General features: G+C 45.9%; 48 protein-coding genes, 3 tRNA genes and 1 pseudogene (2 of these 52 only partly in view). 27 read left to right on the top strand and 25 right to left on the bottom strand.

Annotated features, from left to right (window positions below; genetic code table 11):
* Positions 1-426, top strand: the 3' portion of a protein-coding gene (locus HMPREF1535_RS14065; RefSeq protein WP_046147551.1) for an SUMF1/EgtB/PvdO family nonheme iron enzyme. Its footprint begins 2,907 nt before the window's first position; only the last 426 of its 3,333 coding nucleotides appear in the window; its start codon lies beyond the left edge, outside the window; it ends in the stop codon at positions 424-426.
* 6 nt (positions 427-432) lie between these two features.
* On the opposite strand, the gene HMPREF1535_RS14060 is transcribed toward HMPREF1535_RS14065, so the two are convergent.
* Together HMPREF1535_RS14060 and HMPREF1535_RS14055 are read right to left on the bottom strand one after the other, a co-directional pair.
* Positions 433-3,495, bottom strand: coding sequence for an AAA family ATPase (locus HMPREF1535_RS14060; RefSeq protein WP_046146643.1), 3,063 nt, complete (start codon positions 3,493-3,495; stop codon positions 433-435).
* A complete protein-coding gene (locus HMPREF1535_RS14055) occupies positions 3,492-4,742 on the bottom strand; it encodes an exonuclease SbcCD subunit D (protein ID WP_046146642.1) in 1,251 nt (416 codons plus the stop codon). The genes HMPREF1535_RS14060 and HMPREF1535_RS14055 overlap by 4 nt, the downstream gene beginning before the upstream one ends.
* A 411-nt stretch (positions 4,743-5,153) precedes the next feature.
* Here HMPREF1535_RS14055 and HMPREF1535_RS14050 point away from each other — a divergent pair, with 411 nt between their 5' ends.
* The 10 genes from HMPREF1535_RS14050 (at position 5,154) to HMPREF1535_RS14005 (ending at position 24,292) form a co-directional block, all read left to right on the top strand.
* Positions 5,154-8,507, top strand: coding sequence for a SusC/RagA family TonB-linked outer membrane protein (locus HMPREF1535_RS14050; RefSeq protein ID WP_046146641.1), 3,354 nt, complete (start codon positions 5,154-5,156; stop codon positions 8,505-8,507).
* A gap of 18 nt (positions 8,508-8,525) precedes the next feature.
* A complete protein-coding gene (locus HMPREF1535_RS14045; protein WP_007652558.1) occupies positions 8,526-10,325 on the top strand; it encodes a RagB/SusD family nutrient uptake outer membrane protein in 1,800 nt (599 codons plus the stop codon).
* Between the two features lie 48 nt (positions 10,326-10,373).
* A complete protein-coding gene (locus HMPREF1535_RS14040) occupies positions 10,374-11,492 on the top strand; it encodes an Sb-PDE family phosphodiesterase (protein WP_046146640.1) in 1,119 nt (372 codons plus the stop codon).
* Positions 11,493-11,721: 229 nt separating this feature from the next.
* Complete coding sequence (locus HMPREF1535_RS14035) at positions 11,722-12,282, top strand: RNA polymerase sigma factor (RefSeq protein WP_046146639.1); 561 nt, start codon at positions 11,722-11,724, stop codon at positions 12,280-12,282.
* Between the two features lie 90 nt (positions 12,283-12,372).
* Positions 12,373-13,584: a FecR family protein gene (locus HMPREF1535_RS14030; RefSeq protein WP_046146638.1), complete on the top strand. Its 1,212-nt coding sequence runs from the start codon at positions 12,373-12,375 to the stop codon at positions 13,582-13,584.
* Between the two features lie 127 nt (positions 13,585-13,711).
* The gene (locus HMPREF1535_RS14025; protein WP_046146637.1) at positions 13,712-17,083 is read left to right on the top strand and encodes a TonB-dependent receptor; all 3,372 of its coding nucleotides are present in this window, start codon (positions 13,712-13,714) and stop codon (positions 17,081-17,083) included.
* Positions 17,058-18,884, top strand: a complete 1,827-nt coding sequence (locus HMPREF1535_RS14020) for a RagB/SusD family nutrient uptake outer membrane protein (RefSeq protein WP_316246735.1) — start codon at positions 17,058-17,060, stop codon at positions 18,882-18,884. Before HMPREF1535_RS14025 ends, HMPREF1535_RS14020 begins: the two co-directional genes overlap by 26 nt.
* Before the next feature lie 116 nt (positions 18,885-19,000).
* Entirely contained in the window at positions 19,001-20,923 is a 1,923-nt protein-coding gene (locus tag HMPREF1535_RS14015) for a glycoside hydrolase family 2 protein (RefSeq protein ID WP_046146636.1), read from the top strand.
* An 89-nt stretch (positions 20,924-21,012) separates the two neighbouring features.
* Positions 21,013-22,494 (top strand): T9SS type A sorting domain-containing protein, encoded by a 1,482-nt coding sequence (locus HMPREF1535_RS14010; RefSeq protein WP_046146635.1) that lies wholly within the window; start codon positions 21,013-21,015, stop codon positions 22,492-22,494.
* Positions 22,495-22,621: 127 nt separating this feature from the next.
* Positions 22,622-24,292 (top strand): putative transporter, encoded by a 1,671-nt coding sequence (locus tag HMPREF1535_RS14005; protein WP_046146634.1) that lies wholly within the window; start codon positions 22,622-22,624, stop codon positions 24,290-24,292.
* 48 nt (positions 24,293-24,340) lie between these two features.
* Here HMPREF1535_RS14005 and HMPREF1535_RS14000 read toward each other — a convergent pair whose 3' ends face one another.
* From HMPREF1535_RS14000 to HMPREF1535_RS13990, 3 genes are all read right to left on the bottom strand, one after another.
* The gene (locus tag HMPREF1535_RS14000; protein WP_010800037.1) at positions 24,341-25,990 is read right to left on the bottom strand and encodes a Gfo/Idh/MocA family oxidoreductase; all 1,650 of its coding nucleotides are present in this window, start codon (positions 25,988-25,990) and stop codon (positions 24,341-24,343) included.
* Positions 25,991-25,994: 4 nt separating this feature from the next.
* A complete protein-coding gene (locus HMPREF1535_RS13995; protein ID WP_007652543.1) occupies positions 25,995-26,501 on the bottom strand; it encodes a DoxX family membrane protein in 507 nt (168 codons plus the stop codon).
* A 74-nt stretch (positions 26,502-26,575) separates the two neighbouring features.
* Positions 26,576-27,763, bottom strand: coding sequence for a THUMP-like domain-containing protein (locus HMPREF1535_RS13990; protein WP_046146633.1), 1,188 nt, complete (start codon positions 27,761-27,763; stop codon positions 26,576-26,578).
* Positions 27,764-28,065: 302 nt separating this feature from the next.
* Between HMPREF1535_RS13990 and trpB the strand changes: the two genes are divergently transcribed.
* The 7 genes from trpB to trpA are packed head-to-tail and all read left to right on the top strand — an operon-like array spanning position 28,066 to position 34,526.
* A complete protein-coding gene (trpB, locus tag HMPREF1535_RS13985; RefSeq protein ID WP_010800039.1) occupies positions 28,066-29,253 on the top strand; it encodes a tryptophan synthase subunit beta in 1,188 nt (395 codons plus the stop codon).
* A 3-nt stretch (positions 29,254-29,256) separates the two neighbouring features.
* Entirely contained in the window at positions 29,257-30,663 is a 1,407-nt protein-coding gene (locus tag HMPREF1535_RS13980) for an anthranilate synthase component I family protein (protein WP_046146632.1), read from the top strand.
* A gap of 12 nt (positions 30,664-30,675) precedes the next feature.
* A complete protein-coding gene (locus tag HMPREF1535_RS13975) occupies positions 30,676-31,245 on the top strand; it encodes an anthranilate synthase component II (RefSeq protein WP_046146631.1) in 570 nt (189 codons plus the stop codon).
* Positions 31,246-31,276: 31 nt separating this feature from the next.
* Positions 31,277-32,272: an anthranilate phosphoribosyltransferase gene (gene trpD, locus HMPREF1535_RS13970; protein WP_046146630.1), complete on the top strand. Its 996-nt coding sequence runs from the start codon at positions 31,277-31,279 to the stop codon at positions 32,270-32,272.
* Positions 32,273-32,275: 3 nt separating this feature from the next.
* The gene (trpC, locus tag HMPREF1535_RS13965) at positions 32,276-33,088 is read left to right on the top strand and encodes an indole-3-glycerol phosphate synthase TrpC (protein ID WP_046146629.1); all 813 of its coding nucleotides are present in this window, start codon (positions 32,276-32,278) and stop codon (positions 33,086-33,088) included.
* The gene (locus tag HMPREF1535_RS13960) at positions 33,082-33,756 is read left to right on the top strand and encodes a phosphoribosylanthranilate isomerase (RefSeq protein WP_046146628.1); all 675 of its coding nucleotides are present in this window, start codon (positions 33,082-33,084) and stop codon (positions 33,754-33,756) included. Before trpC ends, HMPREF1535_RS13960 begins: the two co-directional genes overlap by 7 nt.
* Complete coding sequence (gene trpA / locus HMPREF1535_RS13955; protein WP_046146627.1) at positions 33,753-34,526, top strand: tryptophan synthase subunit alpha; 774 nt, start codon at positions 33,753-33,755, stop codon at positions 34,524-34,526. The genes HMPREF1535_RS13960 and trpA overlap by 4 nt, the downstream gene beginning before the upstream one ends.
* 412 nt (positions 34,527-34,938) lie before the next feature.
* On the opposite strand, the gene HMPREF1535_RS13950 is transcribed toward trpA, so the two are convergent.
* A tRNA-Ser gene (locus tag HMPREF1535_RS13950) sits at positions 34,939-35,025 on the bottom strand.
* A 215-nt stretch (positions 35,026-35,240) separates the two neighbouring features.
* Positions 35,241-35,792 carry an NADH peroxidase gene (locus HMPREF1535_RS13945; RefSeq protein WP_007652517.1) on the bottom strand — a complete coding sequence of 184 codons (552 nt, stop codon included), beginning with the start codon at positions 35,790-35,792 and terminating at the stop codon, positions 35,241-35,243.
* Between the two features lie 185 nt (positions 35,793-35,977).
* Here HMPREF1535_RS13945 and HMPREF1535_RS13940 point away from each other — a divergent pair, with 185 nt between their 5' ends.
* Positions 35,978-37,036, top strand: a complete 1,059-nt coding sequence (locus HMPREF1535_RS13940) for a class I fructose-bisphosphate aldolase (protein ID WP_010800045.1) — start codon at positions 35,978-35,980, stop codon at positions 37,034-37,036.
* Positions 37,033-37,200 (top strand): annotated as a pseudogene (locus HMPREF1535_RS25830) (DMT family transporter); the annotation flags it as partial. The gene HMPREF1535_RS13940 and the pseudogene HMPREF1535_RS25830, both read left to right, overlap by 4 nt.
* Here HMPREF1535_RS25830 and HMPREF1535_RS13935 read toward each other — a convergent pair.
* From HMPREF1535_RS13935 to HMPREF1535_RS13920, 4 genes are read right to left on the bottom strand one after another with little or no spacing between them, the layout of a single operon-like run.
* Complete coding sequence (locus tag HMPREF1535_RS13935) at positions 37,186-37,860, bottom strand: RluA family pseudouridine synthase (protein ID WP_007652514.1); 675 nt, start codon at positions 37,858-37,860, stop codon at positions 37,186-37,188. The pseudogene HMPREF1535_RS25830 and the gene HMPREF1535_RS13935 overlap by 15 nt on opposite strands.
* A gap of 1 nt (position 37,861) precedes the next feature.
* Positions 37,862-38,608, bottom strand: coding sequence for a 3-oxoacyl-[acyl-carrier-protein] reductase (gene fabG / locus HMPREF1535_RS13930; protein ID WP_046146626.1), 747 nt, complete (start codon positions 38,606-38,608; stop codon positions 37,862-37,864).
* 22 nt (positions 38,609-38,630) lie between these two features.
* Positions 38,631-39,575, bottom strand: a complete 945-nt coding sequence (locus HMPREF1535_RS13925; protein ID WP_046146625.1) for a 3-oxoacyl-ACP synthase III family protein — start codon at positions 39,573-39,575, stop codon at positions 38,631-38,633.
* 7 nt (positions 39,576-39,582) lie between these two features.
* Positions 39,583-40,176, bottom strand: a complete 594-nt coding sequence (locus tag HMPREF1535_RS13920; RefSeq protein ID WP_007652508.1) for a TetR/AcrR family transcriptional regulator — start codon at positions 40,174-40,176, stop codon at positions 39,583-39,585.
* A 151-nt stretch (positions 40,177-40,327) separates the two neighbouring features.
* Here HMPREF1535_RS13920 and HMPREF1535_RS13915 point away from each other — a divergent pair.
* The 4 genes from HMPREF1535_RS13915 (at position 40,328) to HMPREF1535_RS13900 (ending at position 42,057) form a co-directional block, all read left to right on the top strand.
* Positions 40,328-40,399 (top strand) — tRNA-Met (locus tag HMPREF1535_RS13915).
* A 159-nt stretch (positions 40,400-40,558) separates the two neighbouring features.
* Positions 40,559-41,482 carry a DnaJ C-terminal domain-containing protein gene (locus HMPREF1535_RS13910; protein WP_046146624.1) on the top strand — a complete coding sequence of 308 codons (924 nt, stop codon included), beginning with the start codon at positions 40,559-40,561 and terminating at the stop codon, positions 41,480-41,482.
* Between the two features lie 12 nt (positions 41,483-41,494).
* On the top strand, positions 41,495-41,809 hold the full coding sequence (locus HMPREF1535_RS13905) for a chaperone modulator CbpM (RefSeq protein ID WP_007652504.1): 315 nt from the start codon (positions 41,495-41,497) through the stop codon (positions 41,807-41,809).
* Between the two features lie 176 nt (positions 41,810-41,985).
* Positions 41,986-42,057, top strand: a tRNA-Met gene (locus HMPREF1535_RS13900).
* Positions 42,058-42,133: 76 nt separating this feature from the next.
* On the opposite strand, the gene HMPREF1535_RS13895 is transcribed toward HMPREF1535_RS13900, so the two are convergent.
* The 9 genes from HMPREF1535_RS13895 to HMPREF1535_RS13855 form a co-directional block, all read right to left on the bottom strand.
* Complete coding sequence (locus tag HMPREF1535_RS13895) at positions 42,134-42,832, bottom strand: hypothetical protein (RefSeq protein WP_046146623.1); 699 nt, start codon at positions 42,830-42,832, stop codon at positions 42,134-42,136.
* Between the two features lie 216 nt (positions 42,833-43,048).
* Positions 43,049-44,164 (bottom strand): GNVR domain-containing protein, encoded by a 1,116-nt coding sequence (locus tag HMPREF1535_RS13890; protein ID WP_082207537.1) that lies wholly within the window; start codon positions 44,162-44,164, stop codon positions 43,049-43,051.
* A 42-nt stretch (positions 44,165-44,206) separates the two neighbouring features.
* Entirely contained in the window at positions 44,207-46,603 is a 2,397-nt protein-coding gene (locus HMPREF1535_RS13885; RefSeq protein ID WP_046146622.1) for an SLBB domain-containing protein, read from the bottom strand.
* A gap of 23 nt (positions 46,604-46,626) precedes the next feature.
* Complete coding sequence (locus HMPREF1535_RS13880; RefSeq protein WP_046146621.1) at positions 46,627-47,016, bottom strand: lipocalin-like domain-containing protein; 390 nt, start codon at positions 47,014-47,016, stop codon at positions 46,627-46,629.
* Complete coding sequence (locus tag HMPREF1535_RS13875) at positions 47,004-48,467, bottom strand: capsule assembly Wzi family protein (RefSeq protein ID WP_046146620.1); 1,464 nt, start codon at positions 48,465-48,467, stop codon at positions 47,004-47,006. The genes HMPREF1535_RS13880 and HMPREF1535_RS13875 overlap by 13 nt, the downstream gene beginning before the upstream one ends.
* Before the next feature lie 28 nt (positions 48,468-48,495).
* A complete protein-coding gene (locus tag HMPREF1535_RS13870; protein WP_046146619.1) occupies positions 48,496-49,971 on the bottom strand; it encodes a CHC2 zinc finger domain-containing protein in 1,476 nt (491 codons plus the stop codon).
* Positions 49,971-51,317 carry a replicative DNA helicase gene (locus tag HMPREF1535_RS13865; RefSeq protein ID WP_046146618.1) on the bottom strand — a complete coding sequence of 449 codons (1,347 nt, stop codon included), beginning with the start codon at positions 51,315-51,317 and terminating at the stop codon, positions 49,971-49,973. The genes HMPREF1535_RS13870 and HMPREF1535_RS13865 overlap by 1 nt, the downstream gene beginning before the upstream one ends.
* On the bottom strand, positions 51,298-51,861 hold the full coding sequence (locus HMPREF1535_RS26260) for a hypothetical protein (RefSeq protein ID WP_046146617.1): 564 nt from the start codon (positions 51,859-51,861) through the stop codon (positions 51,298-51,300). Before HMPREF1535_RS26260 ends, HMPREF1535_RS13865 begins: the two co-directional genes overlap by 20 nt.
* A gap of 255 nt (positions 51,862-52,116) precedes the next feature.
* A complete protein-coding gene (locus tag HMPREF1535_RS13855) occupies positions 52,117-52,338 on the bottom strand; it encodes a DUF4248 domain-containing protein (protein WP_007657246.1) in 222 nt (73 codons plus the stop codon).
* Between the two features lie 245 nt (positions 52,339-52,583).
* On the opposite strand from HMPREF1535_RS13855, the gene HMPREF1535_RS13850 reads away from it, so the two are divergent.
* From HMPREF1535_RS13850 to HMPREF1535_RS13840, 3 genes are read left to right on the top strand one after another with little or no spacing between them, the layout of a single operon-like run.
* Positions 52,584-53,033, top strand: coding sequence for an HU family DNA-binding protein (locus HMPREF1535_RS13850; RefSeq protein WP_007657245.1), 450 nt, complete (start codon positions 52,584-52,586; stop codon positions 53,031-53,033).
* Between the two features lie 12 nt (positions 53,034-53,045).
* A complete protein-coding gene (locus HMPREF1535_RS13845; RefSeq protein WP_046146616.1) occupies positions 53,046-53,501 on the top strand; it encodes a glucosaminidase domain-containing protein in 456 nt (151 codons plus the stop codon).
* 33 nt (positions 53,502-53,534) lie between these two features.
* Positions 53,535-53,837 carry a hypothetical protein gene (locus HMPREF1535_RS13840; RefSeq protein WP_046146615.1) on the top strand — a complete coding sequence of 101 codons (303 nt, stop codon included), beginning with the start codon at positions 53,535-53,537 and terminating at the stop codon, positions 53,835-53,837.
* 72 nt (positions 53,838-53,909) lie between these two features.
* Here the strand turns inward: HMPREF1535_RS13840 and HMPREF1535_RS13835 are convergent, their stop codons facing one another.
* The 5 genes in view from HMPREF1535_RS13835 to HMPREF1535_RS13815 are tightly spaced (at most 17 nt apart) and all read right to left on the bottom strand, a layout consistent with a single transcriptional unit that may run on beyond the window.
* Positions 53,910-55,046, bottom strand: a complete 1,137-nt coding sequence (locus HMPREF1535_RS13835) for a DegT/DnrJ/EryC1/StrS family aminotransferase (RefSeq protein WP_046146614.1) — start codon at positions 55,044-55,046, stop codon at positions 53,910-53,912.
* A gap of 17 nt (positions 55,047-55,063) precedes the next feature.
* Positions 55,064-55,648, bottom strand: a complete 585-nt coding sequence (locus HMPREF1535_RS13830; protein WP_046146613.1) for an acetyltransferase — start codon at positions 55,646-55,648, stop codon at positions 55,064-55,066.
* A gap of 10 nt (positions 55,649-55,658) precedes the next feature.
* On the bottom strand, positions 55,659-56,267 hold the full coding sequence (locus HMPREF1535_RS13825; protein WP_046146612.1) for a sugar transferase: 609 nt from the start codon (positions 56,265-56,267) through the stop codon (positions 55,659-55,661).
* 3 nt (positions 56,268-56,270) lie between these two features.
* On the bottom strand, positions 56,271-57,488 hold the full coding sequence (locus HMPREF1535_RS13820) for a glycosyltransferase family 4 protein (RefSeq protein ID WP_046146611.1): 1,218 nt from the start codon (positions 57,486-57,488) through the stop codon (positions 56,271-56,273).
* Between the two features lies 1 nt (position 57,489).
* Positions 57,490-57,671, bottom strand: partial view of an alginate lyase family protein gene (locus tag HMPREF1535_RS13815; protein WP_046146610.1) — the final stretch only. 1,690 nt of this gene lie beyond the right edge of the window; only the last 182 of its 1,872 coding nucleotides appear in the window; the start codon falls outside the window, past its right edge — the gene reads right to left on this strand; its stop codon occupies positions 57,490-57,492.

Here is a 57,671-nt window from a genome sequence, read left to right as displayed (position 1 = left end):
GGTGACCGTAAAGCAGACTTCGGCATCTACGAAAACCTGGCAGACAGTACGACTGTCGACCTGGCCGTCACCGGTGTAAATCCCAAACCGATGCGTTCCAACGATCCGATACGCCAGTTCTGGGACTTCCTGCCGAAAGAGTTGGGAGTCAACGACCACCATCTGATATCGGCCGATGTCGCTTCCATGAAACCGAATCCCTGGGGACTATACGACATGAACGGAAACGTTGCGGAATGGACCCGTTCCGATTACCTCCCCTATCCTCTCAAAGAGAAAACGGAAAAGGTCAAACCGGAACAGAAGATTGTACGCGGAGGCTCCTGGCGTGAACGCCCGAAATACTCAACCTCGGCCATCCGCAAGGCTTATTATCCGTGGCAACGCCCGTTCAATGTAGGGTTCAGGGTTATTGTTGAAGAGTAGAGTCAATCATATTACCTCCAAATAGCTTCTTCCATTCCCGGCACGGTTCACACGAATCTGTACCGGGATACGTTCCGTCATCTCCTGTACATGTGAGATTACTCCGATCTTGCGGCCTTGTGTACGGAGGCTTTCCAGAGCATCCATGGCAATCCGGAGGGTATCGGCATCCAATGAGCCGAACCCTTCGTCGATGAAAAGGCTTTCTACTTTCATCCTGTTGGAAGACAGGGAAGACAGTCCGAGCGCCAATGCCAGCGAAACCAGGAAAGATTCGCCTCCCGACAAACTGTGTACCGTACGGACCTCATCGCACATATCACGGTCGATAACCTGTAAAGCCAGCGTTTCAGGCACCCGTTCCAACCGGTAACGGCGGCTCAGGTCACGCAACTGCACATTTGCATAACTTAGCAATACATCCAATGTATATCCCTGGGCGATACGACGGAACTTGGCACCATCGGCCGAACCTGCCAGGTCATTCAGTTTCGCCCAACGTTCACTCTGCTTACGGCAGGCTTCGAGTTCTTCCTGCTGACTGGCTATCTTCCGTTTGTTCTCGGATTGGGTACGGAGCCGGAAAGCATATTCATTCTTTTCCTGGGTGATACGGGGAAGAAGAAGTTCCAGCACCTCCCCTTCATGAGTCCGATTCCAGGATTCTGACCAGTCGGACAAAGCCTTTTGGCGGACCAATAAATCTTCCGACGCTTTTTCCAGGTCGCGGGCAATCTGGTCGGAGATACCCCGCAACTGATCGGCAACACCCGACTGCTCCGTCTGAACGGCTTGCAGGCGTTTCAGGCGCTCTTTCAGTTCCTCTTTACGACGGTTGTAATCCTGTTCAACCTGGTCGGCCGGCTTACCGGAAAGCAGTTTAGAACGTTCGGCCCGGAGCGCGGTAAGTTCAGAACGGTTCTTGTCGTGACGCAGGGTAGCCTCTTCTACTTCTTTAGTCAGCGAAGGGAGGAAAGAGGCGTACGATTCGCATTCGGCTTTTTGGGCACTCTGCTCCCGTTGCAGTTGTTGCAGTTTTTCCGTATTTTCATGCCACTGACGGGCAAAAGTGGTTAAGGTATCCCGGAAAGAGTCCGGGTCCTGTTGCCAGGCTTTTTGCCATTCGTCATTCCCGAAAAGGCGGTTGGCAGCGGAGAGTGACTTCTCCAGCGTCTCCCGGCTTTCCACACGAATCGCTTCTTCACGGGTTATCTGCGTCTCAGCCAGTTTCTGACGTCCCTGCAAATCTGTACGGATATGGTCGGCCTCGGTAAGCTCCTTATGCAATTGCAGGAGTTGCTGTTGAAGCAGGCTTAGTTGCTTTTCATTGGCGGTATAGGCTGCTTTACGGGCATTCAATTGCTGGATTTGTAAAGTCATTGCAGCGATGGCCTGTGTGATGGGATTTTCACACACCCCCTGCCCCCTCTCAAGAGGGAAAAGGTTACCATCAGTTGCAACAAGGGGTATCCGGCTCCCCTCTTGAGAGGGGGCAGGGGGTGTGTTACCCTCCATTACCGGATGATGCGTACTCCCGCAAACCGGACAAGGTTTCCCTTCCTGCAATTTCTCCCGCAACTCCAAAACATCCCCGCTAACAGCCTGCCGGGCCTGTTCCACCAACAGATTCTCACGTTCCACACGAACAGCATCCATCTGTTTATCTAGTTCAGTTATATCGGTTTCTTTTTGGGTTTGTTCCAATTTAACTTTAGCATCTTCTGTCTTTCGCAAAGCCAGTTGTTTGCTTTCTATTGTGCGCTGAACAGTGACAAGTTGTGCAGTCTGACGTTCCGCCTCCCGTTTAACGGAAGTGATTGTTTTCACGGCCTTTTCCATTGTGTGGCGACTTGCGGAAGCTGCATCAAGATGCAACAGCAAAGCAGCCAACTGTTCAGCTATACTCTCCTTGCTACGATACCGTTCGCGCCAGTCGCTTAACCGCGTAATCTCGACCAAGCTTTGTTGTTGTCGGGTCCGGGCGGCTTTCAGTTTATCCTCTCCCTCCTTCTGCCGCCGGAGCACATCCCGCAGGCGGGTTTCCGTTTCTTTCACCGAACGGGTTACCTCATCGAGGCGCACGTCCAGTTTACGGGCTTGCTGCAAGTCCTGTTGCAAGGCTTTGAAGTCTGCTTCGGAACGTTGTTCATCCTGAATACCCTGTTCGTACTCTTTACGGGCGGTATTCAATAGTTCCGTAGCCCGGAGCAGTTTGGCGGCAGCCTCTTTCTGCTGAACCTGCCGGGATTCTATCTGCTGTCCGGTAGATTTAACAGCCTCCTGCAAAGCCTGTTGTTCTGCTTTCGCCTTTTCCAGGGCGGACAAAGCGGCTTCCGACTCTTTCAGCCGGGTTTGCAGTTCCTGTTCCGCTTCTTCCGTCAATAACTCGATTCCCTGGATACGGGCCTGTACCTTATCGTAAGCCTCTTTGGCAACGGCATTCTTTTCAAAAATCAGGCGGGAGATGGAAGAATAAAGTTCGGTGCCTGTCAGCTTTTCAAGCAGCGACGCTTTTTCTCCCTGTTCCGCTTTCAGGAAAGTGGAGAAATCGTTTTGCGCCAGCAGGACGGAACGGGTAAACTGTTCGAAGGTCAGGCCAATCAGTTCTACCGTACGCGCCTGCAATTCCGAACGGGTTCCCTGCTCTTCTTCTTCCTTATCTATATTATATAAGGTAACGCGGGGACTCTGCAAACGTCCGTTCTCCTTGTCGCGGGCACGTCCTACCGACCAGCGCGAACGATAGCGGTGACCGTTCAACGCCAGAAAGTCGACTTCCGCATATCCCGAAGCCGTCCCTCTTCGTAACAGGAAACGGGGATCGCTCTGGGGAAGCACCTCCTCATTCACATCCCGCAGTCTCACATTATTCTCTTTTGCCTGGTCCGTACGCGGCGTACGGGCAAACAAAGCCAGGCACATGGCATCCAATATCGTAGACTTCCCGGCTCCCGTCGGTCCCGAAATGGCAAAGATTCCGGCAGACAACAAGGGTTCGGCCGTAAAATCAACGTCAAAATCTCCTTCCAGCGAAGCCAGGTTACGGCCCCGTATCGCTAATATCTTCATAAAGAAACCTCCCGCATTACATCGTTGAACAATGATTCGATATCTTCCGGCAACTCGCCGCCATACTTACTGGTAAAGGCATGTTTCAGCATATCCAGCGGGGCGATACGTTGCAGGTCGTTGTAAGACAACGGACAGACCGTATCCGCCTCCTCCCGTTTCGGATAAGAGGGGACAATAGAAGTCAGGCGGACCGCTTTATCGACCAGCGCCTCTTCTACGCGGTGGCGGAATCCCGGGTCGGGCTCCGTCAGCAACACACGCACCTCCACATACGGCCAACGAGCCGGTTCGTCGCCCTCCTCCTGATTAGCCACACGCAGTCCGGCAAGCTGTTCAACCACCTCCTCCGGCGATGCAGGCTGCTCCGGAATCCGGTGCAAGGCGGCAAACAAAGGGACAGGCAGCGGTTCGACATCCGACAGGCATCCGTTTTCCACCGTAACGGCAACGACCTGGTGGCGGTAGTTCGTTTCCGAAAAAGACATCGGCAACGGACTGCCGGAATAGCGCAGGTTCTCCCTGCCCCCTATCCGCTGCGCTTTATGGATATGCCCGAGCGCTGTATAAGCCAGCCCTTCATCGAACGTATCGGAAGAGACGGATTCCAGACCGCCCATAATGATGCGCTCGCTACGGTCGTCGTCCGACAGTTCGGCCCCGGTAGCGTGCAGATGGCCCATGGCGACCAATGCCTCACCGGGCTGCCGCCGGGCATCGGCGAAATCATAGAGCTGGCGGTACATGCGGTTTATACCGGCTATATATGTATCATGCCCCTCCTCCGGAGCCGGATAATCTCCCTGACGCAGATAAGGAACGGCAAGACACCAGCCTTCCCGCTTTTTCTCCTTATTATATAAAGGTATCACCAGGGAATCGAAGTCAATCTCTCCACTTTCCGTCCGCCGGATAATCCCGACAATGGAGGTATTCAACTCTTCCAGCAAAGGAATCGGAGATTCCAGCCGCGCAGCCGAATCATGATTACCGGCAACGACAATAACCTGCAAATGCGGATTGCGCCGGTTCGCCTCTTTCAGGAAATGAAAGAAACGGCGTTGCGCCGAGGCGGACGGGTTGGCTACATCGAACACATCACCGGCAATCAACAGGACATCCGTCTGCTGTTCCGCCAGGGTATCCACCAGCCAGTTCAGAAAGGCATCGTGTTCTTCCTCCCGGTCGTAACCGAAGAAAGTCTGGCCGAGATGCCAGTCGGCAGTATGTATAATCTTTAAAGACATAGTTTGTATATCTTGTTTCCGTTAAAATGAAGATTCAAAGATAAAGGATAATTCAGACATATACAGCCTGGCGGTGACTTTATATAAACACAAAAATAACTGCCGGTATTGCATATCACAACTGGATTCCTTTCATATCACAGTTGGATTCCGTTTGTTTCACAGATGGATTTCTTTTGTATCACAGCTGTGAAACACAAAGAAGATCGGATGAAAACGCCAGTGGCTCGGGAGGTAATCAGTTCTGTCTGCCGGGTAAACGGTTGCATCCCGGCAGACAAATCCAGCTATCTCACAGGCATTTAGTTCTGTAACCGAGAAGTTATGGAATTGTCTTGGTAATGAAAAATAGCAGTAACCGGTTCGTAATCCGGGTACCCTACTTTTGCAGCAACAAAAAGGAACAAATTTATGACAAATTTTACTTCTGACTCGCGTGTAGGGCGTGTACTCCTACTCCCGGCCGGATTATTGGCTTGCAGCTTATTTACCCCTTTTACCGTAACTGCAAAGAATGACATTCCGGTAACAATCTCCCAGCAGGTTCGAACGAAGATACAGGTGAACGGTACCGTTACCGATGCGACCGGCGAACCACTGATCGGAGCGACCGTTCTCGAAAAAGCCAGCGGTAACGGAACGATTACCGACGTCGACGGAAATTTCAGCCTGGCAGTTCCCTCCGACGCCGTATTATCGGTTAGTTACATCGGTTACAAACCACAGAACATCGTAGTCAACGGCAAAACGACTTTCAATGTCGTGCTGGAAGACGACTCCGAGAAACTGGAAGAAGTGGTCGTTGTCGGCTACGGCGTGCAACGCAAGGTGAACCTCTCCGGTTCCGTAGACCAGATTAATGCCAAGCAACTGGAAGCCCGCCCAATCACGAACATTTCAAAAGGTTTGCAGGGGATGGTCCCCAACCTGAACATCGACTTCACCAGCGGTGAACCGGGACAGGCCGCTAAAATCAATATCCGTGGAGAAGCCTCCATCAACGGTGGCAGCCCGCTGATCCTGATAGACGGTGTCGCCTCGGATGCCGAAGAACTGAACCGGTTGCTCCCGGAAGACATCGAAACCCTTTCGGTGCTGAAAGATGCCTCCTCCGCAGCCATCTACGGGGCGCGTGCCGCCTTCGGTGTCATCCTGATAACCACGAAACAGGGTAGCAGCGACCGCATCCAGGTAAGCTACAATAACAACTTTGCCTGGAAACGCCCCTCTATCCTCCCTAACAAAACTTCCGACCCTTATATCTACCTGAAACTGAAAAACATCGCCGTACTCAACACTCCCTGGAGTTCCGGCCACGTCGCCAGCGACGAACGCCTGGAATGGGCACGCCAGCGCTCCGACAATCCTGACGGGACCGACCCGGTGCGCCTCAACCCGCTCGACGAAACACAGTGGGAATATATGGGAAACCGCGACTGGACACGTTATTTCCTGGATAAGAATACATTCAGCAATACACACCAGCTATCAGTCTCCGGCGCCACCGAGAAAACAAAGTTCTACCTTTCCGGCGGTGTGGACGATGAGAACGGTATCCTGGCCGGTATCGTAAAGAATGACAACTACCGCCGTTACAGTATGCGGGCCAAGGTCAGTTATAAAATATGGGACTGGCTGACGCTCTCGAACAATACTTCGTTTGTCGCCACCAACCGCATCAAACCGAGTTATCTTTCCAGCCGCGGCGAACCCTATATCGACAGTAACGGCATCCGCCAGAAAGGGAACGGCGACTCGAACATGAGCATCTTCTACGACCTGGCTCCCACCGACTGGGACAAGAACCCGGACGGAACCTGGGCAAACAATGCCGCCGGTATCGCCATGGCCCAGCTGGTAGACGGCGGCGAAGAAACGACCCAATACAACCGCCTGCAAAGTACGTTCTCCGCCGAGATGTCTTTCTGGGAAAAGATGCTGACGGTAAACGCCAACTTCACTTTCATGAAAGGAAACGAAGATTACGACTGGTTCAAAAACAAATATGTAATCGGATACGGGCCGAACGATATCCGCGAGCTGGGAGACAGCAAAGCCTACAAAAGCACGACCAACGATTATTACAGCGTACTGGAACTGTTTGCGACCTTCAACAAGGCTTTCGACAAACATTATGTGACCGGTATCCTCGGTTTCAACCAGGAATACAACCGCTGGAACTGGTACAAAGCCGAACGCGAAGGAATCATCTCGACCTCACTCCCGTCCATCGGACTGTCGTCGGGCGACCAATTCGTCAGCGAGCAATATGCCGACTGGGCCATCCGCGGGCTTTTCTTCCGTGCCAACTATACGTATGACAACCGTTATATCTTCGAAGTGAACGGGCGTTACGACGGAACATCCCGTTTCCCAAAGGAAAAACGTTTCGGGTTCTTTCCTTCTGCTTCCGCTGCCTGGCGCGTGGATGCCGAACCGTTCTTCGAATCTTTCCTTTCGACCGTCAGCCAGTTGAAGGTGCGCGCTTCATACGGTTCGCTGGGTAACCAGCTTGTCGGGGAATACGGTTATATCCCGGCCATGAGTTCGCAACTGGGTAATTACATCATCAATGGCAAATTACAGCAGGTGGTAACCCCTCCTTCGCTGGTCTCTCCGGATTACACCTGGGAGGAAGTGCGTACCCTGAACGGAGGTCTCGACCTGGCTTTCCTGGATAATAAACTGACAGCCACTGTCGATGTGTACCGCCGCGACACCAAAGGAATGCTTACGCTGGGTAAAGAACTTCCGGGCGTACTCGGCGCCAGCGAACCGAAAGAGAATGCCGCCGACATGAAAACAACCGGTTGGGAGCTGACAGTCGGCTACCGCGACCAGTTCCAGCTGGACGGCAAACCGTTCAACTGGGGTGTCAAATTCATGCTCTCGGATAACCGTTCGTGGATTACCCGATTCGACAACCCGAACGGGAGCCTTACCCAATATTACCAAGGACAGGAACTGGGCGAAATATGGGGATTGCAAAGCGACGGTTTCTTCCGGAGTGAAGATGAAATCAAGAACCTCGACCAGTCGTCCATCATCCCCTGGGGCGCTCTGGAAATCGTCAACGGATGGCCGAAATATAAGGACCTGAACGGTGACAAGAAAATCACCAAGGGAAGCGTCACCGTAGGTGACCCGGGCGACCTGAGTGTCATTGGAAACTCTTCTCCCCGCTTCCGCTTCGGGTTCAACCTGAATGCCGAATGGAACGGATTCGACCTGTCGGCCTTCTTCCAGGGGATTGCCAAACGCGATTATTATCCGATGAGTTACCTCTATTGGGGATTCTACCAGCAGCCGTATGCCGGCGGCCCCGAACACCTGTTCGACTTCTACCGCCCGACAACCGACAGCGATGTGGATATGGCCAAACACTCACAGTCCTATATCAATGCCGGGCTGGCAAACCAGAATCTGAATGCCCGTTATCCGGTGCTCCAGTCATGGCTCGCCGACAAGAACCTGGGTACCGATATCGACCAGTCAATGGGATTGGCTATCCCGCAGACCAACTATCTGCTGAACGGCGCTTACCTGCGTATCAAGAATATCACGCTGGGATATACCCTGCCGTCCGAATGGACCCGGAAGGCGCATCTGAGCCGGGTACGCGTATTCGTCAGCGGCGATAACATCTTCGAATGGAGTGCTCTGAAGAAATATTTCGACCCCGAAGCCGTTACCGACGCATCCAACTACGGTTATGTCTATCCGTTCAACCGCCAATACTCATTCGGCGTCAATGTCACATTCTAATCATCAAAAAAAGCAACAATGAAAAAAGAGTTATATTACCTGGCAACGCTTCTTACGTGCCTCGCATCTGCCTCCTGCAACGACAATTTTATGGAACGCCATCCGCAGACGGAGATTGGCGTAGACAGTTACTTCAATACGGAGCAGGACTTGAAAATGTATTGTTACAACCTGTACGACTTCCCAAACTTCAACAATTACACAGCCGATGCCGGAACCGACAACCAGGCAACGACAGACGTTGTGGAAGTAAAGAACATCATGATTTCGACCAACGCCAATTCGACAACGGTGAGTTCCGGATGGGACTGGGAGAAATTACGCACAATCAATCTTTTCCTCGATAACTGCGAAAAGGCTACCGTAGCCGAAGACGTGCTTGCCCATTACCAGGGAGTAGCCCGCTTCTTCCGGGCCCGTTTCTATATGGACAAGGTAAAACGTTTCTCCGACGTGCCCTGGTACGACAAAACGCTGACTACCTCAGACGAAGACTTGTACAAACCTCGTGACTCCCGCGACGTTGTCATCCAGAAGATATTTGAAGACTACCGGTTTGCCGCCGAGCACGTGAAGACCGGCCAGGAGACAGGCGCCGTGGATAAATGGGTAGTCCTCACCTATATGGCACGCCATGCGCTGTACGAAGGTACCTATCGCAAATATCACGACGAACTGAATTTGCAGGGTTCAGCCAACACCTATCTGAAAATAGCCGCTGATGCCGCTCTCCAAATCATGAACGAAGGAGGCTTCAGTATCTATACGACCGGCGATACGGATAACGATTACCACACCTTGTTTGAAAGCCCCGACCTGAGCAGCAATCCGGAAATCATTCTGGCCACTTATTTCGACAGAAAGATAAAAGGGAATGGCTTCTGGGCTTTCATGTTCGGTAATTATATCCCTTGCCCGACCAAAGATCTGGTACAATCTTACCTGATGAAAGATGGTACCTACTACTCCGCCCAGCCGGGTTATGAAACCAAACAGTTCGTGGAAGAATTTCAGAACCGCGACCCGCGTATGTGGCAGACACTCGCCTGGCCGGGATGGGAACTGATCAACACGATGACCTATGCCCCGGGAGCCGGCATCTATGTGCAGAATCTGAACAAGAACTTCTCCGGCTACCACCAAATCAAAGGTTTCATCAATAATAAGGACGAGGATTATTACCTGGGCATCGATTACCCTGTACTGCGTTACGCCGAAGTACTACTGACCTATGCCGAAGCCCGTGCCGAACTGGGTGAATTAACCCAGGACGATTTGGATAAAACAATCAACCGCCTCCGTTCGCGTGCCGGCATCCCTGCCCTGAAATTGAATCCGGCAGCCGATCCGGTCATGCAGAAAGCCTTCCCTGGCATCTCTTCCACCTTACAGGAGATACGCCGCGAACGTCGTGTCGAACTGGCCCTCGAAGGTTTCCGCTACGATGACCTGATGCGCTGGAAATCCGGCAAATTACTGGAAAAAGAACCCGAAGGCCTCTACTTCCCTTCCTTAGGCAAATTCGACCTGACAGGCGACGGTGTAGAAGATATTTACCTGATTCCTTCCTCACAGGATATCCCCGCCGAAGCGGATAAGGAAACCAATTCGCTGGGTAAAAAGCTGGTATATTACAAAACCGGCACAATCGATGACACGAATGCGACTGTTTACCTGGCCGAAGGGACAAAAGGAAATATCCTGACGATTAAAGACATGGGTACCTTCCAGGAACCCAAATTCTATTACCGCCCCGTCCCGAAACACGAGGTCGACCTGAATCCGGCATTGGCTCCGCAGTTGTTCGGGTGGGAATAAAACAAGTGATACATAGACATAAGATAATAATACTAAAAACAAAAATATATGAAAACGACAAATGTATTAATCGCCTTATCATTCATGGCGGTAAGCGTATGTAGCCATGCACAGGATGCGCTACCCAAACAAATAAAAGTAGGAAAAGAGCGAGTGAAGGCACGCAAGGAAATCCGGTTACCCGAAATAGACGGATATAACCTGTTGAAATGTGATTTCCATATCCATACAATCTTCTCCGACGGCATCGTATGGCCGACATTGCGGATACAGGAAGCCTGGGAAGAAGGTCTCGACGCCATCGCCATCACCGACCATATCGAAGGGCAGCCGGCGCGTCCCGGTGTAGAAAAAGGAAATCATAATTATTCCTTCGACCTGGCAAAAGAGGAAGCGGACCGCCGGGAAATCATCCTGATAAAAGGGGGCGAAATCACTCGCTCGATGCCTCCCGGACATCTGAACGCCCTGTTTGTCAAAGATGTAAATGCGCTCGACCAGAAAGATTACATGAAAGCAATCGAAGAAGCCCACAACCAGGGTGCCTTCATCCAATGGAATCATCCGGGATGGGGTGTCGACTCTATCCTATGGCACGACGTACACGAAACGCTCTACCAGAAAGGCTGGCTGAACGGCATCGAAGTATTCAACGAATTTGAATGGTATCCGGTCGCCCTGAACTGGGTAAACGAAAAGAACCTGACCTTACTTTGCAACACCGATGTACACGACGTCATCGAACGCTTATATGATTTCCGCACCACCAGCCACCGTCCGATGACGCTTGTCCTGTCGAAAGACCGCACGGAAGAAGGAATCCGCGAAGCTCTTTTCGACCGCCGTACCCTGATATGGTTCTATGACACTCTGATGGGAAAAGAAGATTTACTGCAAAAGTTCTTCGAGGCTTCCGTCGAAATGAAACCGGTCCACCACTCCACCCCCGAACGTTCATACCGGAGTATTGTGAACCATACGGATGTCCCCTTCCTCCTCCGGAAAACAGATAAAAATGCAAACGGTTATCCGGAAACAATCGAGATACCCGCTGGAGAAACGATACTTGTCATACAACCTAAAGCAAACAGCAACCAATCGGTGTCTTACCTGGTCGAGAATATGATTATCAGTCCGGAAAAGAGATTAGAGGTCCGGCTGTTCTAAACAGAGTTTTTACCTTAACCCAAAAAACAAAGTGTATATAAAAAACACTGAAACTATGATTTCCCCCGTCATTTTACAGATGCCGGGGGATTAATTTTCTCCCCTTTACCGATTATCAGTTAATAAAAACATTTACCACATTTTCCAATTGCCCCTTATTTGATATTATCAAAATTAAACCCTTATCTTTGCAATCCCTGTTAATAACTCATAATTATGACCTGTAAAAATGGAGATAGTTGAAAATGACAAACTTATATGGAACCGCTTTCTGGCGGGAGACAATGAGGCTTTTTCCGAAGTCTATCAAAAATATGTCCAAAGTCTCTTTTTATACGGTCTACAATTTACTTCCGACCGGGAGCTGGTAAAAGATTCCATTCATGACCTTTTTGTTAAACTATACAACGGGCGGAATAACATTAGTGAGATAAAAAACGTAAAAATTTACCTGTTCGTCCTCCTGAAAAATATCTTGATCGACGAATTCAGAAAGAATTCAAAAATAGCTACAACAGACAATCTTCAACCATTAGAGAATAAAACGGCCAGCGCTGAAGATGAGTTTTTAGATCGCGAAGAGGCTTTCCTTGCACAACAAAAAGTAAAAGATTTGATGTCTGTACTGACACTGAGACAGCGCAAAGCCATATTTTATCGCTTTATAGAGGGCATGGATATCAAAGACATTTGCGAACTAATGGATATGAACTATCAATCCGTGGTCAACCTGATCCAACGCGCCCTCACTAAAATCCGGAATTCCAGCCTTCTCTATCTGCTGATCTGAGAAATAAAAATTATTTTATTTTTTCCCGAAATAAATGAGTATATAAAAATACTTCATCCGTCCTGTTCTAAAATAAAGCAAAATAATGCCATGGAACAGAACAAATATATCAAATTCAAATATGAAGATTTTCTTCAGGATCCATATTTCCTGGAATCCATGAAAACACCTTCGGATGAATCTATAGCTTTCTGGGAAAAAGCAAAACAGACATTCAAAAATCCGAAAGAATTTGAAGATGCATGCAAATATATAGACAAACTGAATGAAGAAATTGCAGAAAAAGCATTGACAAAAGAGGAAATATCCTTATTATGGAAACAGATATCCGATGATACATTCTCACATGTTCCCATCAGAAAAACTCTCCACAGCCCTTGGAAATTCATTCAGATCGCAGCCTCTGTGGCTGTTATCCTCTTTTTCGCCTACTGGATTTATGATCAAGATAAAGCCAAAGACGACAGTATTCTTTCATTCGCCTTGCAGACCACCCATACAGTTCCCGTAACCGAAGATGAATCAGTTCTGATTCTTTCCGATAAGAAGCAAGTCCGCATGAAAGAAGATGAAGCAACTATCTCTTATAGTAATCAAAACAAAGTCATTACAGTACAAAAAGATGATAAGGAAGAAGTTATCTCACAAGAAGAAACATTTGTTTACAACCAATTAGTAACTCCAAAGGGAAAACGATCAACCCTGATCCTCGCCGATGGGTCGAAAATATGGCTAAATGCAGGTACCCAGGTTATCTATCCCAAAGAATTCCAGAAAGATAAGAGAGAGATTTTTGTCAATGGAGAAATTTATATCGAAGTTACCCCTGATAAGGAACGACCTTTCTTTGTAAAAACCAGAAATCTGGATGTGCGTGTATTGGGGACTAAATTTAATGTTATGTCTTATTCGGATGAAACACTCGAAAGAATCGTCTTGGTTTCCGGTTCAGTTGCAGTCGATAATCGTAATCCGGAAAATGAAGAAGTCGCCCTTTCCCCTAACCAGATGTATGAAGTAAATAATCACAAAGCACGTGTTAGCCAGGTAGATACTTATAATTTCATATCCTGGATACATGGTCTTTATATTTATAACGACAAATCACTAGATGAAGTATTGGATGGTCTTTCCAGATACTACGGCATACAGATCGAATTTAACGGTAAAAGCAGTACCCGCTACTCAGGTAAGCTTGACCTGAAACAAAGTTTCGATGAATTACTGGACGGCATGAAAGGACTCACTAACATAGAATACACAAAAGACGAGAATAATAAATATAGTATTAATTGTAAATAAAGAAAGGAGGAAATATCATGGGATAAAAAACACATAAAAAAAGTCGGGCTATACGACCAATATCCCCCGACTTCATTTAAGCACACATTAAATAAATAATGTATAACTGATAAATCGATACAAATGTATGGAAAATAGAGAAAAATCGTATCATAAAATAGTTAAAGTAAAGCAAATACACTGGACAATCGTCCTCGTTTTATTCCTTCTCTTCGGGAATAGTCTTTCGGCCAGTATTTTACAGATCAATGTACAAAGCCAGCTTCTGACAGTGAATGTCAATGAAGAGAGTATCAAAAACATATTCTCAGTCATCGAAAACAACAGCGAATATGTATTCTTCTACCCCACGCATATCGACCTCAACCGGAAAGTAACAATCGATATCCAGAAAGGAACAATAAATCAGGTCCTAACGGAACTTTTCAGGGGTACGAACATTACTTTTTCCGTTTCGGGGAAGCAAGTTTATGTAAAGATGAAAACAACCACATCCCAGATTGAACAGGAAAACCGGGGAATCAAAGTAAAAGGTAACGTGACTGACTTTAACGGCCAGCCGCTTGCCGGTGTCTCAATCCAACAGAAAGGAACAACCAACGGAACAATTTCTGATATCGACGGCAGCTATTCGATCTCCGTTCCTGACAAATATGCCATATTGGTATTTTCCTATATCGGTTTTGTAGCTAAGGAAGAAACAATAGGTAGCCGGGAAATCGTCAATGTCGTGATGTCGGAAGATGTCGGACAATTGGAAGAAGTTGTCGTTGTCGGATACGGAACACAAAAAAAAGTAAGTGTAGTAGGTTCCGTATCCAACATCTCCGTAGGAGAGATTAAGAAAGCAGCCACTCCTTCACTGTCAAATACATTGGGTGGCCAGTTGCCAGGAATCATTACTCGCCAGGCAACCGGTGAACCTGGTTACGATCAGGCAAGCGTTTATATCCGGGGTATAGCTTCTTGGGTAAACCGCAATCCGCTAATCCTTGTCGATGGTATCGAACGTGATATGAACAATATCAATACGGAAGAAATCGAAAGTATTTCCATCCTGAAAGATGCTTCCGCCACAGCCGTTTATGGAGTGAAGGGCGCCAATGGTGTAATCCTGATCACAACCAAGCGCGGAGAGATAGGCAAACCGAAAGTTTCGATCCGTACAGAGTTCGCTGCTGTACAAGCCCTGAGATTACCGGAATACATCAACAGCGCTGAATATGCAGGATTGATCAACGAAGGGCGTGCTAATGTAGGTAAGCCAGCCCGCTATACGGATACGGATATCGCTCTGTATGCTGATGGCAGCGATCCTTATCTGCATCCGAATGTAGACTGGGTTAATGAAATCCTGAAAAAGAATACATTCCAGAACATCACCAACATGAACGTCACCGGAGGTTCTGAGATTGTCCGCTATTTCGTCAATGCCGGCTACACTACATTGGGAGGATTGTATAAAACTGACAGCGAAAACAACTATAATACCAATGTACGGGTAGATCGCTATAACTTCCGGTCACGCATAGAAATCAACCTGACAAAACACTTCCTCATCGACCTGGGTATTGGTGGTATCATTCAGAAAGGAAACTATCCGAACATGGGACAATATGATATCTATTATAATCTGCGTGCAACTCCTCCGTTAGCGTTTCCGAAACAAAATCCGGATGGTTCCGTGGGAGGCATCATGTCTTTTCTTGGTTCCAATCCGTGGGCTGTGATGACACAGTCCGGATATAAGGTAAACAACCGGAATACCTTACAGAGCACATTCGGCGTTAAATGGGACCTATCGGAACTCGTGAGCAAAGGTTTATCACTCAGTGGACGTTTCTCCTACGATTATTATTCGGATGCATGGAACACTCGTTCAAAAGTGTTTGAAGTAAAACAGTATTTGGGAAAAGATGAAAATGGCAATGATCAATATACGGTATTACGTGAAGCAACACCAATGACCTACAGTTCCGGAAATAGCTCTAACCGCGCATTGTATTCGGAAGCATCGCTGAATTACGACCGGGCATTTAATAAAATACATAATGTATCCGCCATGTTGCTATACAACCGCCGCGATTATGTTGACATAAATGCCAGTAGTTCTATTCTGAATCTCCCTTATCGTCGACAGGGACTTGCCGGACGCTTCACATATGACTATGACCACCGCTACCTGACCGAATTCAATTTCGGGTATAACGGTTCGGAACAGTTCCCCAAAGGAAAACGTTATGGTTTTTTCCCGTCTATATCAGCAGGCTGGGTACTCTCAAACGAAGCTTTCTGGAAAGCATCATTCATTGATAACCTGAAGATCAGAGGGTCTATCGGTAAAGTCGGGAATGACATCTCCAACAATGCCCGCCGTTTTCTATATTTGACAACAATCGACAAAAATGGTCCCAGCTATCCGTTCGGACAAACCTTTAACTGGTATCAAGGAATTCAGGAAGGACAGATCGGAACTTCCGATGTTACCTGGGAAACAGCTACCAAAGCAAATGTTGGATTCGACATATCCTTTTTCAATAAACTATCTTTGCAGGTCGATGCTTTCTCGGAAAAACGAAAAGGCATCCTGATCGAGCGCCAGCGCATCCCCGATATCTATGGATATCTGGGTAATTCGATACCACAGGGCAATCTGGGTAAAGCCAAAAACTATGGTGTCGACGGAGCACTGGAGTTCAAAAATCAAACGACCTCCGGAGTGTTCTACTCCTTGCGTGCTAACTTTTCTTATGCACACAACGAAATCATAGAAAACGATACTCCGCTACCTAAATACGATTATCTGGACAGCCGGGGACATCCGATCGACCAACCATTCGGCCTAATTGCACTAGGCTTGTTCAAAGATGACGAAGAGATTGCCAACAGCCCGAAACAAACTTTCCAGGAAAAAGTCAGGCCCGGTGATATTAAGTACAAAGATATCAACAATGACGGCGTTATCGACAGTTACGACCGGGTAGCAATCGGCTATCCGCGCATGCCGGAAATCATGTATGGATTTGGAGGTACAATCTCTTATAAAGGATTCGATGCCAGTATATTTTTTACCGGAGCTACCCGTACCAGTCTCTTCCTTGCAGGGCTGACCATCTGGCCATCCATGGACGGAGAAGGATCATCCAATATCCTGCGTGAATATTATGAGAATCGCTGGACACCGGAGACTGCCGGTACTGCCAAATATCCAGCCATTACCGACAACAAAAACGAGAACAACTTCCAGACCTCTACCCTGTATATGCGCGACGGCACATACCTGAAACTGAAAAATGCAGAGATAGGATATACCCTTGACAAGAAACTGACACGAAAGATCAACATCGACAATCTGCGTTTCTTCGTCAACGGCCTAAACCTATATAGCTGGGATAAGATCAAGATCGTTGATCCGGAATCTAACGACGGTACCAATAGTGGAACAGGAGCTTACCCTACTTCCCGGACCTTCAATGTGGGATTACAAGTTAATTTTTAATCAACAATATAAGAATGTTATGAGAAAATATATTTATAGTTCACTATTGTTTATACTGCTTTGTTCCTGTGCAGATTACTTAGAAAAAACCCCTGACGAAGACATGACTCTACAGGAGGTTTTTGAAAGCAGAAATTATGCAGAAAAGTTTTTAACATCTGCTTACACACACATGAGCAGGGAATGTTACCAGGCTGATAATGCCGGTTTTGCCGGAGGAGCTTCCGACGAGTTGGAGATCACCTGGACCTACCCATACTGTAACAAACTGAACGAAGGTAGCTGGAACCCCAGCACAACAACTTTTGAAAATTGGAAAATCTATTGGGAAGGTATCCGTATTACCAATATTTTTTTGGAAAATATAGATAAAACACCGATGGATCAGGAAGCTAAAGATACCTGGATCGGAGAAGCTTATTTCCTGCGTGCTCTCTACCACTTCTATTTATTCCGCATGTACGGACCGATTCCTCTCGCTGATCAAAGTTTTGATGTTAACAACGCTTCTGCTATAGAAAGAAAGCCAGTCGGTGATTGTGTTCGCTTTATCACAGAAGATTGTGACAGGGCCCTGAACACTCCGATACCCATGCAGGCGACATCCAATCAATACGGGCGGGCGACCAAAGCTGCTGCCCTGGCTCTGAAAGCAAGAACATTACTGTATGCAGCCAGTCCTTTGTTCAATGGGAATACCGATTATGCGAATTTCAAAAATACTGACGGGACACAACTAATCCCGACAAGTACCGACAAAGAACTGTGGAAACAAGCAGCCGATGCTGCACTGGCATGTATTAATCAATGCGAAGGAGCCGGATATGCACTCTACAGAGAAAATGATCCAATGAAATCATACCAGAACCTGTTTCTAAAACGTTGGAACAGCGAGGTCTTGTTTGCCCAGAATATGGAGGACAACTGGTTGCACGAGTCTTATATGAATCCAAACGGCATGGGAGGATGGAGCGGTTACTGCCTGACACAGGAAATGGTCGATTCTTATCATATGGCAAACGGCGAACGTCCCATACTGGGTTACAATGGCGACGGAACTCCCATTATCAACCCGGCTTCGGGATATATGGAAAAAGGGTTCAGTACAAAAGCAGATCCAAACGGGTACTATCCGGACAATATCTATAATATGTATGTAGACCGTGAACCTCGTTTCTACGCCAGTGTCAATTACAACGGTGCCATGTGGAAAGGTCGTCGGATAGAATTCTGGCCAGGAGGAAAAGATGGAAAAACAACAGGGCCCGATTATACTAAAACCGGTTATCTGGTTCGTAAAGCATCTGACGAAAATTACGACTTGCCTACCGGAAACGGAAAATCACTCTATACCTGGATCATTTTCCGTCTGGGTGAACAATACCTCAATTATGCCGAAGCGATCAACGAATATGAAGGTCCTTCAAAAGCGTATCCTTACCTAAACACTATCAGAAACCGTGCCGGTCTGCCTGACCTGCCGAAAGGTCTGAGTCAGGATGAAATGCGTGAAAAAATCCGTCATGAAAAACGGATCGAGATGGCCTTCGAATCACAACGGTATTATGACTGTCGTCGCTGGAAAATCAGTCCACAGACTGACGGATCATGGATACACGGAATGAATATCAATGCAGGAACAAGCATACGTGATGAAGCATTCTATGAAAGAATAACTGTAGAAAAGAGAATATTCGAAAACAAGCATTACTTGTGGCCTATACCTCAGAACGAAATCGATAAATGTCGTCCAAGTCTGATACAGTCACCAGGGTGGGAGCTTGACGAAACAAGGAATTAACAGTCCCATATTCAAACCCTGATCTGCATACTTCCTACAGAACAGCTCGTCTGCAAAGACAGCGACAAGCTGTTCTGTACTATCTATTATTAATTTAATTCTCAACTACATACAAAATGAAAAAAATATATTTATCTGCCTTGCTGGTCTGTGGCAGCCTAATCGCATCAGCCCAATGGAAACCGGCAACCAATAACATTATCACCCCCTGGGGAGAAAATCTCGATCCTCAACATGTATTACCCGAATATCCTCGTCCTATCATGGAACGGGAAAACTGGCTAAATCTGAACGGATTATGGGATTATACCTTATCCACTAAAGAGGAGAACAACATCCCTGCCACTTTCGATGGGAAAATACTGGTTCCTTTCGCTATCGAGTCTAGTTTGTCTGGTGTTGGGAAAGAGATCGGTCCGGATAAATCCCTCTGGTACCATCGGACTTTCAGTGTTCCAACCGACTGGAAAGGGAAAAAGCTACTTCTCAATTTCGGAGCAGTAGACTGGCAAGCCGATGTCTACCTTAACGATATAAAAATAGGAAGACACACCGGCGGAAGTACTCCGTTCTCTTTTGATATTACTCCCTATCTGAAAAAGTCTGGTGAACAGAAACTGGTCGTACGAGTATGGGACCCAACATCCAGCGCTTTTATCCCCAAAGGAAAACAACGTAATGACGGAAAAGTAGAAATAGGCATGTGGTGGTATCCTCCTGTAACCGGAATATGGCAAACAGTATGGCTGGAACCTGTAAACGATCAACATATTACGAACCTGAAAATGGTACCGGATATTGATACCCAAACATTACATGTCAACATCGAAAGTAAAAATACAACAGAAGCCGATCGCATAACGTTTAAGATATCAGACGGAAAGAGCCTGGTCTGCGAACAAACAGTTACCGCTGGTCAAATAGAATATGAAGCAGTAATGTTACCGTTCAGCACAACTGATATCATCTCCAGCCAAGCTACTTTCCGGCAATCTATCCAAATCAACATTCCATCGCCCAAACTCTGGTCACCCGATTCTCCCTTTTTGTATGACGTGGAGATAGAACTGTATCACAACGGGAAAAAGGTGGATCAGATAAAAAGCTACTGCGCAATGCGTAAGGTATCCATCGGACGGGATGCCCAAGGTTTACTGCGCCTGCAACTGAACAACAAAATGATCTTCCACAACGGTCCGTTGGATCAGGGCTGGTGGCCTGACGGTCTCTATACTGCACCAAGTGACGAAGCATTGGTTTATGATATAAAAAAGACCAAAGAATTAGGTTTCAACATGATACGCAAACATGTAAAAGTCGAACCTGCGCGTTGGTACACCCACTGCGACCGGATTGGTATCCTGGTCTGGCAAGACATGCCGAGTTGCGACTACGACAAAGGGGAAAAATCTCCGGAATGGGTTCCCTGGAATTACTTCAACGGACGGGATGTCAACCTCCCGGCTGAGGACATGGCGACTTACTGCAAAGAATGGAAAGAAATAATGGACTTTCTTTACTCCTACCCTTCCATTGTTATGTGGGTTCCTTTCAATGAAGCCTGGGGACAGTTTTGTACGAAAGCAATTGCAGACTGGACTAAAAAGTACGATCCTTCCCGCACCGTCAACGCCGCTTCGGGAGGTAACCTTTATGCTGATGCCGGAGAAGTTCTCGACACACATTATTATCCGGGACCGGAACTCCGCCTGTTCAACCCTAATAAAGTAAACGTGATCGGTGAATACGGTCCATGCGGATTTCAGATCATCGGACATGATTGGTATGCTCCGACCGGAGTTCACGATCCGGCCAAACTGAGACAAGAATATATTGATCAGACCAATAAATATATCAATGCTATGAACCTGCTGAAAACAGAGATCGGAAAAGGTGCCTCAGCCGCTGTTTATTGCCAGACAACAGATGTGTTCCGCGAAAGTAACGGACTTGTCACTTTCGACCGTAAGTCTCGTAAATTCAATGAAAAAGAGTTTACTGAAGTAAATAAGGAGATTTCGGATTATTTCGGGGAATAATCTAAAGGATCAATCTGAATTTTGTTACGTTGCTTTTGATTTGACCTAAAAGCAACGTAACAACGATAATCATTTTAAACCATATCATTATGAGAATATCCATCCTGCTTACCTGTTTCACAATACTGATTTCTACTTTTGGTAGTGCTCAGCAAATAAAGAGGAACCTGATTGCCAACAGTTGTTTTGAGGAAGGTTTAAAACATTGGTACACAACCTGTGAACCCAATATCAACGTTAATTACTATATTGATAAAGATACGCCGATTTCCGGTTCTGCTTCTGCACTAATCTCTGTCGATCAACCAGGTAGCCATTCGCATGATGCCATGCTGTACGTATTATTCCCTGTGGAAAAAAATGCAAAATATAAGATCTGTTTCAAAGCCATGTGCTCCAGAAAAGAGCAACTCAAACTGGAATTCTGTTCGGATCATGGCGACTATATACCTCCTGTAATTGAAATAAGACCAGAATCTTTCAAAAGTGAATATGATGACGATCGGTTAAAAGGGAGTATTTCCGTTACTCCGGAAGTCCGGGAATATACTTTTATCACCGGACCTCTTGACAAGGCTGACTGGAAATACAAGCTGGCATTCCAGTTTGCAACAGCTGCCCCATATACCCTATACTGGATAGACGATGTAAAAATATGTCGTGCTGACGACGGGGACTGGGATGGAAATCTTTTCCCCGCTGATGAATCCGGAAGAACTTCCTTTCCAATCAAAGGTACTTCCAGTAATCTTGTGATTCCCTATTGTCCGAATGAAGAAACAGCTTATGATCTCACATTTACTTTACAAAGTAACCGAAAAACGGAACTACATACACCTATGATCCCCATCTATGGAAACTATCACACAATAAATTTTGATAATGAGCCGGAAAACCGTATAATGACCTGCCTATTCCACCAGAGAACACCTCCGAACCAAGTTGTCTCTCCCCGGATCGAAAGAATTGGCTGCTGGAATATCTTACTTTCCAACATTAAATCTGATGCTGGAGATTTCAATGCTCTCATAAAACATATAACAGTAAAAGAACAAAACTTACGGCTTCTGGATTGTGAGATACTCAACCCAATATCCGAACTCCTTTTAGGAACAAAACATCAGTTCAGGATTGGAGAATTCGTCACACCAACCCATGCCAGCCCATCAGTTGTCTTCGGCGTACAGAACGGACAAGGTTGTGCAACCATCGACCAGCAAGGTGTTTTGACTGGAACCAGTCCCGGTGATATCACTGTCAAAGTATGTAATCGGGAAGGAGACATAATCAGAGCCATACCAGTCATAATAACGCCCCCCGTTTCCACTGGGAAGACTCAGAAAGAAACAGTCCAACTGTATCCAACGATCGTTCGGCAGGGAGAAGATATCTATATTTCCGGATCGACAGAAGAGAGCAGTATATCTCTATATAGTATTACCGGACAAATGATCTTTTTTGATCGACACAACTTGCACACAATACAAACCTACTCACTTCACCCGGGAGTGTACATTGCCAGAATCATTCACAATCAAAACATCAGCATACAAAAAATCCGTATCAAATAAAGTTGTTACAAAAAAACAAGCGCAGACTCATGTTGACAAAATACATGAATCTGCGCCTTCCATGTTCTTGACAGTCGGTAATTCAAAATTAACCCCTATCTTTGCAGTCTCAACAAAAAACTCTCTTATGAATTGGTTGCAGGAAGCTTTTTTAGAGCCGACGATGTTGCAGGCTGTTATAGTTATCTCGCTGGTTTCGGCCGTGGGATTATTCTTGGGAAGACAGAAGATATTCGGTATATCACTGGGTATCACCTTCGTGTTCTTTGCCGGGATTCTGGCCGGACATTTCGGGATAGTTGTCAATAAAGACATGCTGAACTTCGCACAGAGCTTCGGTCTGATTCTGTTTGTCTACTCTTTAGGGTTACAGGTCGGTCCGGGTTTCTTCTCCTCTTTAAAGAAAGGCGGAGTAGCCATGAACATGATGGGATTGGGTGTCATCCTGCTGGGATTGCTCATGGCTCTTGCTTTCCATTGGACGACCGGTGTTTCGTTGCCGAATATGGTCGGCCTGCTTTGCGGAGCCGTTACCAACACACCGGCTCTGGGTGCTGCGCAACAGGCTTTATTACAGGTAGAACCGGCCGATTACAAGGAAGTGACCGATATGGCACTGGCTTGTGCCGTTGCCTATCCTTTGGGAGTCGTAGGGGTTATCCTGGCTATTATCCTACTGAAAAAAGTGTTCGGAGACAAGAACCTGGCGGACGATAAAGAAAAACATAATACCAAACCCAACATCACCGAATTCCATATCAGCAACCCAGCTATCTACGATAAAAGCATCAAAGATATTATGAAGCTGACGGAGAAACATTTTGTGATTTCCCGCGTGTGGCGTAACGGAAAAGTAAGTATCCCTACCTCCGACACCGTACTGCATGAAGACGACCATCTGCTGATTATTTCCCATAAATCAGATGTCGAAACCATCAAAGTGCTTTTCGGAGAACAGGAAAACGTCGACTGGAACAAAGAAGATATCGACTGGAATGCAATCGACTCGCAACTGATATCCCGCCGCATCGTCGTTACCCGCAACCGGGTAAACGGCGTAAAGCTCGGTTCGCTCCGACTACGTAACCTGTACGGCATCAATATCACCCGTGTGAACCGTGCCGGTATCGACCTGGTTGCCGACTCGGCCCTCCATCTGCAGATTGGCGACCGCCTGACGATCGTCGGTGAAAAGAATGCAGTCAACAATGTTGGTAAAATACTAGGCGACGAGATCAAACGCCTGGATAACCCGAATCTGCTGGCGGTATTTATCGGTATCTCACTGGGGGTTCTGCTGGGGTCCCTGCCGATCATGTTGCCGGGGATGACTACACCAATCAAATTGGGTATTGCCGGCGGCCCCATTATTGTCGGTATCCTGATGGGTGCTTTCGGTCCACGTTTCCATCTGACTACTTATACGACCATGAGTGCCAACCTGATGCTACGCCAATTAGGTATCGTCATCTATCTGGCCGGGCTTGGGATTGATTCAGGAGCCCATTTCTTCGAGACCGTATTCCGGGCGGAAGGGGCTTTATGGGTCGGACTAGGTTTTCTGCTGACGATTGTCCCTGTCCTGATTGTCGGTTTCATCGCTTCCCAGTTCTTCAAACTCGACTATGCGCACAACGTCGGGATGCTCTGCGGCAGTATGGCAAACCCCATGGCCCTGACCTATGCCAATACAACGGTCGAAGGCGACGAACCATCGGTTGCCTATGCCACGGTCTATCCTTTATCCATGTTTATCAGGGTGATATCGGCACAGTTAATCATTATGTTATTTACATAAAAAAGGGGGAACTTTCATTCCCCCTCCCCATAATATAATCCGTATCGATTATCCTTTCACAATTTCTTCTTTCTCTTTATCCCAGTACATCGTACGTCCTTCCAGATAAGCATGTGTTCCCATATGGGCAGTCATCGCTTCCTGGAATGCGGCATCAATATTACAGCTCGGCTGTTTATTCTGACGGATACATTCCAGCCATTCACGAATATGCAGGTGGGTCGTGTCGTAACGTTTACCGCTTACATAGGTGTAAAGCAAACCGCGCTGGGCAAAATATAATTCAGTTGGCGACGTAATAGCATCCACCGAATTCTGTCCCGGCACATAGGTGTAGAACGGTTCGTTCGGTTTGATGATCCCCTTGTCCATCTTCTCCTTGTAAATTTCGGACGCCGGATCCGCCTTCAGCGTAATCGTATTGGACAATTCCATCTGGGCATCATGTCCCATAATGACCTTTCCACGCGGACGGTTGCTAGCCAATGTCGCACTGTACAACATCGTCATATCCCGGTCGGGGAACTCGAAAGTAGTCTGCAAGACGTCAGGTACCGTACGTCCGTCCTTGAAGTAATAGACACCACCCGACGAAGTAGCCGAATGAGGAATACCCACTCCGAATATCTGATTGATCGCATCGTACTCGTGTGTCAGCAAGTCACCGCTCAAACCGGTACTGTAATCCCACCAGCAACGCCAGCGGAAGAAACGTTCCAGGCTGAATTTATCACGGGGATCAGGACCGATATACCGTTGCAGGTTGTTCGCTGTCATATAATCGGTATATTCCTTGATGCGTTCTTCCGGTCCTTCGAACTGTTTCCAGTCGATTGTGTCGGGAGAAGCGCCGTCTATCAGCGGATATACCCACGCCCCGTTCGGGTCGTTACGGTTGGTACATACTTCGATCAGCGATACTTTGCCGATCAGGCCTTTGTCGATGATCTCCTTGGCACGGATATAACTGTCGGTCTGACGTCCCTGATGCCCCAGCTGGAAAACGATGCCGGTTTCTTTTACCACCTGGCGCACCTGATAAGTCTCAGGAACTGTCCACGACAACGGTTTTTCCACATAGACATGCTTTCCGGCTTTAGCTGCTTCCATCGCCATCGTACTGTGCCAATGGTCGGGAGTAGCGATAATAACTGCGTCGATGTCATCGGCCGCCAGCAATTCTTTATATGTTCTGTAACGTTTCGGGCGTTTACCGAACTTTCCGTTCGAACCTTCGCGATGAATATTGGATGCCGCCAAAACAGCCGCTTCACCATACACATCGAAGATATCGCATACGCCGGTTACTTCGATATTCAAATCATCCTGCTCCTGGAACTGCTCGTAACGCTTGTCCTTGCTATCGTTCTTCGCCCCTTCAATCAGGCCGTCGATCCAGGAAGGTTCGGCAAAACCGGCTGCACGCATCAGCTGCTTGCCGCGGATACCGAAACCGATCATTCCGATACGAATCTTTTTCCCGTCCGGCTGGGCAGGAATCATATAATGTTCTTTATCAAACTTAAAGGCACTACCCAGACTTTTCGACTTTTTGTCGTACGTCTGTTTCTTGTAGACACCATAACCCAGTGCCCCCAATACCGGAATGGTAGCCAACGCCTTCAGGGCATTACGACGTCCTTCAGACTGAGGCCCCTGATTTTCTTTCGGAGTATTATTATTGTTTTCTGTTGCCATGATATTACATTAATTTGAGTTTAGACAATAAGGGAATCGCTTTTTTCAGATAGCGGTCCAGCCCGATAATATGAGAGGTGGGAAAAACCAGCAATACAGCCAGCGCCGCCATCTCTACCAGATTCTTGTCTATCCACAGATAAGACCCTTCGAACGGCATCATATATTGTGCCCCGATAAACGAAGGATGGGAAAGGTAATAAAATGCAAGCAATATCATCGCCCCGATAGAAGAGAGTTTGCTGAAAGCACCGGTAATCAGTCCGAGACCGATTAACAACAGCGCCCATTCGTTCAGCGCATTAACCATGTTCATCATGGCCGGATCACTAGCCAATCCGGCGAAAAAGTCAGACATAAAACCTTTGGAATCGAGGAGGTAAGGAAGCGATGTCCATTTGGGATTCAGGATCTTCACCAGTCCTTCGTAGGCAAAATGCCAGCCAATGAATAATCGCAGTACAACCATCGCGGTCAACTGCGCAGAAGTGTAAGAATCTTTTTGTATCATTTCATGTATTTGATTTATCGCCGCAAATATAGGGATAAAATCCGGAGAACAAAGGATTTGAAATACTGATGATACTAAAACTTTCTACATTTTACCAAAATTTTACTATTGTCAGCCTGGATTGTAGCAAAAAGATATACATCTCCACCATCCATGATCTTTGTGCGTTTACGCAATTCTTCTACGGACAGAGGGAAATTACGGACAGTGATATTTGCACGGGGTATTTGTCCGGATATTCCTTTGCAGAGTTTCCCGGTAAAAGGGAATACCTCCTCTACGACAAAACTCCTGCCCGGAAAAACAGCTACTCCTGTATCAGAAGTATACAGATGGCTGCTCGTATGCAACTTTTCCAATCCGAAACGGGTAGCGGTACTTTTAAAGGCACCGGCTTTCAGCAATGAGGAATTGGGTTCATAGAGATAGTTTTTTACCTGACCGGACAGATGTAACTCTTCCCGACTCTCATCCTGCAAAGTAAAAATAAAAGATTCTTCCTCCCCATTGCCTGTATAATTAATGCAATGAATAACCGGAGAAGTTACGGACGCATCTCTTTCCACAACAAAAAGCAGTTCCTTACATTCGTTCTTTACCGACAACACATGGACTTCCACAGTTCCGGGTAAAAGCTCCAATGCCAACCGTATATCGGCCATAGGAGATAACTTTGCAATCACTTTCGGCGCATGGCGGAAGAGTTCCGGCAACAAGGCCGGCAGGTCGGGTTCACAATCCTGCAAAGCAAAAACCCGTTTATTTCCTTCGCCGCGACGGGCCGGGTCAATATAAAAAACATCGGTTCGGGGCAGTTGGGATATTAACATTGTGCTATCCCCTTCCATAACCGTTATATTGTCGACACCCAATGCTGAAAAATTATTACGGGCAGCCTCGCAATAAGCAGGGAAACGTTCTATATAAGTTACTTGGCGGACTTTCCGGGAGAAGTAATAACTGTCAATTCCCAGACCACCAGTCAGGTCGCACAGGGTTTCATCTTCCTTCACCAAACGCTGTTTATAGGAAGCCGTCTGTTCAGATGAACATTGCTCTGCCGATATCTTTGAAGGAAATAACAAATCGTCGTTTGCATACCATAGAGGCAGCTTTTCCTTAATCTGCCGCCGGGATGCAATCTGGTCTACTGCAAAAGGAACATCGATTGAAGGATAACGGGATGCACTCAGCAGAAGACGAGTCAAATCATCGCCTGCATGTTCTTTTACAAATCTCCGGAATTCATCTGTCTGTTTCATGCGGCAAAGATAAGGTTTTTATGATTAGTGATACAACGAATATTTTTCAAAAAAAATCCGCAAATCATTTGCAGTTTGTCAGAGAATATCTATATTTGCTGCCGTAATAACAAAAACAGTCATGAGAACATTTATAGTAAATACATTTTGGTGGTGGCGCTCTTTACTCCTACAACGGTCGTAAGGAACGCAGTCCTGTGTATATACTAGTCAAGATATCATAGAAAGGCCTGTCGCACTTGCGACGGGCCTTTTTTCTTTTTAATCCATTTACGAATACAATTAAAACAACATAGCAAAAGATGAAAACGTATCAAGTTGACAAAAACGGTTATTATGGTGAGTTCGGCGGCGCTTATATCCCCGAAATCCTTCACCAGTGTGTGGAAAACTTACAGAACATCTATCTGGAAGTACTGGAAAGTGAAAGTTTCAAGCAGGAATTCAACCAATTGCTGCGCGACTACGTAGGCCGCCCCTCCCCCCTTTACCTGGCAAAACGATTAAGCGAAAAGTATGGTTGCAAGATTTATCTCAAACGGGAAGACCTCAACCATACGGGAGCCCACAAAATCAACAACACAATCGGACAGATTCTGCTGGCACGCCGCATGGGCAAAACCCGCATCATCGCCGAAACAGGTGCGGGACAGCACGGTGTTGCCACAGCTACCGTTTGCGCCCTGATGAACATGGAATGCATCGTTTACATGGGCAAGACGGACGTGGAACGCCAGCATGCCAACGTGCAGAAGATGGAGATGCTCGGTGCAACCGTCGTCCCTGTTACTTCCGGCAACATGACCCTGAAAGATGCAACAAACGAAGCAATCCGTGACTGGTGTTGTCACCCTTCCGATACGTATTACATCATCGGTTCCACAGTCGGTCCTCACCCTTATCCCGACATGGTAGCACGCCTGCAATCCGTTATCAGTGAAGAGATAAAGAAACAGTTACAGGAAAAAGAAGGGCGCGACCATCCGGATTACCTGATTGCCTGCGTCGGAGGCGGAAGCAATGCAGCCGGTACAATCTATCACTTTATCGACGACCAACGGGTGAAACTCGTACTGGCAGAAGCCGGAGGAAAAGGAATCTGTTCAGGTATGAGCGCCGCCACCATCCAGCTGGGAAAGAAAGGAATCATACACGGAGCCCGTACCCTGGTCATGCAGAGCGAAGACGGACAAATCGAAGAGCCCTACTCTATCTCTGCCGGACTGGACTATCCGGGAATCGGCCCGATTCACGCCAATCTGTCCGTCAGCCACCGTGCCTCTATTCTGGCAGTCGATGACGACGAAGCACTGGAAGCCGCTTTCGAACTGACCCGCCTGGAAGGAATCATCCCGGCACTGGAAAGCGCCCATGCGCTGGGAGCACTCAGCAAAGTGAATTTCAAGCCGGAAGACGTAGTCGTGTTAACAGTCTCCGGTCGTGGCGATAAAGATATGGATACGTATATTGAATACAAAAACAGAAAGTAACCGATGAAAAACTATCATTTCAAAACGATAAGCAAACAGGTCCTGGGCGACCTTCACACTCCCGTCAGCATCTACCTGAAAGTACGGGATATCTATCCGGAATCAGCCCTGCTGGAAAGTTCGGACTTCCACGGAAACGAAAACAGCCTTTCCTTCATCGCCCTCTGCCCGCTGGCAAGTATCGGCATCAACAACGGCGAATGTACGGCAACCTTTCCCGACGGCAACCGCGAAGTGACTCCCCTCAGTGAAAGCTATAACGTAGCAGATGCCATGAACGCGTTTCTGGACCGTTACTGCATCGAAGGGGCAGACAAGAAAGTCTGCGGCCTGTTCGGATACACGGCCTTCGATGCTGTCCGTTACTTCGAAAACATTCCGGTCATAGAAGCCCATCACGAAGAGAACGATGCTCCCGACATGCTATACATATTATATAAGTATATCCTCGTCTTCAACCATTTCAAAAATGAACTGACATTAGTCGAATTATTGCAGGACAGCGAAAAGAGCAACTTGCAGGAAATCGAAACACTGATTGAAAACCGCAACTATGCTTCCTATAACTTTCAGACCACCGGGCCGGAGACTTCTCCTATCACCGGCGAAGAATACAAGGCTATGGTTCGCGAAGGTATCAAACACTGCCTGCGCGGTGATGTTTTCCAAATCGTTTTAAGCCGCCGTTTCGAACAACCGTTCAAAGGCGACGACTTTAAAGTCTACCGTGCCCTGAGAAGTGTCAATCCTTCCCCCTACCTTTTCTATTTTGACTTCGGCGGCTTCCGCATCTTCGGTTCTTCTCCCGAAACGCACTGCAAAGTGACGGAAGGCCATGCAAGCATCGACCCGATTGCCGGAACCGCTTTCCGCACAGGCAACGTGGCTCTCGACAAACAGCGTACAGAAGCCCTCCTCGCCGACCCGAAAGAGAATGCCGAACATGTCATGCTGGTAGACCTTGCCCGCAACGACCTGAGTCGCAACGCACACAACGTACAGGTCGATTTCTACAAGGAGGTACAATATTACAGTCACGTCATCCACCTGGTTTCCCGTGTAAGCGGCGAAGTGAACAGCGACAGCAACCCGGTAAAAACATATATCGACACCTTCCCGGCAGGAACCCTCAGCGGCGCCCCGAAAGTACGTGCCATGCAGCTTATCACCGACCTCGAAAAACATAACCGCGGAGCCTATGGTGGCTGCATCGGATTTATCGGCCTGGACGGTGACCTGAACCAGGCTATCACTATCCGCACCTTCGTCAGTCGCGGCAACGTACTGTATTACCAGGCCGGTGCCGGTATCGTAGCGAAAAGCAACGACGAACGCGAACTACAGGAAGTAAACAACAAGCTGGGAGCCTTGAAAAAGGCAATCGACCTGGCAGAGAAGTTGAAGAATTAAAAATTGAAAATTATGAGCAAGATATTATTATTCGACAATTATGATTCCTTCACCTATAACTTATTACACATCCTGAAGGAACTGGGTGCAGAGGTAGAAGTTCACCGCAATGACAAAATATCCTTGGAAGAAGTAGACCGCTTCGATAAAATCCTTCTTTCGCCGGGTCCCGGCATTCCGGAAGAAGCGGGCATCCTGCTTCCTTTAATCCGCCAATATGCCCCGACAAAAAGTATTCTGGGAGTATGCCTCGGAGAACAAGCGATTGGAGAAGCCTTCGGAGCAACCCTGATTAACCTGACGGACGTTCATCACGGCGTTTGTTCCGATATCCGGGTAACAGCTAAAGAACCGTTATTTGCCGGACTCGAAGCCGGATTCCGCGCCGGGCGTTACCACTCCTGGGCAGTCTCCCGCGAAAACTTCCCCGATTGCCTGGAAATAACAGCCGAAGATATGGAAGAAAAACAAATCATGGCATTGCGTCACCGTACGTACGACGTGAGGGGTATCCAATTCCATCCGGAATCGGTCCTGACCCCGAAAGGCAAGATTATTATTGAAAACTGGCTGAAAGGATAACGAGGACTAATAAACATAAGAAAGAAGAGTTATGAAAGATATATTATACAGATTATTCGAACACCAGTACCTCGGCCGGGATGAAGCCCGCCAGATACTTCAGAATATGGCTGCCGGCCAATACAATGACTCCCAGATAGCCTGCCTCATCACCGTCTATCTGATGCGTAACATTTCCGTAGAAGAGCTATCCGGTTTCCGCGAAGCCCTGCTCGAAATGCGCGTACCGGTCGACCTATCGGATTACAAGCCAATCGACATCGTCGGTACAGGGGGAGACGGCAAAAACACATTCAATATCAGTACCGCTTCCTGTTTTGTCGTTGCCGGAGCCGGTTACAATGTGGTGAAACATGGTAACTACGGCGCAACCTCCGTCAGCGGTGCCAGTAATGTGATGGAACAACATGGCGTCAAATTTACCAACGATATCGACAAACTACGCCAAAGCATGGACACCTGCCATATCGCATACCTGCATGCCCCTTTATTCAATCCGGCCCTAAAAGCGGTAGCCCCGGTACGTAAAAGCCTGGGAGTACGAAGTTTCTTCAATATGCTCGGTCCGCTGGTGAATCCCGTTATGCCGGCTTACCAGTTATTGGGTGTATATAATTTACCTTTGCTGCGGTTATACAGTTACACATACCAGGAAAGCGGGACGCGTTTTGCCGTTGTCCACAGCCTGGACGGGTACGATGAAATATCACTGACCTCCGACTTTAAAGTAGCAATGCCGGAGAAAGAGAAACTATATACCCCGGAAATGCTTGGTTTTGCCCGTTGCACAGAGGATGACCTCGACGGCGGACAGACTGTCGAAGATGCCGCCCGCATCTTCAATAACGTAATGACCAATACGGCAACCCCGGCACAAAAGAACTGCGTAATTGCCAACTCTGCCTTTGCCATCCAGGTCATCTGCCCGGAAAAGAAGATAGAAACCTGTATCGCCGAAGCCCGCGAATCGCTGGAAAGCGGCAGTGCACTGGCTACGCTAAAGAAGTTTATTTCACTGAATAATTGATTTATGAAAGATATATTGCAAGACATTATAGCCAACAAACGCATCGAAGTAGACCGGCAAAAACAAGCCGTACAGCTCCGTACGCTACTGGCATTGGGTGGTGAACGGCTGGAACGTACCACCTATTCGATGCGTGCCTCGCTGGCAGCATCTTCTTCGGGTATCATCGCCGAGTTTAAACGCAAAAGTCCTTCGAAAGGCTGGTTGCATCCGGATGCCGCCATCCCGGACATCATCCCGGCCTATCAGCAAGCCGGAGCTTCTGCCTGCTCGATCCTGACCGACCCGCAGTTTTTCGGTGGTTCATTGGGTGACCTCTGCCAGGCACGCAAGCTGGCTGAGATTCCTCTGTTGCGGAAAGATTTTATCATCGACGAATACCAGGTGTACCAGGCCCGGGTCATGGGAGCCGACGCAATTCTGTTAATCGCCGCCTGCCTCACCCCCGACCAATGCTTGTCACTGGCAGAGCTGGCGCATACCCTCCAACTGGAAACATTGCTGGAAATCCACAGCGAATCGGAATTGGGGCATCTCAACCCGCATATCGACATGCTCGGTGTTAACAACCGCAACCTCGGGACATTCCATACCGATGTGGAAAATTCGTTCCGTCTGGCAGAAATCATGCAGGAAGTCAGCAAAGAAAAGGACCTCGCTCCCCTCCTGGTTTCGGAAAGCGGAATATCAGACACAGCCACAGTAAGCCGCCTTCGTGAGGCTGGCTTCCGCGGTTTCCTGATTGGTGAGACATTTATGAAAACAGAAGAACCGAGCGATACTTTGTCCGCTTTCATAGGAGGTTTGCCATGCTAATCAAGGTTTGCGGCATGCGGGAACCGGAAAATATCCGGCAGGTAGCAGAGACGGGAATCGACTGGATGGGATTCATCTTTTACACTCGCTCCGCTCGCTCAATTGACAATGGAAAATGGACAATTGAAAATGAAAGAAAGAGTTCCTCTCTTAATAATTCTCAATTCTCAATTTTCAATTTTCAATTGAAGAGGGTCGGCGTCTTCGTCAACGCCACGCCGGATGAAATGATGGAAACAGCCGCCCGTTACCGGCTCGATTACCTGCAATTACATGGAAACGAATCGCCGGACATCTGCTATACCCTCCATAAACGGGGATATGCAATCATCAAGGCATTCTCTATCGCCACCGAAGAAGATTTAAAACCGGTCGCCGATTACGAAGACCGTGCCGACTATTTTCTTTTCGACACCAAATGCAGCAGCTATGGCGGTTCAGGCAAACAGTTCGACTGGTCGGTACTCTCCGCCTATAAAGGGCAAACGCCTTTCCTGCTCAGCGGCGGCATCAACCCCGACAGCGCAGAAGCCCTCCGGAACTTCAGCCACCCGAAACTGGCCGGTATCGACCTCAATAGTGGTTTCGAAACCAGTCCGGGCATGAAAGACGTAGAGAAACTGAAAACATTTATTGACAAGATTAAAAATAAAAAGACTGACATATGAATCGTATTACAAACTTATTCGAAACAAAAAAGAACGGCATCCTATCCGTTTACTTTACAGCAGGTTATCCACAGCTAAATGATACGGTAACCGTTCTGAAAGAACTGGAAGCAAAAGGTATTCACATGGTCGAAGTAGGCATCCCTTTTTCCGACCCGATGGCAGACGGTCCCGTCATCCAGGAAGCCGCTACACAGGCATTGCGAAACGGCATGTCGCTCCACCTCCTGTTCGAACAGTTGAAAGACATACGGAAAGAGGTACAAATGCCTTTAGTTCTGATGGGCTACCTCAATCCGATTATGCAATTCGGCTTCGAAGACTTCTGTAAAAAATGTGTGGAAGTAGGTATCGACGGCATGATTATCCCCGACCTCCCTTTCGCCGACTACATGTCCGACTACAAAGAGATAGCCGACCGCTACGACCTGAAAATGATTATGCTCATCACCCCTGAAACCTCCGAAGACCGTATCCGCCTGATTGACGAACACACTTCCGGCTTCATCTATATGGTATCGAGTGCAGCAATAACAGGTGCACAGCAGAGTTTCGACGACCAGAAACAGGCCTATTTCCGCCGTATCAACGGAATGAACCTGCAAAATCCCCGCCTGGTAGGTTTCGGAATCTCCAACAAAGCCACCTTCGATGCCGCCTCCTCTAATTCCTCAGGCGCCATCATCGGCAGCAAATTTATCCAATTGCTGAAAAGCGAAACTACAATCCCCGGAGCTGTAGATGCATTACTGGAAGGTTTGAAAAAATAGGACGGCAACCTGCCTGAAATGGGTAGGCATCGAAACAACAACGGACAGGCATCGCTTTATCTATGGATGCCTGTCTGTTTTTAGATTAACAAAATATACTCGAAAAAACAGCTACTTACAACAATATTATTCCCTACTATCTAGTACATTTGCCAAAAACAGGAACGTCTTTTGTGCGTTTTTGCCATTTTCAGGAACATAAAATTGATTTTATCATGGAATTATATCGTAGCATCATTGAAGATTTAAAAGATTGGAAAAGCAGACCGGATAGAAAGCCACTAATTTTAAAGGGGGCCAGACAAACTGGAAAAACATGGATATCATGAAACTAATATCGATCCGATAATCTTTATACATCTGAAAAAAAAACAGTTACCAGTTTATAACCGACAACTGTTTCTCTTTTCAGCGGAAAGCGAGGGATTCGAACCCCCGGAACAGTTACCCGTTCACCGCATTTCGAGTGCGGCCCATTCGACCACTCTGGCAGCTTTCCTGATCGTTGACGCGACAAATGTATAAAAAATTTGATACCGTTATCCTCCAAAGGTCCTTTTTTTCTGCACACAGCACTACTATGTCAGTCCCAACAACACTATTATGCTAATACCCATAGCACTATAGTATCATACAACACAGCACTATAGTGCTAAAAAAAGGGAGTAACCTCTCGGCACTCCCAATCCTATCGTGTTAACGAATTGAACGTTATTATTTGAAATAACGGTTATATAATCCTTCGAAACCTTTACCATGGCGGGCTTCGTCTTTACACATTTCGTGTACTGTATCGTGGATAGCATCCAGATTCTGCTGTTTTGCCAATGTAGCGATACGTTTTTTATCTTCGCAGGCACCGGCTTCTGCTTCCATACGTTTTTTCAGGTTAGTCTTTGTATCCCAAACAACATCACCTAACAGCTCTGCAAACTTGGCAGCATGTTCAGCTTCTTCCCATGCATAACGTTTGAATGCTTCTGCTACTTCAGGATAACCTTCGCGGTCTGCCTGGCGACTCATTGCCAGATACATACCTACCTCAGTACATTCACCCATAAAGTGAGCGTTCAACCCCTCAAGAATAACAGGGTCAACACCTTTTGCAACACCTAATACGTGTTCGTCTACAAACTGCAGAGCGCCTGTTGTTTCTACCAGTTCTTTGAACTTGCTTTTCGGTTGTTTACATTGCGGACAGAATTCAGGAGCTTCGTCACCTTCATGAACATAACCACATACTGTGCAGATCCATTTCTTTTTCATCTTCGTAAAATTTTATTGGTTGTATAACTATTAGTATAATCTTTTGTTATTCGCTGTGACAAAATTAACCAAACAAATCTAAACAGCAAGAGATAAGCCAATAGAAATATTCTATCTGTTAATTGATAAAAACTATGGAACTTATTCAAAGCGGCAAATGTTAGATTATAAAACTTACATATAGTATGGATACATTAAAGATTACAAGCCTCTTAGGCGACAAAGCAGAATATTTACTGGGTCACACCTGTAAAACGATCGACAAATCACTGATTCACATACCATCTCCTTCAACAGTCGATGATATCTGGATCAATACGGACAGAAACATTCAGACATTAAATAATTTACAACGGATGTTGGGAAGCGGACGTCTGGCTAACACCGGTTATCTGTCTATCCTCCCGGTCGACCAGGACATAGAACATACGGCCGGAGCATCATTCGCCCCGAATCCCATTTATTTCGATCCGGAAAATATCGTGAAGCTGGCAATCGAAGGCGGTTGCAACGCTGTCGCTTCCACATTCGGAAACCTGGGAGCTGTGGCACGTAAATATGCACATAAAATACCGTTCCTCGTAAAACTCAATCACAATGAATTGCTTACTTATCCGAACAGCTACAATCAGGTGATGTTTGGCACAGTCAAGGAAGCCTGGAACATGGGAGCCGCAGCAGTCGGTGCCACCATCTATTTCGGTTCTGCGGAAAGCCGTGAGCAACTGGTCGAGATTGCGGATGCATTCGAGTATGCACACGAACTAGGTATGGCAACCGTCCTCTGGTGCTATCTGAGGAACAATGATTTCAAGAAAGATGGCGTAGACTATCATGCAGCAGCTGACCTGACCGGTCAGGCCAACCATTTGGGTGTAACAATCAAAGCAGATATCGTTAAACAAAAACTGCCGTCCAACAACGGTGGCTTCACAGCCATCAACTTCGGCAAAGTAGATAAAAAGATGTACACCGAACTGACGACCGAACATCCGATCGACCTTTGTCGTTACCAGGTAGCAAACGGTTATATGGGCCGTGTCGGCCTAATAAATTCCGGAGGAGAATCACACGGTGCCTCCGACCTGAAAGAAGCCGTCATCACTGCTGTCATCAACAAACGTGCCGGCGGCATGGGCCTGATCAGCGGACGTAAAGCATTCCAGCGTTCCATGAAAGATGGTGTCGAACTGCTTCACACCATCCAGGACGTTTACCTGGATCCGGAGATCACGATTGCATAAACATGTATGATAATTACGTACAACCAATCGTTGCGTCACTGATTGCCGTACTTTGGGGGATGGATACTTTTGGAGTGATGAAAGGGATTGCCGTAGCATTGGTATTTACCGGCGTTTATATCGTAACACAAAGTAAATCGAGGGCCCAGTTAGAGGCCCTCTGAAATACCTTTCCATAAATTATCGTCAGGGACAGGGGCTACAATCTTTATCAATTCTTTGGATACCGGATGGATAAACTCGGCACTCCGGGAATGGAGACTGATACCACCATCTTTATTCGAACGCTCGGCACCATATTTCAGGTCTCCTTTAATCGGACACCCCATCTTTGCCAACTGGCAGCGTATCTGATGATGCCGGCCGGTTTTCAGGTCTATTTCCAATAAGAAATAATTATCCGAATGCGCAATCACCTTATAATGAAGAATCGCTTTCTTTGAATCCGGACGTTCGGTATCGTAAGCGTAACTCTTGTTTTGTTTCTCGTTACGGACCAGCCAGTTCACCAGTTCGCCTTCTTCAGCCGGCGGACAGTTCTTGACAATGGCCCAATAGGTTTTCTTCACCTCTCCTACCCGGAACATCTCGTTCAGGCGGGGCAAAGCTTTACTGGTCTTGGCAAACAGGACTACACCACTCACCGGACGGTCCAGCCGGTGGGTAACACCGACATACACATTTCCCGGCTTGCAATACTTCTCTTTCAGCCACGCCTTGAGCATTTCCGAAAGAGGAGTATCACCGGTTTTATCTCCTTGTACAATCTCACGGCATGTTTTATTTACCGCGATGATATGATTGTCTTCGTAGATAACTTCCATATTACATATTCATACCGCCGTCTACCTGAATCACCTGTCCGGATACATAAGCAGACAAATCTGATGCCAGGAATGTAGCTACATTTGCCACATCTTCAGTAGTACCGCCGCGGCGCAAAGGAATCTTCTTGTTCCATTCTTCTCTTACTTCTTCCGGCAATTTCGCAGTCATATCGGTAATGATAAAACCAGGAGCGATTGCATTGGCACGGATACCGCGTGAACCCAGTTCCTGAGCCACTGATTTAGCCAAACCGATCATACCGGCTTTTGAAGCCGAATAGTTGCTCTGACCGGCATTCCCGTGAACACCTACGACAGAAGACATATTGATAATGTTACCTGCACGCTGTTTCATCATGACCGGAGTACAAGCATGGATGAAGTTGAAAGCCGATTTCAGGTTCACAGTCAGGACAGCATCCCACTGGCCTTCACTCATACGCATCATCAGACCGTCTTTCGTGATACCGGCATTGTTAACCAGAATATCGATACGACCGAAGTCTTTCACGATTTCCGCCACTACATTATGAGTCTCTTCAAAGTTGGCTGCATTAGAAGCATATCCTTTTGCTTTAACGCCTAAAGCTTCGATTTCTTTCTGTGTAGCTTCACCGTTCTCGTCGATAACCAGGTCTGTAAATGCGATATTTGCACCTTCAGCGGCAAACTTTAAAGCGATAGCCTTACCGATACCGCGTGCAGCACCGGTTACAATGGCAACTTTTCCTTCTAATAATTTCATAATATTTCTATTTACGTTTATATTAACACTGTATCAGACAAGCACCCGCCGAATATCCGCCGCCGAAGACGGTCAGACAAACCAGGTCGCCTTTCTTGAATGTATGGTCATTCTGTGCATACACCAAAGCCGAACTAACCGAACCGGTATTACCCAGTTCTTCGATATTATGCAAGAACTTTTCTTCCGGCAAATTCAGTTGCTTGGCAATGTTCGACATGATACGCATATTCGCCTGGTGACCGATGAAATAAGTCAGGTCATCCAACGCAAATCCGTTCTTCTCCAACAGATAGACCGCATTTTTAGGCATGTAGGTACAAGCCTGGATAAACACGTCGCGGCCTTCCGGCATCTGGATACCACCGTCACGAGGACGCAACTGCACACCTTCAGGACCTTTCCCCAGATGGCCCAGCCCCTGTGTAAATATTTCAATGATATGCGGATCTTTCTCTGTCACACGTTCCTTTGAAATAAAGAACGCCGCAGCGGCATCACCCCAGAGGTGACCGGCTTTCGGATCTGTTTCATTATAATAAGCGGAATTTTTATCTGCTGAAAGGATTAAAGCCTTTGTAGCCTTTCCCATAGCAAAATAACCTTCCACAACTTCCAGCGCATTTAAAAAAGAGGAACAGGCAGATGATAAATACAACGCTTTCGCATTTGTAATATTAAACTCACGCTGCGTATAATGGGCTGCGGTAGCAACTGTATCGTACGGAGAATAGGATGCTGAGATAATCAAATCAACTTCCGTAATGTCATACGGCAATTTTGGCAGTGCGTTACGTACGGCGTCCATTCCCATGGTACAAATTGTCTCTTCCGGTTTGGCTTTGGACCGGGTTTTAATACCCGTACGTTGTTCAATCCATTCACTTGTCAACCCGTTTAATTCCAAAAAATGTTGGTTGTGCACCCGCTCTTCAGGCACATAAAACCCTGTTGCATTAATAAACATCTCTGGTTTACTTTATCTTTATTCCGTTGAATATTAAATTCATTACATTATCTCTCCGCTTAATCCGCTGGCTGATATTATCTCCCATAATACCCCTTATATAAGGAACTTCCAATCCCTTTAAGGCATGATGTAGCACCACTGCTGTTATTTCTGTATCAGGCATTGCAAAGATTCCTTCCTTCACTCCGGCATCCAATATTCCCTTCAATAATTCTGTCTCACGTATGTCAAAGTTCTTACGAACCTTCTCTACGCGCCATATATCACGGAAAAAGTTAGCTTTCAGCGTACCATTACGAAATACGAGCGCTTTGATAGCATCCAATCTGGCATAGATGAATGTCATCAACTTCTCATCAGCTGGCAAATCCTTTCCGGCAACATCAAGCAGCATCTTGTATAACTGGTCCAGCTCCGATTCCACCACAGCCAGATAAATCTCATTTTTGCTCTTGAAATACGTATATAACGTACGTCTGCCTTTCCGGGAAGCCTGTGCAATATCGTTCATTGTCGTATTATCAACCCCCATGCGGGCAAACAATTGCCTGGCCACATCCACCAACATTTCGCGTGTTTTAGAAACTGTCATCGGCATTGTATTGCACATTTTGATTAAAACTGTGCGCAAAGTACCTAAAAAAGATTGGTTCTACCAAGTATATTAAAAAAAACTTGCAATAAATTTGTTTTATAAGAGAAAATCCCTACCTTTGCACTCGCAATCACGAAATGATTGTAAACTATATCGCGGAGTGGAGCAGTGGTAGCTCGTTGGGCTCATAACCCAAAGGTCGTAAGTTCGAGTCTTGCCTCCGCAACTATCTAAAGGCTTTCAGTATTCACTGGAGGCCTTTTTCGTTTTTATCTTTCCTAAGCTTTATTAGCCAAATTTAAGCCGTCAATTTCCGCCCCGGCATGTTTATTGTAATGTAGATGTATGGATATCAACCGACAAAAAGACTTAACAATATAATAATATGGCTTATATAGACTATTACAACATTCTAGGGGTGAACAAAGGCGCTTCACAGGACGACATTAAAAAAGCGTACAAGAAGCTGGCCCGTAAATATCATCCGGACCTGAATCCGAACGACCCGGATGCTCACCGGAAATTCCAGGAAATCAACGAAGCCAATGAAGTACTGAGCGACCCGGAAAAACGGAAGAAATACGACCAATACGGTGAAAACTGGAAACATGCCGACCAGTTCGAAGCTCAGCAGAACCAATACGGACAGTATCAGGGCGGCTTCGGTGGTTTTAGCGGCTTTGGAGGCAGCAACGGCGGGGGTGCCCAATGGAGTGCCTCAGACGACGGCAGCGGCTTCTCCGACTTCTTCGAATCCATGTTCGGAGGCGGAGGTCGCGGCAGAGGCAACCACGCTTTTCGCGGCCAGGACTATAATGCAGAATTGCATGTCTCTTTGGCAGATGCAGCCAAAACGCACAAACAGGTTATTACCGTCAACGGCAAGAATCTGCGTATAACCGTACCAGCCGGTATCGCAGACGGACAGACCATCAAGCTGAAAGGCCAGGGCGGTCCGGGCGTAAACGGCGGACCTGCCGGCGATCTGTACATCACATTCAGCATAGCAGAAGACAGCCGTTTCAAACGGGTTGGCGACGATTTATATATAACCGCCCCGTTGAACCTCTACACCGCCATACTGGGTGGCGAACAAATCGTAGAAACAATGGACGGCAAGGTAAAACTGAAAGTGGCTGCCGGAACGCAGAACAACAGCAAAGTCCGCCTGAAAGGCAAAGGTTTCCCTGTCTATAAAAAAGACGGGCAGTTCGGTGACCTCATCGTCACCTACTCCATCGAGATACCGACTAATCTGACGGATAAACAAAAAGAGTTGTTCCGCGAAATACAGAGTCTTAATCAATAAAACACGAGTACTATGCAAACAGATTTAATTATAGTCAACGAATATTGCCGGATATGTCATATAGAACCTTCTTTCATCTTCAGGCTGGAAGAAGGCGGACTCATTGAAATCCGTATCATCGAAGGCGAAAAGTATTTACAGGCGGAGCAATTACACGATATCGAAAGATATACACGTATGTATTACGACCTCTCAATCAATTTCGAAGGAATCGATGCCATCCACCATCTGCTGAATCGTGTCAAATCCATGCAACAGCAAATCGGACATCTGAAAAAGAGGTTGCGGGTATATGAAGCAAAAGATTTTGAAGAAAATGAATTATAAAACCCAAATGACACATCTGCCTTACATTCAATCCGGTAGATGTGTCATTTTGTTACTAAAAGAAGCCTTACTCCCCGGCTTTCAACAGAAAGACAAAAACTTTTTGTAAAATAATTTGGATTGTAAGAAATAATTCATACCTTTGCACTCGCAATCAGGAATGATAGCAACTATATCGCGGAGTGGAGCAGTGGTAGCTCGTTGGGCTCATAACCCAAAGGTCATAGGTTCGAGTCCTGTCTCCGCAACTAATAAAAAAGTGACGTACATTAGTGTGCATCACTTTTTTATTTATGCTTTCTACACAAAAAGAGAATATAATGATTATTTTCGTCTTTTTATTGCCGATAAATCGATCTTTGGTCTCGGTTTATATTTTTCCCGAAACTGTTCTATTGTATAAACATCTTTATCAACAAGAATTGATTCAAGTTGTATTTTAGATACACCGCTTTCTGTTATTTTTACTTGATGTGGAATATCCTGTCCATCTATGGTAATATCAAGTTCTGGTGTGTATAAAAAATCATTCTGAACATCCCACACTTCTTTATAATTTTGATTATCTCTCATTTCTTTCGCATTTGCATCTTTTATACTATGGGAATAAACTTGTTGTCCATTCATTTTTTGCGTAACTGTATACCGTAAAACAAAAGAGCCATATTTATTATCAGCATATTGAAACCATGTTGTATAAAAACCTTTTCCTAGTTGTGTTGAAAGAGAACGTCTAACATCAACACCATTATCTAGAATTGAATAAACATTATTAGAATCTTTTGTTGCATGATACAATTTACATCCACCAGGAATACTCATTTCTGAATTTAAATTACTCACTTCATTGCCATAGTCTATTTTTCTTTGCTTTATATTACTACCCTTTTTCTGAATAAATGTTATCAACTTTGCCTGAGTAACAGAATCTGATCTGTTATCCACAAAACTCACTCTTTCCACATTTCGAACAGGGAGAACCACATTAGAAAATACTCTCTTATATTGTTTTTCAGCATTCATAGAACAAACATTTTAAATATTATAATATTTTATTACAGAGTAGAAAAATACCCCAAAAAACAGAAAACAACAAATTTTATCCGCAGACAACCTAAATTGCACAGCTAACTACAAAATAAACGGCATGAACGTAAAAATGAACACAAAAAAAGCCAGCAAGGATTACCCTTACCGGCTTATATTTTATACAATTTGAATTATAAGAAATATTCTATTTCATTCCACAGAGAAACAATCTTCCTCTACCTGTTTGTTCTTCGCAAACATATCCTTCACAAACAAATATCCGATACCACCGAACAGAGCTAGAAAAACAAAGCCGATAAGTATCAGTGACTTTTTAGGTGAAGCAGGCTTTAATGGCACCGTTGCCGGGCTGATCACCGTATAGACCGGAGTTTGTTCCTGGACACGAAGTTTGTCCTGCTCCAGTTTCTGAGCCAACGTATTGTAAACATTGAAGGTCAGTGTCATTTCATTTTTCAGACGCTCCTGCTCGGTGCGGTAACTAGCAGAGATGATGTTCTTATTCGCATCCTCAAAGGCGGCATACGCACGTTGGGCCTTGTAATAAGATTCACGAGCTTCGCTAAACACCTTCTCTGTAAACTCAAGATCCTGCTTGGCCTTCTGTGTACGGTAATTGGTGATGTACCCCTGAAGCTTTTCCACGACTATCTGAGTAAGGCTTGCAGAGATCAAAGGATCCTGCATCTGGACAGAGACTGTTATTACCAATGTCTTTTTATCCACGGAGGCAGAGATACGTTTCTGCAATCCTTGTATTACGCCATCCTGTTCTCTGGTTAATCGGAAAGATGTTAATTCTCCCTCACCGGAAAGTTCTTCTTCTGAGAATAATCCCCTCACCCAGCCAAGTAATTTGAAAGGAGCCTTTATCACATAACTCCACCACGCACTTTTCTGATGATCATCCATATATTCGTACAATGTCGACGAATAATCACCTTTTTCACTCTCTACCTGCACAGGAAACAACTCCAACAGAAACGGAATACTTTGTACCACATCCGGATACAAGTCCGGGGAGATGGCATCCGAACCAGCCGAAGAACCCAGGTTTATACCAGCCATAGCAGCCAGACCACCCAGATTTCCCATCTTCTTGGACGGATCAGACGTTTCAGGCGCCAGCTTTACTGTCGTACTGTATTCTTTCGGTATGCTGAAAGCAACCACCAATCCCACAACTATCGCGACTCCACAGCATTTGAACAAGAACTTACGCTCCCCCCATAGCCGTTTAGCCAACTCTATTAAATCTATCTCCTGCTCGTTTGTATCCATATCAGGAGCGTTCATTTGAATCATATCCACCTTGTTAATTGATAATTAAAGATTGAAAATTGATAATTATTTCAGTGTGTTGATGATAGAGGTCACCATGGCTGCCATCGAAGTGGTTGAACTAGCTATGCTCAGAACTTCTGCCAGGCTGGTCTTACGATCACGCTGTGTCTTGGTCGGAACGACAATTTCACATCCGGGTTCTACCTTCGGATAACGTTTGAAGAAGATAAAGCTTTTCTTTGTCGTTGCCACTTTTCCATTCATATAGATTACGATCGGATATTTACGGGCAATATCATTATAACCACCGGCTTGCGACAGGCAATCTCCCACAGACATACCATTGGTATAAGTCACACTGTTCGGATAAGTTACGGCTCCATTTATCTTCACTGTGCTCTGGAATTGCGGAATATAAAGTTCATCCCCATCACGTAGCACCACATCATGTGCACTACCCGGATTCGCCAAGGCTTTTTCCAGGTCAATACCCACAGAATAGTCTTTGATGTTTTCCAAAGACAAGGCAACCGAATCACGGCTTTGCTTATTTGCACTCAGTTGCAACAGAGTTTCCAGGCGGCGCATCTCATCTTCTGTCAACTGGCGTTTCAGGCTTGCCCCTTTTACATAGGCATCGGGAGTTATCCCTCCGGCTTTGGCGATAATATCACTCAAACGGGAGTTCTTTTCGGCCAATACATAATCGCCGGAAAAGGTAATCTCACCATTTACCTTCACCACCTGTTGTTCCTGATAACCCGGTGAGAAACGCACATACACTTCATCAAACGGTTCCAGCGTAAAAACCGTATCGCTATTTTTTCCATTCACCGGTATCAGTCCTAAATTGTCATTCAATTCAAAATTGAATACTTCGGCAGTACGGTTAGTATTTTCGTACGTTTTTGTATCCTTAATACGACGGGCAACTTCCACATTGACTGTAGCAGCCGATTCCTTCAAACCGCCAGCCATCATAATAGCATCTTCCACTGTCAGGTTATTCCGGTAAGGAAGAACCGTATCAATGTAATTTACCGCCCCACTTACTTTGATCGTATAAGGTTCTCTCAAATCAAAGAAAGAAGGGATATAGAGTTGATCTTCCGGCTTTAGTTCCATATCGGGAGCAGTACCGTTCAGGATACCACGGATATCTACGGCTATGACAGTCGTTGTAAAGTCCGGATTCAAACGGGTGATCTGGGCACGACCGGCAAACTCATCCCCTTTCAAACCGGCTGCCTGATCAACCAGTTGACGGACCGTATGAACCATACCATTCAATTCATATTCTCCCGGACGCCAAACGGCCCCTGTCACTGTCAGACGGTTTTCATAGAAGGGAATCACTGAATCCACCAACAAGGAATCGCCATCCATCATTGCAAAAGTAGGATATTTATCTTCCGTAACAGTAGCTATCTGATAACGACTACCGGCTTTTCGCTTGACACGGACATCTTTTTTATAGGCATCTCCGGTAAAACCGCCAGCCATGTTCAATAGTTGCGAGAGCGTTTCCCCCTTTTTCAACTCAAAAATACGGTTACGTTTTACTTTTCCCTGTACCACAGCCAGCTGGTCATAAGGAGAAACAATCACCATATCATTTTCTTCCAGACGGATATTCGTATTGTATTTACCGTTCAACAAATAATCGTACACATCCAGGCTGGCTACCTCCTTGCTATTCCGGTAAACTTTGATTCCACGAAGCGAACCGATCTCATTCACACCACCTGCTGCATACAACGCATTAAACAAAGTAGCAAACGAAGGAAGCGTATAGGTCCCCGGAGCAACGACCTCTCCTACTATATTCACTTTGATACTACGTATCTGACTCAGGCTAACGGAAACAAACGTATTAGCCCCGTCCGTATCTCCCGACAAGGTAGACATGATCCGTCCCAATTCCTGTCGGATACGGTTCTCGGCAGTTTCGATAGTCAGTCCGCTGACAGATACCGGACCTAGATTAGGGATAAGAATTGTTCCTTCGGGAGAAACCTTCAGTTTCAGATTCAGTTCAGAATCTCCCCAGACATTGATCAGTAATTCGTCTCCAGCTGATAAAACATATCCTTTGGGAGTCGGCACATTCAGATCCGGCTCAAAAGACAGGTTCTTGTTCGAGAATATTTCGCGACCAAACACGGTTCCACTCAGATCTCCCGCCGAACGATTGGCTTCCCGCTGAGCATCCAGAGGAGGTATCACCTTTCCATCCGGAATAGCAACCGTACGATCTGTAACCACTGCATCCGATGCCGTACGCGTAGTCTGTTCCGCTCCGGACTGTCCCATCCGTTTATTTATCTCCTGGCGAATCTGGTCATCCGTCATACCCGCAGCTTTCGCCTTATCAATCAAATCCTGGGACACCTGTGCCGACAATGGAACCGCCAACCACAGTAATCCCCCCAATAATACATTTCTGATTACGATATTCATATTGTTATTTGTTTTTGTTGTTTTCAAAACTTCCTGAACTCCAACCGGGCATAATCCGATTGCAGAACCAGATGCTTCGATGTTAATTCTTTGACGCCAAAACGTTGCTCCGTTCCGTTCATGCCAAATGGCAATAAGTCTTCAACTTTACTGATTGGCATAACCACAAAAAGTGAATCCCCGGTATATTCCATATTGCCGGTCTGACTGGTGACATCAACCTTCATCAAATTGATCGTATGCAAAGCCACGCTGTAATATGCCCGTTCAGGGTTCTCTTCCTCTCCTGATGCATATGCTATCTTCATGATCTGCCAGCGACCATCCAGGTCGCCATTAATCGGCATTTTTCCACAAGCGCCAGCCATCAACAGTAGCAACGCACCTATTATATATCTTTTCATCGTATCCATCCTGTTTTTCTGATTGTTAACATGCCACCGGCACTTTTACCCAACATCGCTCCCCGATCTATACCCAACGATGCTGTAAAATCCCAGCCTTTCAATTGGTGGGGAGTATATTTCAATTCAGCTAAAGCATTTCCGTTCTTTTTGATCTCATAAAAAGGCAAACTATAAGTTCCCCAATTACGGGTAACGGATAAAAGGACACGATATTGCAAATCGGCACAAGGATTTCCCATGATCCCGAAATGATGTCCCTGTATACGCGAACTCTTAAAACTTATATCACCATCTGCATTATAGATAGGAGACATAACCAGCGGATTGCCGATTCCCATCCCCCAATGCTGCCAACCGGTATAAATACCATGATTATAATAATTATCCGCACCACTCACCTGTTCCGGTATTTCCGGAGTATGATCCCAATAAACAGGCCCCGTCTGGTCTTTTGTAGAAATATACTCATAAACAAAACCACTGATCACCGGATTCTTCGGAAAAGTAATTTCCATTCCAGCCAGACAGTCTTTCCAGCCATATTCTCCGAACATCTGCGAATGGTCTTCAAAATAATGTTCATAGTAAGGACGGATTGTCCAATCTTTCGGAGCATACCAGGTCAGTGAGAAATTCCAACTCCCTAAATGATTACCATAAATATTCGTTTGCTCTCCTGTTGGTGTACTACTATCTCCCCCGCTAGGAATAAACACTTTGAAAAAATCCTTTATCCCATTCGGCATATCGATCTTCCCTCCTCCTATAAACGCATTTCCCCCGAATTGAGCAGCCATCTCCAACCCTCCTTCAAAGATCAAAGGAAACTTCTCTTTGTTACCGATCTTCACATACAAATCCTTGGAATGATACAGCACATGCTCTGTATGTTTACCGCCCGGAACCACAAAGTCCTTCTGCCAGCCGTCATCCGTAAACATACCATAGGCAATATGCCCTTTAAAAGCCAACCACCCTTTTGTTCCCGAAACGAGCGTATATTCGGGAATACCGATACGAACCTGCGGAATCGGACGCACATTTCCGGAAAATGTCAGTCCACCGCTACTCAGTAACGGATTATTGAACTCACTATGCCGCTCCTTACTTCCGATGCTCAACCCCAGGCAACGGTATTTCAAATCCGCATACAATTGTTGCACCACGAAAGTCGAAGTAAAATTATAAGCGACAGCCAGATCCGCCCCGAAAGCATACGAGAAAGGTTTATCCTTTTCCAACTCCCGAAAAACACCGGCACGCAGATACCCGTTATTCTTTTCAATAGACGAAAGCCCCTGCTTGTTTGCCGTCAGCCAGAAAGGGGTATGTTCGCCTCCGCTGAAGCTGACACCAGTCTCCGCCCGATAACTCAGCCCTTTCGTAAACTGAGCATAAGAGGTTAAAGGAAGCATACACATGCTTCCCAAAAGGATTAAGTTAGATACAATTTTCATTTATTTCAGATATAAAATAAAAAGCAGATCATCTCCTGCCCAGTTCGCGGGAGACGCTGCTTAAATAATTTCGTTGATACTGTAAATCAGATAACAAAAGGACACGCGACTCTTCATCGGCAAAAGTTCGGGATAAACGGTGGAGATTTTGCCGGACACGGTCGACCAGGCGTACCTCCAGATAACCCAGAAAAAGATAACGGACCAACTCACTTCGACGTACCCGGTCACTATGCGATGAATCGGTATGCAAAGCATAAAGGTTATCCAGTTCTTTCGTTTCCGGTCGGTCCTTTTGCGGTCCTGCGTCGAGCGCGGGAACAAGGCTGTCAGCTGGCAACAAATCGTCAGAAGATAATATTTTCCGGATATTATCCACATAAAGGGCCTCTTCCCCTTCTTCCGTCAGGCATAAAGTATCCGGCCAACGGTGGCAGGCAGCAACCAAGAGCGACTCCACTTTCCGTCTCGCCGGAGGGATCATCGCCTTTTCTACCCAATGAATAAACGCTTCGCGCCCCAACGAACGGAACATCTCATCCGCATCCTTACCGCCTTCCGGTAATATATCCACCACCCGGAGACCGGCACTACGCAGTTTGGGCATTACCCCCGCAACCGTTTCCCGCCCCACCTCATCGGCATCCAGAAAAAGACAAACCGTAACGGCCTCTTTCCGGATCATAGCGATATGATGTTCCGACAAATTCGTGCCACAAAGGGCAACCGTATTGCTAAAACCAGCCGCATGCATCGCCAGCGTATCTTTGTATCCTTCGGTTAAAAAAACGATTCCCGTCTCACGAACCTTCGACACAGCCCGGTGCCAGCCGTAAAGCAGTTCATCTTTCTTATAAATCGCACTGGTCAAACTATTTATGTATTTGGGGATTTTCTTAGCAGGCAAATCCCCTTGATAACGTGCTGCAAATGCAACCAACTCGCCCGCCGCATTACGGATCGGAAAAACAATCCGGCCACGGGTAAATTTCCAGGCTTCAGGCACGATAGCCGGAGCAATCCCAACCTCAAAAGCAGCATAGGTCTCCCGCAATTCTTCCATCCCCGGATCATACGGAAGCAACGTCTGCCCGTAACGTTCATTCATTTCAACCGTCGGAGCAGGTACCTGTTCCCGCACTTGATGTGGGACTGCAAGGGAACTATCCTTTTCAACCGGTTGCTTATCCGGCCTGTGTTTTTGCGTTCCCGCATCGAGTGCAGGAACGGGCAAGTGGCAGATATCCGCACAAAGACGGACCGCCTCACCGAAGCCACATCCCTCTTTCTCCTGTACGAAGCGGAAGACATCTCCTCCGGCCCCGCAACTAAAACAGTGGTATACCCTTTTTGCCGGATCCACCCGCAGCGAAGGATGATGATCGTCATGGAAAGGGCACAAACCCAGATAAGCCGCCCCTTTCCTTTCGAGCGTCGAGTAATGGCCGACCACCTTTACCAGATCGACCCGTTCCTTGAATGATGTGATTTCCAACCTGTTCATCAGTCCTCAAAATGTAAATTACCACCCGGATTCACAAAAGACGTATAAGTATCATTCCTGTATACCTCGGCAATACCTGTCGATCCGTTACGATTTTTCAGGACATACAACTTGATCAGGCGGGAGGCATTCGACCCGCATTGGGCCGTATTCTTCCCGAAACGTTCCGGACAACCGATAATCACCACACAGTCCGCTACAAATTCAATGGCACCCGAATCACGCAAATCGCTCATTATCGGGACAAACCCATTCTCGGAACGCTTCAACACCTCACGATTCAACTGCGAAACCACCAGCATGGCACAATTAGCCTCTACGGCAATACGTTTCAATACCGTAATCGTATGACGGATCACAGACTCTTGTGTCTCACCCTTTTTCGTCGGTGGAGCAAGTGTATGCAGGTAATCGATCACTACAACATCGCATTCACCTTTACGGCTCCGGAGCATAATCTCCGCCCGCAACGCATCCAGGCTCATAGAAGATACATTCGTAAAATAATAAGGCGTTTTTTCCATACCGGCAGCATACCGTCTCATCCGATCGATATCCCCCTCACGAAGTCCCCCTATACGCAGGCGGGCAGCCTCCACACCGGCATAACCGGCAAAAAAACGGGCGGCAGTCTGTTCGCCCGTCATTTCAAAACTGAAATGAAGCACATGTTTACCCTGGCGAGCCATATTCATTGCCATAAACATCGCCAGCGCCGTCTTACCGTCACTCGGAAGACCGCCCAGCACCAGCACTTCCTTCCGGTAAAGTCCTCCCGTCAGTCCGTCCAACCCGTTGATTCCACTCAGCATACGCACCGAATCATCCTTACGGCTCATCCGGTCGAGATGATCGTCTATAGACAACTTCATCACTTCACTAAGCGGCAGAAGCGAATCCGATTCCGAATTATCCATACGCAAGCGTAGCAAATCGCGCTCGCAATCTTCTATCACCTTCAGGTAGTCCATACCGTATTGCAGGCATTCCGATGCTTTTTGCACAAACAGCTTATGCATACACCCCAGCAGATAATGATGAAGGATTTCGCGGGCATACTCTACAGCGTTATGTTCCAGGCGAACCGTCTCCATTCCATCCGACAAGTACGCCATGCCTCCCATCTTCACGTAACGCTCCGGATCTTTCTTTTTCATTTCCTCTTCCACCAGGATCAGATCGGGCCGTTTATTACGGTTAAACAGATCGGTAAACGCTTCGTAAATAAACCCATGATCCGGATCGGAAAACATTTCCGGACGCAACAATCCGACCACCTCAAGAATCGCCACCTGATCCAGAAACAGCGAACAGAGCAAAGCTCTTTCAATTACATTCTTTTCCATACTCATAGCAACTTTTTAACAGGTCGGTACGGGGTACGTTCCCATGACTTATCTTCAACTCGGCCTCCGCTCTCCGTAAAGCTATCGCATCCGGCTCAACCGTTTTTTTAGTCACTCTGGTTCTCTTACTCTCTTGCGGTATTTCCGCAGGGACATCCGAAGCCGTAAAAGAGTCATAACCACAAACACGGAAGCAGATACAGTTTGCTACCCGTTTCACTTCTATCAAAGATTCCTTTTCCAGCGAGTGGACATACCTTCTGACCGAACGGCTATCTACCATCATTAACCGGGCCAACTTTTCGTAAGAGATGATGCATTCTCCTCTATGGCAAACTTCCTGTTTTCCTTTGATCGACACATAGCCGTCGGCATAATTGCACAAACAAAATAACAACCAATGCACTATTCCGATCATACGTTCACTATTATCGGATGCAAACATCCGTTCTATTATTACACGAGGTACTTTCAAATAGGATTTTCCAAAATACATCAAGGCCTTAACATCCGTGTAAATATTCTCATTTTCAGCCATTTCCATAATGCCGTTTGTTTGTCACGCATAAAACACAGTAAATCAGCCCTATACACTACCTCCTGCCGGATGGTTGTCAAATCCCTACATTATATATAAGAATAAAAGAAAAGAGAGTCTTTCTTTTTATGCGTTTCGATTATTAAAATTGATTGGTTAAACAAAATACAATTGTATTCAGTTACAAAAACAATTGTATTTGCAATTAAATACAGTTGTTTTCAAAATCAAAAACAATTGTTTTTTTTACATATGCAAATATCATGGCTCGCCCAGAAAATCCACAATAATTGCGACCTGTAAAGGAGACAAGATACGAGTTCCTTTAATCCATCCTGAACGAATCAGACGATCGTACAATTCTTTGTTTATTATTACCCAACGTGTAAGTCTTCTCGAGGCTGAATGGGGTGTTAATCCTGGAGCATAAAGGATAGCCAATTCCTGCCATCCAAAAGTTTTTTGTTGAAATAGTTCTTCCATAATAAGATGATTTTAAGTTGTTTTATTACCCTATAAATATACACATAAATTCGGATATAACAACTATATAATCAAATAAATTCAACAAAAAATGCATCTAAATGCCCGTTCGGTCCCATTCGGATCATTCAGCCTATGTCCCCACCGTATCTTTGTAATGAATTCAAGGGAAAACACCGGTTAATCCCCTCCTGAATCCACCAATAATTTTCAATTTTCAATTATCAATTTTCAATTAAAAAGCTATGCCATTAAAGTATCGAATCGTCCTCAAAAAGGACATGAGCAAAGGGGCCGCCCAAGGCGCTCAATTGTATTACGGTCAGATCCGCTCGATGGAAAAGACCTCTTTCAAAAAATTGTGTAAACTGGTATCCGGTTACTGCACCGCCAAAGCCGGTGAAGTAGAGCTGGTTATCGACGGTCTGATTTATGTTCTCTGCATGCTGCTCGAGAGTGGTAATGTGATCCAGATGGGTGAATTCGGCAATTTCCGTATGGTAGCCGGCAGCAAAGGATCCAAAACCCTGAAAGATTTCGACCCTATGATGTTCAAGAAACCTCGCATCGTTTTCACTCCCGGTGCCATGTTACGCCAGCTGATCTCCGAAGCCAGTTACGACCGTCTCGACCCATTCTCCGACCCGGAAGAAAAGAACGGAGAAGGTGGCAGCGACAGACCGGAAATCGAATAATCCCCTACTGCCATGACCAAAAAAGATTTTATCACCAAGTATCTTCCCCTGGCCCAAAAGGCCGGGGAAGCTTTCCGGATCAATCCGGTTGTTATCCTGGCACAAGCGGCTATCGAAACCGGTTGGGGACAAAGTGATCTTTGCCTGCAACATCATAACTTTTTCGGTATCACCGCTTACGGGAAAAAGAACGTCTGGTGGACCGGGACCTCCGTGCAACTAAGCACCAATTCCCTCTCCTTCCGTACCTATCCCGACCCGTTACACTCTTTCATGGACTATGCCCGCCTGATCCGCCACGCCTACACCGATGCCGCCGATGTCAGCTACCAACCAGCTGCCTTTGCCCTCAAAATCGGTTACAGCAAATACATCAGCGAAGTAAACGGCGACAACCGCGAAGCCTACCGGCGAATGCTGGTCTCGATCAGTCGGACAATCGAAAAGTTAATCGGTTCCTCCCTTTAATTTTCAATTTTCAATTTATAATTTTCAATTAACATGAAGTACCTTGAAACGATCCTCGCCTTCCTCACCCAGCTTGCCCGGATCATCTTTCCCCGCAAACAAAAACCGGCAGCCGGTGACTGCCCCTGTCCTGATCCTATGCCTGCTCCTCCTGAGCCTTCTCTCCCTTCTGATGCGGGAGACGGAAGTGACCCTGACTTGTATCGGAGCGATACTCTCGCTCTCACCCAGGGAGACTGGGGAGACAAACACCATGTCGAACCCATAGAGATTGCCGGCTACAGCCTGATGGCTTTCGGAGTGATCGGGAGTCTTTATAAATTGTTGATCGGATGAGCAAAAAAGTCTGTTATTTTCACAAAAGGGTGGAAATAGCAGACTTTCTGTTTATACAAAAATATGGATAGTTTATTTTGCTAAACTCTTTATCTCATCCACCACCCTGCAAATATCATCATCCGTCAGTGTCGGACCAGAAGGTAGACAAAGTCCTTTATCAAACAATCTCTCCGATGTTCCATCTCCATAAAAAGGTGATTGTTTAAACACCGGTTGCAGATGCATCGGTTTCCACAAAGGGCGTGTTTCTATATTTTCATCTGCCAGATGTAACCGGACATCTTCACGGCTAAAGCCTGCCTTTTCCGGATCTACTAAAATACAGGTCAGCCAGAAGTTCGAATCGAAATCCTCCGACGGATTTTGCTGAACCGTAATACACGGAACATCTTTCAATAAATCCGTATACAACTGATGTATTGCCCTACGCCGTGCTATATGTTCATCCAGTACAAACATCTGTCCTCTACCAATCCCGGCACAAATATTACTCATACGATAGTTATATCCGATACATTCATGCTGGTAATGTGGAGCATTCTCTCTGGCCTGGGTAGCATAAAACATCGTTCGTTTGGCTTGTTCTTCCGTTGAACAAACTAAAGCGCCACCGCCGGAAGTCGTAATCATTTTATTCCCATTGAACGATAATGCAGCAAATTCTCCGAAAGTACCACATTTCCGTCCTTTATATTCAGAACCCAAAGCTTCAGCAGCATCTTCCAAAACGGGTATTCCGTAATGAGAAGCAATAGCCATAATTTCATCCATCTTTGCAGGCATGCCATATAGATGAACCGGGATAATTGCTTTCGGAAGTTTTCCTGTTTTACGCAAACGGTCTTTGATCGCTTCTTCCAAAAATAAGGGACTCATATTCCAGGTATCCTGTTCACTATCTACATAGACCGGAGTAGCTGACTGATATGCTATCGGATTGGCAGAAGCAGCAAAGGTAAAGGATTGGCAGATGACTTCATCGCCTGTTTGCACTCCTAATTCGATAAGACCCAGGTGAAGAGCGGCTGTACCGGCAGACAATACGACCACGTGTCGGTCTTCTTTAAGATAGTTCGCTAACTCTTTTTCAAATGCATTTACATTGGGGCCTAAAGGGACAACCCAGTTGGTATCGAAAGCTTCTTTTATGAAGTCTTGCTCACGGCCACTCATGTGAGCAAGTGAAAGCCATATTTTCTTATCCATATAGTTTTGATAAATAATCAGATTGGTTTTATTATTTTACATCTATTGCCGACTGCCAACAGACCGTCAGGGATATCTTTGGTAACAACAGATCCTGCACCAATTATACTCCATTTTCCTATTTTTACCCCTGGAATAACAGTGCTACCGGCTCCGATCCACGTTCCCTCACCTACCTTAACATTGCCACAAAGTGTACAATGAGGAGATATATGTACATAATCTTCTATTACACATTCATGATCAACAGAAGCACCTGTATTTATAATACAATGTTTCCCAACATAGACACCTGTTTGTATAATAGCACCTTGCATTACAACCGTCCCCTCATCAATTGTAGTCGTTGCAGAAATTATAGCAGACGGATGAAAAGCCTTTCCAAATCTTACATTAAATTGTTCCGCTATTTTCTTACGAATATTATTATTACCAATACTGATAATCAGAGGTCCCTTAACCTCTACAGAACGTAATACAGGATAGTCAAGAAGCTGGTGAATTGTTTCATTATCATCAAATAAAGCTTCAATAGGCTCATTAATAGCCCGCAAAATATCAACGATCACTTTAGCATGACCACTTGCTCCGTATAAATACATTATCTATTTATTAATTATTTCCAGTAAAAGGCTCCATTGTGACAGAAGTTTCAGAACTAATCCCCTCCCTGACAAACACCTTTTTTATTGTCAAAAACAGGATTTTCAAATCAAGTAAAAAAGAGCAATGATCCACATACCAAACGTCCAGTTCAAACTTCTTTGTCCACGAAATTGCATTACGCCCATTAACCTGCGCCCAACCTGTAATCCCAGGACGAACTTCATGTCGACGTGTCTGCTCTTTTGAATATAGAGGGAGATACTGTACCAACAATGGACGTGGACCAATTAATGCCATATCACCTTTAAGAACATTAATCAATTGTGGCAATTCGTCAATCGAAGTAGAACGAACAAATTTCCCGACCTTCGTCAAACGTTTCTCGTCTGGTAAAAGGTTTCCTTCAGCATCACGTTCGTCTGTCATAGTTTTGAATTTGATTACCTTGAATATTTTGCCTTTTTTACCTGGACGGTCTTGTAAAAAGAAAGCACCAGCTCCTTTATTTGCAAAATGTAGCCAAAAGGTAATCAGAAGTAATGCAGGCCAAATAACAGCCAATATGCAAAATACAAAAACGAAATCTATTATCCTTTTAAAAAAGCAAGAATACATATTTTATTTCAATGAAGACACTTCTTCCAAAAATGTAACAAACCTATTCGCTAATGACTTTCTTGAAAAATTAGTTTCAGCAAATACCCTGGCCCTTTGCCCACATTCAGCTCTGTATGTATCATTGTCCATTAGTTTCATCAAGCCTTCGGCAAAAGCATTTGCATTATTAGGAGCAACAACCAAACCCAACTTGTTTTCTTGAATCATATCAGAAAGCCACCCCGGATAATTATTGAGTACAGCCAATCCAGAGGAAATATAATCAAAAAATTTATTTGGTGAAGTTCCATAATAAAATGCCGGAACATCAGATAATACCATCAGACCCAAATCTGCTGATGCTACTATTTTATTTAATTCTTTCTTAGGCATCGGATCATAAAAGCGGCAATTATCCAATTGCTCCATTTGAGCCCGTTTCATCAAATGTGGTTTCATTTTACCATCACCAATAAAAGCCAAAACAATATCCTTTCTCCCCTTTTTCTTCAATACAGAAGCAGCATCCAACACAGCATCCAAACCATTGGCAATACCATGCGCACCTGTAAACACAGCCACTTTATCCGTAACAGAAATTCCATCTAACGAAAGATTCACACGTGAAGACGGCTTGAATATTTCCAAGTCACAACCGTTAGGAATCATAGCAATACGCTTACCTGATTGGCTTCTTCTTTTAATTCCTTCACAAATTCCGGGAGAAAGACCCACGCATGCATCCGCACAATGATAACTTAGCCACTCTAAAACACTCATTCCCCACAGCAAGAAAGGATTCTTCATCCCCAAAGCCTTAGGCAATTCAGGCCACAAATCACGAACTTCAAAGATAAATTTCTTTTTCCGGAACAGCTTCATCACTATGCCCGGCACACCGGCAGTCAAAGGAGTGGAAGTGGCAAACAACAAATCATAATCTTCTTTCAATGCTATTTGAATACCCTTCCATCCAAATTTCACAAAAGTCCATGCTCTTTTCGCTATACCATCTTTATTAGAATATGGCAGAGCTATCTGGATCACATCTATACCATCGACCATTCCCCGATGAACATTTTTCATCTTCGTTTCCGGCAAATCCAGCTTTGCTGTTTCACCACAAACCATACAAACAGAATGCCCCTTGGCAATCAGATGCTTTGCCAATTCATAAGAACGAGTTCCTCCTGCTTGAGTGGGGATAGTAAAATGTTGATGGAAATAAAGTACTTTCATTTTATATAATTTGAAGAGTTGTTGTTATCGAATTATTTTTAGTTTGAAATTCAACCTGTCTACACTCAGATATTTGTCCATAATAATCAGAACACAACTGTTTTGTATCAACAGTCTCACCATTTGATTCCAAACGAATGTTGTCCTTATTTGTATGCCATAATTGGCGCATATTCATACCTT

The organism is Parabacteroides goldsteinii DSM 19448 = WAL 12034, assembly GCF_000969835.1.
GTDB classification, from domain to species: Bacteria; Bacteroidota; Bacteroidia; order Bacteroidales; family Tannerellaceae; genus Parabacteroides; species Parabacteroides goldsteinii.
Note: the sequence above shows the minus strand (reverse complement) of the source record. Positions and strands in the feature narration are given on the sequence as shown.

What these genes read in the sequence shown, in the direction of transcription:
- HMPREF1535_RS14060 (WP_046146643.1), bottom strand. Translation starts at nt 3,495, where the DNA reads ATGAAGATATTAGCGATACGGGGCCGTAACCTGGCTTCGCTGGAAGGA.
- HMPREF1535_RS14055 (WP_046146642.1), bottom strand. Translation starts at nt 4,742, where the DNA reads ATGTCTTTAAAGATTATACATACTGCCGACTGGCATCTCGGCCAGACT.
- HMPREF1535_RS14050 (WP_046146641.1), top strand. Translation starts at nt 5,154, where the DNA reads ATGACAAATTTTACTTCTGACTCGCGTGTAGGGCGTGTACTCCTACTC.
- HMPREF1535_RS14045 (WP_007652558.1), top strand. Translation starts at nt 8,526, where the DNA reads ATGAAAAAAGAGTTATATTACCTGGCAACGCTTCTTACGTGCCTCGCA.
- HMPREF1535_RS14040 (WP_046146640.1), top strand. Translation starts at nt 10,374, where the DNA reads ATGAAAACGACAAATGTATTAATCGCCTTATCATTCATGGCGGTAAGC.
- HMPREF1535_RS14035 (WP_046146639.1), top strand. Translation starts at nt 11,722, where the DNA reads ATGGAGATAGTTGAAAATGACAAACTTATATGGAACCGCTTTCTGGCG.
- HMPREF1535_RS14030 (WP_046146638.1), top strand. Translation starts at nt 12,373, where the DNA reads ATGGAACAGAACAAATATATCAAATTCAAATATGAAGATTTTCTTCAG.
- HMPREF1535_RS14025 (WP_046146637.1), top strand. Translation starts at nt 13,712, where the DNA reads ATGGAAAATAGAGAAAAATCGTATCATAAAATAGTTAAAGTAAAGCAA.
- HMPREF1535_RS14020 (WP_316246735.1), top strand. Translation starts at nt 17,058, where the DNA reads ATGTGGGATTACAAGTTAATTTTTAATCAACAATATAAGAATGTTATG.
- HMPREF1535_RS14015 (WP_046146636.1), top strand. Translation starts at nt 19,001, where the DNA reads ATGAAAAAAATATATTTATCTGCCTTGCTGGTCTGTGGCAGCCTAATC.
- HMPREF1535_RS14010 (WP_046146635.1), top strand. Translation starts at nt 21,013, where the DNA reads ATGAGAATATCCATCCTGCTTACCTGTTTCACAATACTGATTTCTACT.
- HMPREF1535_RS14005 (WP_046146634.1), top strand. Translation starts at nt 22,622, where the DNA reads ATGAATTGGTTGCAGGAAGCTTTTTTAGAGCCGACGATGTTGCAGGCT.
- HMPREF1535_RS14000 (WP_010800037.1), bottom strand. Translation starts at nt 25,990, where the DNA reads ATGGCAACAGAAAACAATAATAATACTCCGAAAGAAAATCAGGGGCCT.
- HMPREF1535_RS13995 (WP_007652543.1), bottom strand. Translation starts at nt 26,501, where the DNA reads ATGATACAAAAAGATTCTTACACTTCTGCGCAGTTGACCGCGATGGTT.
- HMPREF1535_RS13990 (WP_046146633.1), bottom strand. Translation starts at nt 27,763, where the DNA reads ATGAAACAGACAGATGAATTCCGGAGATTTGTAAAAGAACATGCAGGC.
- trpB (WP_010800039.1), top strand. Translation starts at nt 28,066, where the DNA reads ATGAAAACGTATCAAGTTGACAAAAACGGTTATTATGGTGAGTTCGGC.
- HMPREF1535_RS13980 (WP_046146632.1), top strand. Translation starts at nt 29,257, where the DNA reads ATGAAAAACTATCATTTCAAAACGATAAGCAAACAGGTCCTGGGCGAC.
- HMPREF1535_RS13975 (WP_046146631.1), top strand. Translation starts at nt 30,676, where the DNA reads ATGAGCAAGATATTATTATTCGACAATTATGATTCCTTCACCTATAAC.
- trpD (WP_046146630.1), top strand. Translation starts at nt 31,277, where the DNA reads ATGAAAGATATATTATACAGATTATTCGAACACCAGTACCTCGGCCGG.
- trpC (WP_046146629.1), top strand. Translation starts at nt 32,276, where the DNA reads ATGAAAGATATATTGCAAGACATTATAGCCAACAAACGCATCGAAGTA.
- HMPREF1535_RS13960 (WP_046146628.1), top strand. Translation starts at nt 33,082, where the DNA reads ATGCTAATCAAGGTTTGCGGCATGCGGGAACCGGAAAATATCCGGCAG.
- trpA (WP_046146627.1), top strand. Translation starts at nt 33,753, where the DNA reads ATGAATCGTATTACAAACTTATTCGAAACAAAAAAGAACGGCATCCTA.
- HMPREF1535_RS13945 (WP_007652517.1), bottom strand. Translation starts at nt 35,792, where the DNA reads ATGAAAAAGAAATGGATCTGCACAGTATGTGGTTATGTTCATGAAGGT.
- HMPREF1535_RS13940 (WP_010800045.1), top strand. Translation starts at nt 35,978, where the DNA reads ATGGATACATTAAAGATTACAAGCCTCTTAGGCGACAAAGCAGAATAT.
- HMPREF1535_RS13935 (WP_007652514.1), bottom strand. Translation starts at nt 37,860, where the DNA reads ATGGAAGTTATCTACGAAGACAATCATATCATCGCGGTAAATAAAACA.
- fabG (WP_046146626.1), bottom strand. Translation starts at nt 38,608, where the DNA reads ATGAAATTATTAGAAGGAAAAGTTGCCATTGTAACCGGTGCTGCACGC.
- HMPREF1535_RS13925 (WP_046146625.1), bottom strand. Translation starts at nt 39,575, where the DNA reads ATGTTTATTAATGCAACAGGGTTTTATGTGCCTGAAGAGCGGGTGCAC.
- HMPREF1535_RS13920 (WP_007652508.1), bottom strand. Translation starts at nt 40,176, where the DNA reads ATGCCGATGACAGTTTCTAAAACACGCGAAATGTTGGTGGATGTGGCC.
- HMPREF1535_RS13910 (WP_046146624.1), top strand. Translation starts at nt 40,559, where the DNA reads ATGGCTTATATAGACTATTACAACATTCTAGGGGTGAACAAAGGCGCT.
- HMPREF1535_RS13905 (WP_007652504.1), top strand. Translation starts at nt 41,495, where the DNA reads ATGCAAACAGATTTAATTATAGTCAACGAATATTGCCGGATATGTCAT.
- HMPREF1535_RS13895 (WP_046146623.1), bottom strand. Translation starts at nt 42,832, where the DNA reads ATGAATGCTGAAAAACAATATAAGAGAGTATTTTCTAATGTGGTTCTC.
- HMPREF1535_RS13890 (WP_082207537.1), bottom strand. Translation starts at nt 44,164, where the DNA reads ATGATTCAAATGAACGCTCCTGATATGGATACAAACGAGCAGGAGATA.
- HMPREF1535_RS13885 (WP_046146622.1), bottom strand. Translation starts at nt 46,603, where the DNA reads ATGAATATCGTAATCAGAAATGTATTATTGGGGGGATTACTGTGGTTG.
- HMPREF1535_RS13880 (WP_046146621.1), bottom strand. Translation starts at nt 47,016, where the DNA reads ATGGATACGATGAAAAGATATATAATAGGTGCGTTGCTACTGTTGATG.
- HMPREF1535_RS13875 (WP_046146620.1), bottom strand. Translation starts at nt 48,467, where the DNA reads ATGAAAATTGTATCTAACTTAATCCTTTTGGGAAGCATGTGTATGCTT.
- HMPREF1535_RS13870 (WP_046146619.1), bottom strand. Translation starts at nt 49,971, where the DNA reads ATGAACAGGTTGGAAATCACATCATTCAAGGAACGGGTCGATCTGGTA.
- HMPREF1535_RS13865 (WP_046146618.1), bottom strand. Translation starts at nt 51,317, where the DNA reads ATGGAAAAGAATGTAATTGAAAGAGCTTTGCTCTGTTCGCTGTTTCTG.
- HMPREF1535_RS26260 (WP_046146617.1), bottom strand. Translation starts at nt 51,861, where the DNA reads ATGGAAATGGCTGAAAATGAGAATATTTACACGGATGTTAAGGCCTTG.
- HMPREF1535_RS13855 (WP_007657246.1), bottom strand. Translation starts at nt 52,338, where the DNA reads ATGGAAGAACTATTTCAACAAAAAACTTTTGGATGGCAGGAATTGGCT.
- HMPREF1535_RS13850 (WP_007657245.1), top strand. Translation starts at nt 52,584, where the DNA reads ATGCCATTAAAGTATCGAATCGTCCTCAAAAAGGACATGAGCAAAGGG.
- HMPREF1535_RS13845 (WP_046146616.1), top strand. Translation starts at nt 53,046, where the DNA reads ATGACCAAAAAAGATTTTATCACCAAGTATCTTCCCCTGGCCCAAAAG.
- HMPREF1535_RS13840 (WP_046146615.1), top strand. Translation starts at nt 53,535, where the DNA reads ATGAAGTACCTTGAAACGATCCTCGCCTTCCTCACCCAGCTTGCCCGG.
- HMPREF1535_RS13835 (WP_046146614.1), bottom strand. Translation starts at nt 55,046, where the DNA reads ATGGATAAGAAAATATGGCTTTCACTTGCTCACATGAGTGGCCGTGAG.
- HMPREF1535_RS13830 (WP_046146613.1), bottom strand. Translation starts at nt 55,648, where the DNA reads ATGTATTTATACGGAGCAAGTGGTCATGCTAAAGTGATCGTTGATATT.
- HMPREF1535_RS13825 (WP_046146612.1), bottom strand. Translation starts at nt 56,267, where the DNA reads ATGTATTCTTGCTTTTTTAAAAGGATAATAGATTTCGTTTTTGTATTT.
- HMPREF1535_RS13820 (WP_046146611.1), bottom strand. Translation starts at nt 57,488, where the DNA reads ATGAAAGTACTTTATTTCCATCAACATTTTACTATCCCCACTCAAGCA.